Consider the following 57671-nt stretch of genomic DNA (forward strand, 5'->3'; position numbering starts at 1 on the left):
ATCGCTCCAGATCGATCCGCCAGGTCTCGTTCACCGCCATCGCAAAGGATCCGTCAGCCTACACTGACACATCCGAATCAATGACGATTCCTGTCGGTTCCTTCAACCTGCCAAAGTAGTGCTTAGTCGGGGCACCGCACCAAGCCCTCCCCCCTCCCCTCCGCCCCACTCGCCATGCTAGCCCGGCCATGATGGACCCCCGCAAGCACGCCTTTCCGCCCGTCGTCGATCCGCGTGTCCGCCTGCTGGTGCTGGGCAGCCTGCCGGGTGAGCGCTCGCTCGCGGAAGGGCGCTATTATGCCCATCCCCAGAACCAGTTCTGGCAATTGATGTCCGCAGCCATCGGACGCGACCTGACCGCGCTCGACTACCAGGCTCGCCTCGATGCCCTGCTGAACGCCCATGTCGGCCTGTGGGATGTCGTCGCCAGCGCGCAGCGCAAGGGAAGCACCGATGCCGCGATCCGCGAGCCGGAGGTTCGCGACATCGCCGCGCTCGCCGCGTCGCTGCCGGACCTTCGCGCGATCGCGTTCAACGGCGGGACCGCATGGCGCCACGGCACCGCCCAATTAAGGCAAAAATGTGATTCGATTGCCCTAATTGCACTGCCCTCAAGCAGTCCGCTCCACACGGTCGGCTTGGCCGCCAAGCTTCCCGAATGGCAACGCCTTTCAGACTATCTCATTTAAATTAGAAGATAATATTCATCGTATCGGCGTCATTCAAATCCGCTTGCCTCACTGGCCACAATCATGCCACATTTAAGGCAAGATCAAGGCAGGGAGGTATGCGATGCGGTTCAGCTATCTGGTAACCACGGCGATCGGCGCGGCACTGCTTTCGGGATGCGGCAGCAACGGCGGGCCGGGTGGCGCCCCCTATCAGGCCGATTATCAGGGCGGCGCCAGCCCCGAGATCGTCGACGTCTCCACCCTGCCACCCGAGATGCGCGAGCGGTACAAGGCGAACGACATCTCGCCGGTGCACAGCACCGCGACGGCACCGGTCTCGACCTTCGCGGTCGATGTCGACACGGCCGCCTATTCCAACGTCCGCCGCTTCCTCACCAGCGGCCAGCCGGTGCCGAAGGACGCGGTCCGCACCGAGGAACTGGTCAATTATTTCCACTACGACTACCCCCTGCCCGCCGACCGCGGCGAACCGTTCAGCGTGACGACCGATGTCGCGCGCACGCCGTGGAACCCGGATACGCGGCTGCTGCGCATCGGCCTGCGCGGATACGACCTGAGCTATCGTCAGCGGCCGCCCGCCAATCTGGTGTTCCTGGTCGATGTCTCGGGATCGATGGGGGATCCCGACAAGCTACCGCTGGTCAAGCAGTCGCTGACGATGCTGGCCGACAATTTGCGCCCGCAGGATTGCGTGTCGATCGTCGTCTATGCCGGTGCCGCCGGGCTGGTCCTCGACGCCAGCAGCGATCCAGACGAAATCCGCGATGCGCTCGACCGGCTGAGCGCCGGCGGATCGACCGCCGGCGGCGAAGGGATAGAACTCGCCTACCGGACGGCGCGCGCCAACATGCGGCGCGACGGCATCAACCGCGTGATCCTGGCGACCGACGGCGATTTCAACGTCGGGATGACCGACCAGTCGCAGCTCGAACAGCTGATCGAGCGCAACCGCGACGATGGCATCACCCTCACCACGCTCGGCTTTGGCCAGGGCAATCTGAACGACGCGATGATGGAGGGCATCGCCGACAAGGGGAACGGCAACTACGCCTATATCGACAGCACGATGGAAGCGCGAAAGGTGCTCGACGAGGAACTCAGCTCGACCCTGTTCACCATTGCCAAGGACGTGAAGGTCCAGGTCGAGTTCAACCCCGCCGAGATCGGCGAATATCGCCTGATCGGCTACGAGAATCGCGCACTTCGCGAGCAGGATTTTGCCAACGATAACGTCGATGCCGGCGATATCGGCGCGGGTCACCAAGTCACCGCGATCTACGAGGTGGTGCCTCGCGGCAGCAAGGGCTGGACGGGCGAGCGCCGTTATGCCGCCAACCGCTCGGCCAACCCGTCGCCCGCCACCGCTGCGGGCTGGACCGGCGGCGAACGGGGCGAGTTCGCCTTCGTGAAGCTGCGTTACAAGCTCCCCGAGGGCAGCAGTTCGCGCCTGATCCAGCGCCCCGTCGCGGCATCGCTCCTGACCCAGGCATCGGCACCGCAGGGCGACATGGCCTTCGCCGCGTCGGTCGCCGGCTTCGCCCAGTTGCTGCGCGGCGATCCGCTGCTCGGGCGCTGGAGCTGGCAGGATGCCCGCGCGCTCGCCGGCAACCAGAGCGGCATGTGGCGCCGCGAATATCTCGGGCTGATCGATCGTGCCGAGGCCGCTTCCCCGCGCAGCGATAGGGCGCTGCGGGGCGCGGAGTGAGCCTGCCCGATCTCGCCCGATCGCCGGCAGCGCTCCGGACGCTGCCGGCCCGTCGCGGCCCGGCTCTCCGCCGGGTCGGGCCGCGACGCCCCCTCCCGCGATTGGCGCGGTGGCGATGTTCCACTATTGTTCCGCCGCAGATGCCCCAGCCGAGTCGCCTAGACCCCATCCCCTCGCCCGAGGCCGTGCTGGCCTTTCCGCCGCGGCCGCTGCGCTGGCTGTTCCTCGACCTGAATTCCTATTTCGCCAGCGTCGAGCAGCAATTGAACCCGGCCTGGCGCGGGCGTCCGCTGATCGTCGCGCCGGTCGACAGCGATACGACCGTCGCCATCGCCGCCTCGGTCGAGGCGAAACGCTATGGCATCACCACGCTGACCCCGGTGTGGGAAGCGAAGCGCAAGTGCCGCGACCTCGTGATCGCGCCGGCACAGCACCGGAAATATGTCGAGTTTCACCACCGCATCGTCGAAGAGATCTGGAAGCATGTGCCCGTCACGATGGTCTGCTCGATCGACGAGGTCGCCTGCCGGCTGCTCGACAACGAGAATTCGCCCGAGGATGCGCTGGCGCTCGCGCGTCGGATCAAGGCGGCGATCCGCACCAATGTCGGCGAATGCCTGACCTCGTCGGTCGGCATCGCGCCGAACCGACTGCTCGCGAAACTGGCCAGCGACATGCAGAAGCCCGACGGGCTGGTGATGCTCCAGGGGCATGAACTGCCCGACCGGCTGTACGACCTGAAGCTGCGCGACATCGCCGGCATCGGCGCCCGGATGGAGCGGCGGCTGGCGCAGGACGGCATTCTCGACATCCGCCAATATTGCGAGCGACGCCCCCGCGACGCAGGCGCCGCCTGGGGCAGCCTGAACGGCGACCGGTTGTGGTTCCTGCTCCACGGCGTCGACCTGCCCGACAAGCCGACGCAGAGCCGCACGATCGGCCACAGCCACGTCCTGTCGCCCTCGAAGCGCGGGATGGAGCCGACCCGGCTGACCGCGCGCCGGCTGACGCTGAAGGCGGCCAGCCGGCTGCGTCGCAAGGGCTATCGCACGCGCCTGCTCGTGCTCCACGGCAAGTTCGAAGACGACAAGTCCAACTGGCGCGCCTCGATCAAATTGCCGCGCACCCAGGACAGTTTCGTGATTCTTCACGCACTTGATCACCTGTTCCCGCGGCTCGCGGATGCGGGAAAAAAGCGCCCTGGCGGCTTCCGCCTTCGGATGATCGGCGTCACCCTGTGCGAGATCGAAGCGGCTGACGGAGACCAGCAATCGCTGTTCGCTGCGCTTGCTCCAGATGACCCGCTGGCCCGCGAAACGCGCACGCTTGCGCTGAGCCGTGCCATGGATCGGATCAATGAAAGGTTCGGACGCACGGCAGTCTCAGTCGGACCGTTAAACGGGGGTCGACTCGGCGCGGTGGGAAGCAAGATCGCCTTTGGGCGGATTCCCGAGATCGAGGAATTTCACGAGTAAACGTAATTTCATTGCGTCGCACAAATTTTGTGTGACTTTATATCACGAAAGCCTTGACGGGCTGGAAACCATCGGCAAACAGAGCATCCGCTATGAAAACCCTCCCCATCCTCGCAACAGCCTTGGTCGCAATCCTTTCGCTGTCCGCCTGCAAGCCCGAACCCGAAGTCATCGGCGGCCGCCCGGCCGACCCCAATGCCGAGAAGGTGAAGAACGCACCGAAGAAAGAACTGCCGCCGGCGATCGCAGCCAGCGTCAGCTTCCGCTGCCAGCCGGGCAACACGCTTGCCTTCGTCGACTTCATGAAAGGCGACACGATGGCCGTCCTGAAGACCGAAAAGGGCGCGATGGGCGGCACCACGCTGCGCGCGCCGGAAGCCGGCCAGCCCTTCGTGGCCGAGGGTGGCTACAAGATCACTGGCGATGCCAAGGCTGCAACGATCGAAGCGCCGGGCGTCGGTACCAAGACCTGCAAGGCCTGAAGCCCTTCGGTCTTCGCAACGTAACATTCTCTCGCAAGAAAAGGGCCGGCGGGCTTTCCGCCGGCCCTTTTTCATGCCCTGTTGCGAACGGGCAAATTTGCGGAGAGCGTGCGGGTGGCGACGGTTGCGGTCTACAGCCTGAAGGGCGGCGTCGGAAAGACGACGCTGGCGGTCAATCTTGCCTGGTGCTCCGCCGCCCAATCGTCCCGGCGCACCCTGTTATGGGATCTCGATCCCCAGGCCGCCTCGACCTTCCTGCTTGGCCAGGGCGCGGCGGCGCGCGACCGCGCCCAGGCGGTCTTTACCAAGGATGTCGAGGCGTCCCGGCTGATCCGGCAAAGCGGGATCGATCGACTCGACCTGCTCGGCGCGGATTCGTCGCTGCGCGAACTCGATCTGGTCTTCCACCAGCTCGACAAGAAGAAGCGGCTGGCGAAATTGCTCGACCAGCTGGGGAGCGCCTATGACCGCGTTCTTCTCGATTGCCCGCCCGGACTGACCGACACCAGCGAGCAGGTGATGCGCGCCGCCGACCTGATCGTGGTGCCTGTCGTCCCCTCCCCGCTGTCGATGCGCGCCTTCGACGAGGTCGCGGCCCACCTCGTGGCGAAGGGCAACAAGGTGCCGTTGATGCCGGTCCATTCGATGGTCGACGGCCGTCGGCGGCTCCATGCCGAGGCAATCCGGGCGCATCCCGACTGGCCGGTCATTCCGATGGCCAGCATCGTCGAGGCGATGGCGACCCACCGCGCGCCGCTGGGCGACTATGCGCCGCGGGCTCCCGCCGCCCAGGCCTTTGCGGCCCTCTGGCAAGCGATCGAGCGGCGTCTTACAAGGAAGCGGTGAGCCACCGCCAGAACACGCCCCAGGTCCTAGATCCCGATCTCATCCTGCGCGCCTATGCCATGGGCGTCTTCCCCATGGCAGACGATCGCGACGCGGCCAGCGTCTACTGGGTCGAACCCAAGCTGCGCGGCATCCTTCCGCTCGACGGCTTCCACCTGTCGAAATCGCTGCGCAAGACCCTCCTGTCGGACCGGTTCCGGGTCACCTCGGATACCTGCTTCGAAGCGATCATCCGGCTGTGCGCCGAAAGCGCCGACGACCGCCCCGATACCTGGATCAGCGGGCCGATCGAGACGGTGTTCATCGAGCTGCATCGCCGCGGCTTCGCCCATTCGATCGAGGTCTGGGAAGCGGATCGGCTGGTCGGCGGGCTTTACGGCCTCGCGCTCGGCCGCGCCTTTTTCGGAGAGTCGATGGTCAGCCGCGCACGCGACGCGTCGAAGGTCGCGCTGGCCTGGCTGGTCGCGCGGCTGCGCGTCGGCGGCTTCACGCTGCTCGACTGCCAGTTCATCACCGATCATCTCGCATCGCTGGGCGCGGTCGAGATTCCGCGCGACGATTATGTCGGGTTGCTGGGCGCCGCGCTTGGCGAGGCTGCGGGCGTCGCCGCGGGAGCGGGCTCGGCCGAAGGCGATTTCTCCGCGCTCGACGCCTTCTTCGCGCTCGAAGATCCCTTGGCGCCTTCCCCGGCGGAGACGGTGTTCGGGCCCGAATCGCGGAAGGTCATCGTGCAGCTCTTGGCCCAGACGTCGTAGATCGGGTGCTGCACGACGTTGAGCGCCGGCCTGGCGGCATAGAGCCAGCCGGAGAAGACGCGGCGCCAGGTGCGATCCGGCTGCTGGACGTCGAGCTGGACGAACGCGCCCTGATCCTGGAAATTCTCCCAGGGGGCGGTCTTCTCGCAGGCGCGCAGGCGGACGATGGTATCGCCGACGCGCACTGCCTGGCCCGGCTTCAGCTTCAGCTCGCGCTCCTGGCCGTTGCGCTTGTTCAGCAGGCCGATCGTCGCGATCCGGTCCTTCATCGGCGTCGCCGCGGCCGCCTCGGTGCCGTCGGGCGCCACCTCCGTCACGTCGGCCGATGGCGCGACGTTGGTCATGTCACCGCCGTCAGTCGTGACGATATCGTCGATGCTCTGGTTGTTGCCGACGCTTGCGGCGTCGTCCCCGCCACAGGCGCCCAGACCGAGCAGCAGCGCCGCCGCGGTCGCCGTGCGGAGGCGCGAGATCATGCGCCGGGGGTCCAGGCCTCATAGTCGCCGGTCGCGGCGACGCGGCGGCCCCCCTCCTCGAGCGCGCCCTTGGGACGCCATGCCTCGATCGTGCCGGTGCGGTTGGGCTCGGGCGGCTTTTCCCACACGCGCGGCGCGGGAAGCGACTGGTCGGGCGCCCCGTCGATCTGGTGGTGCAGCCAGCTGAACCATTCGGGCGGGACCCGGCTGGCGTCGTTTAGGCCGGAATAGATGACCCAGCGGCGCGGATTGCCGGCGGTATCGCTTCCGCCCTGCCAATAGACATTGCCCTGCGCGTCCTCGCCGACGCGGGTCTTGCCGCGCAGACCCATCCAGGTGCCGAAGGTGGCGCCTTCCCACCAGGTGAAAATATTCTTGAGGATACCCATGCGGCTGCCCTTAGCGCGACGCCCCGTGCCGAGGCAATTCGATTCCTGCCGCTTGGCGGATCACTTCGTCCTGCCGCGCTTGCGGCCGGGCCAGTCGACCCGGTCGCCCTCGGCGATACCGAGTTCCGCGGCCCGTCCGCCGTTCAGCTCGAGCACCGCGGAAACCGCTTCGCCCGACACGATCCGGGTATCGTCCAGCGGCTTCGCATTCGCCGCGATTCGGGCGATCACGCCGTCGGGGCGGATGAACAGGATGTCGAGCGGGGTGGGCGTATTGTGCATCCAGAAGCCGGCTTCGCGCGGCGGACTTCCGTCGCCCGGATAGGGTGCGAACAACATGCCGCCGTCGCGGGGCAGGTCGGTGCGGTACATCAGCCCGCGCGACTGGGCCTCGGGGGTCCTGGCATGCTCGACCTGGAACCGGTGGGGGGTGCCGGATGCCGTGGTCACGACGACCTCGATCGTCGCGGTGGCCGGCCGAGCGGCCTGGGCATCGGCGGGAGTCAGGGCCGACGCCGTCGGCCCGAACAGGATCGTGGCGGCGATCGCCGCTCTCAACGCATACTCGAACACCATGGCAGTTCAGCCTGTCCTTTCGACAGCAACCGCCAGCGGCCCCTTTTCTCCGTCGACGATCCGCGCACTCAGCGGCTGGCCGGGCTCGATCTCGTCGATCTCGGCACGCCGCAGCGTCTCCATATGCACGAAGATATCGCTGCTGTCGCCATCGCGCACCAGGAAACCATAGCCCTTGATGCGGTTGAACCACTTGACCGTCACCGGTTCCCAGTCGCCCGCGGAGTCGATCAGCTTCAACCGATCCGCCCGGTCGGGCGCTCTCGGGCGAACCAGTTCGACGGCACCGCTCATGTCGATCGAGCTGATCGCCGTCGCCTGGAAGCCACGGTGACGCTTCACCGCGAAGCATTCGACGCGAGCCCCCTCGGGAAGGCTGCGCCGGCCATGATCCTGCAGGACGCTGAAATGCACCAGGATATCGCCGATCTCGGGTTGGTCCGCGACCACGAAGCCGAAGCCCCTGGTCACGTCGAACCATTTGACGACGCCCGAACAGGGCAGCCCCTCCGGACTGCCGCCGACGTCCATCCTATCGGTCACGTGCAACTCGTCCGCCACCGGCCCGGGCTGCATAAACTGCGGGTTCGCACGCATGTCATTCTTCCCCCAGTCGATGACATTATCATCTTTTTCTGCGCTGGAAACTGCTTTGTATCAGGCGGTTTCCGCCGGTTCGACAGTTTGATTGCGAAGCGTTCAGGCCAGCCCCGCCGCCGTGATCGCCCCATCGGGGTCGTCGGACGGTTCGATCCGCACGATTCGCCGTGCCAGATCGGGAGCATGACCTGCCCGGACGAGCGCCGCCACCTGTTTCTGGCGCAGCGCCGGATCCGCCACCGCCCGCGCCCAGGGACCGATCCGCTTGCGCCGGGCGAAGGCGAGCGCGCTGGTCGTCGCCTCCTCCTCCAGCATCGACGAGACTGCGCTCCGGTCCTGCTCATCGATCCCGTCGAAGCGCAACGCCTGCTCGATCCGTCGCGCCCCCAGCCCGCGCCGGCCCATCGACCCCGCACGCATTTCGGCAAAGGCGCGGTCGTCGACATAGCGAAGCTCGGCCATCCACTCGGCCAGTGCGACCGGGTCCGCGGCGGTTTCGCCCTCCCAGCCGCGCTCGCGGATTTTCCTGCGCAAATAGGTCGCGAGGCGACCGCGGGTCGTCGCATATCGCTCGACATAGCGAAGCGCCAATCGTTCCAGATCGGCTTGATTCAAGGGGGATAGGGTGCGGCGCTGCTGGGTCATGCGCCATGATTGTGCCACAGTGGCAACCGATTTTGAACGACAGTGCGCAGCAGAACCGATCGTAGATTTTCTGCGTGTGGGGGCACTGGGTTGGCTGCCACACAGGGGTAAAGAGACAGGAATGGTTTTGGACGTTACGGGATCGCCCGAAAACAATTCGGCCTCGCCGGCAACGCTGGCTCCGACGCCGACCGACGATATGCTGGTGCGGCGCTATGCCGACTTCGCCACCCTCGGCGAGGCGCTGGACTATGCCGCGCAGGGCGTTCGCGGGCTGAATTTTCACGATGCGCGCGGCAATCTTGCCCGCCCCTATCCCTTTTCCGAACTGCGCGCCGATGCGCTGGAGCAGGCCTATCGCCTGATCGCGGCCGGCGTGCAGCCCGAGGATCGCATCGCCCTGATCGCCGAGACGGGTGCCGAGTTCGCCTCGCTGTTCTTCGGCGTGATCTATGCCGGCGCCTGGCCGGTGCCGCTGCCCCTGCCGACCTCGTTCGGCGGCGCCCAGTCCTATATCGACCAGCTCACCGTCCAGCTGACCAGCTGCGATCCCACGATTCTGATCTATCCGCCCGAGATCGGCGCGATGTGCGCCGAGGCGGCGCGCGCCCGCGGGGTCGAGGGGATCGACTGGAGCGAGTTCGAGCAGCGCCCTGCGGCCGAGACATTGCTGCCCGTCGCGAAGACCGACGACATTGCCTATCTGCAATATTCCAGCGGATCGACCCGCTTCCCGCACGGCGTCGCGATCACGCACCATGCCCTGCTCAATAACCTCGCCGCGCACAGCCATGGCATGCATGTCGGCGACGGCGATCGCTGCGTCTCGTGGCTGCCCTGGTATCACGACATGGGCCTGGTCGGCTGCCTGTTGTCGGTCGTCGCCAACCAGGTCTCGACCGACTATCTCAAGACCGAGGATTTCGCGCGCCGTCCCCTCGCCTGGCTCGATCTCATCAGCCGTAACAAGGGCACGACGCTCAGCTATTCGCCGACCTTCGGCTATGACATCTGCTCGCGCCGCATGTCGTCGCAGACCAAGGCGTCGGACCGGTTCGACCTGTCGCGCTGGCGGGTGGCCGGCAACGGCGCGGACATGATCCGTCCCGATGTGATGCAGAAATTCGTCGATGCCTTCGCCGATGCCGGGTTCAAGGCGTCCGCCTTCCTGCCCAGCTACGGCCTGGCCGAGGCGACGCTGGCGGTATCGATCATGCCCCCGGGCGAGGGCATTCGCGTCGAGCTGGTCGAGGAGACCCAGTTGTCGGGCGGCGATGTGGCGCGTGCCGACCGGCCGCAGCGCTTTCGCGCCATCGTCAATTGCGGCAAGCCCGCGCGTGACATGGAGATCCAGATCCGCGAGGAAGACGGCACGCCGCTTCCCGAAAAGGCGATCGGCAAGGTCTGGTGCCGCGGTCCGTCGGTGATGGTCGGCTATTTCCGCGATCCCGAATCGACCGCCGCCTGCCTGGTCGACGGCTGGCTCGACACCGGCGACATGGGCTATATCAGCGAAGGCTATATCTACATCGTCGGCCGCGCCAAGGACATGATCATCGTCAACGGCAAGAACCACTGGCCGCAGGACATCGAATGGGCGGTCGAGCAGCTGCCCGGCTTCAAGCAGGGCGACATCGCCGCCTTCGCGATCACCACCCCCGGCGGCGAGGAGACGCCCGCGGTGCTGGTCCAGTGCCGCACCTCGGACGAGTTCGAGCGCGTCCGCCTGCGCGACGAGATCCGCGAGCGCGTCCGCTCGGTGACCGGCATGAACTGCGTCGTCGAGCTGGTCCCGCCGCGCACCCTGCCGCGCACCAGTTCGGGCAAGCTCAGCCGCGCCAAGGCACGCAACCTGTATCTGAACGGCGAGATCAAGCCCTACGCGCTCGCCGCCTGACCCGGCTTGCCGGCACAGCATCGAAGGCGCTCCGGTCCCGCGACCGGGGCGCCTTTTCTTTGCGGATCGCGCTCGAACGCGCCGAAATTACTTGCAGATGCAAGCAACCTTCAACGTCTCGCTAACCGCTTGGCGCTAGCGTCGCCCGGTGACCGATCAGCCGACATCCCGCTTCGCGATGCCGCGCATCGACGCGCGTGCGCTTCTTGGACTGCATGACCCGGCGGACGCAACCGACTGGGGCCCGATCCGCGCGGCGCAGATGAATGCCGGCAGCCAGCTGGCGCTGTTCATGCTCGCGGCGAACCTCGTCGGCGCGGCGCTGGTCGCGATGATCCTGTCGCCGATCGTCCCGGTCTGGGCACTCGCCGCCTGGGGGGCGCTGGCCGCCGCGATCGCGTGCGGCGTCGCCTTTCGCCGCCTGGCCGGACGCGTGCGCCATGCGGTCACCGCCTCGCTGGGAGACGTGCGCGACACCGCGCTCGACGGAATCGCCCTCGGCGCGGTCTGGTCGATTCCGCCCCTCGCCTTCGGCCATCTCGCCGCGGTCGAGACCGCGCTGTCGCTGTGGATCATCCTCTCGCTGCTGATGACCGCAGGCGCGGTCGCGATGGCGGCCTTGCCGCTGGCGACGATCGCCTTCGTCACGGTCCTTGGCCTGTCGATGACGGCGATGCTGTTGCTCGTCGCCGCCCCCGGGCTTGCCGCGGCGACGCTGGTCTTCACCGCCTTGCTGGCGATGACGACGATCTGGCGCGGCAAGTCGCTGGTCGTCATCCGCGCGCACGAGATCGCGCTGGCCGAACGCGACGAGACGGTCAGCCTGTTGCTGCGTGAATCGCAGGACACCAGCGCCGACTGGCTGTGGGAGATCGATGCGCAGCGCCGCGTCAGCCGCGCCAATCCGGGATTCACCCTCTCGATCGGCGCCGATCCGGCGACGATCAACGGCACGCCCTTTCTCCAGCTGGTCGCCGGCCCGAGCTGGGACAGCGGCGAGTTCGGACCCGGCCTGCGCGAACTCGCCGCGAGGCTGAAGGCGCGCGAGCCGTTCCGCGACCTGCTGCTGTCCGTCCAGGTCGGCAGCGACCAGCGCTGGTGGCAGATGTCGGCCGCCCCGCGGTTCGACGAGCGCGGCAGCTTCATCGGCTTTCGCGGTGTCGGCTCGGACGTGACCGAGGCGCAGCATTCAGCGGCGCGAATCAACCGCATGGCGCGCTATGACACGCTGACCGGCCTGCCCAACCGGCTTCTGATCCACGAGACGCTCGCCCTGGCGATGGCGGACGCGGAGAAATGGGGGTCGCGCTGCGCCTTCATGATGATCGACCTCGACCGGTTCAAGGCGGTCAACGACACGCTGGGCCACCCGATCGGGGACCGGCTGCTCGGTCGGGTCGCCGACCGTCTTCGCCAGCTGATGAGCGAGAACGAGATGATCGGCCGCCTGGGCGGCGACGAGTTCGCGGTCGTCATTCACGACGCCGCCGACAGCGCCGCGACCGAAAGGCTGGCTCGCACCATCATCGACACGCTGTCGCGCCCCTATGAGGTCGACCAGCATACCCTGTACATCGGCGCCTCGATCGGCCTGGCCCGCGGTCCACGCGACGGACGCACGGCGGAGACGCTGATCCGCTCCGCCGACCTGGCGCTCTACCGGTCGAAGGATGCCGGCGGCGGCGTGTTCCATGCCTATGAACCCCAGCTCCACCTTGCCGCAGAAGAGCGCCGGGTGCTCGAGATCGCGCTACGCAATGCGGTCGGCAATGACGAGATGCACCTCCAGTATCAGCCGGTGGTCGACGCGGACTCGGGCAAGCTCACCGGCTTCGAGGCGCTGCTGCGCTGGACGCATCCCGAGCTGGGGCCGGTATCGCCGGCCAAGTTCGTGCCCCTTGCCGAGGATGCGCGCCTGATCGGGCCGATCGGCGAATGGGTCCTGCGCGCCGCGATCGCCGAGGCCGCGCGGTGGGAGACGCCGGTACGCGTCGCCGTGAATGTCAGCCCCGAGCAGCTGCACAATCCCAACTTCGTCAGTGTCGTTGCCCAGGCGCTGAACCAGTCGGGACTCCCCCCCGAACGGCTGGAACTGGAGGTGACCGAGGGCGTGTTCATGCGACAGGGCACCGTCGCGGTACAGGTGCTCGAAAAGATCCTCGACCTCGGCATCCGCCTCAGCCTCGACGATTTCGGTACCGGCTATTCGTCACTGGGCTATCTCAGTCGCACGCGCTTCTCGTCGATCAAGGTCGACCGCAGCTTCGTCCAGGCCGCGTCGCGCGGCGCAAAGGAAGCGATCGCCATCATCCGCGCCGTGGTTGCGCTGGCCGACAGCCTGGGCATGGCCACGACCGCGGAAGGCGTCGAGACCGAAGAGGAGCATCTGATGGTCCGCCGCCTCGGCTGCACCAAGGTCCAGGGCTATTATTTCGGCCGACCCCTGCCCGCGCACGAGGCCCATGCGCTAACCGTGCCGAAGACCAGCGCCGCGGCGGCGGCCTGACGATCCGGCGTCAGGCGAAGACCATGTCCGCGGGCCGGCCGATCACATAGGCGCTGGCCGGTGCCTGAAACGGAAAACCGGTCGTCGCCATCCGTTCCAGCAGCCGCCGCGTGTTGCGATAGCTGGCAAGGCTGGTCGCCAGGCACGCGTCGTCGTTCATCCACGCCTGAGAGATGATCACGCCGCTCCCCTTGCGGATCAGCTTGCCCTCGGCAACCATCACCCCCACGCGCCGACGAACGGTCGTGTCGGGCAGGCCCATCACCCGGGCCAGAACGCTGATTCGCATCGCGTCGAGCAATTCGTCCGGCACCGGCTCGCGCTGATCGCGATATTTGAGCGCCAGCGCCCGGTCGCGGGCCATGCGCGCAAGATTGCCGGACAGGATCGTCGAGAACAGCGCGAGCTCGACGATATCCTCATGCGTTCCGCGATTGGTGTCCACCGCCGCCAGCATCATGTCGACAGCCACCTGGACCCCGGAGCGCAGGTCGTAGGACGTTCCCGGCCTTGGCCTTGGCAATGGCAGGTCGAGCGTCGCCATATCGGCGATCAACCGCACGAACCGGTCATGGGTCTCGATCATCAGCGAGGCGAAGGCGGGCAGCCTGAGACCGTCGGGCGTGGCGGCGACACCGCCCTCCAGCCTCAGGCACAGGCCCAGTTCGACCAGTGCATTCACATGCCGGCGAACCGTCTCATAGGGTTGCGACATGGACGAGGCGAGCGAGTAGACGGAGATGGCCCGGCCGATATTGGCGCCGCTGTCCCCGCCGAGATCGGGCATGGTCTGTCGGACGATCAGCGTGAAGATCGCGAACCGTTCAAGACCGCCGTCCAGTGCGCGAACGCCGGAGGCGACGATCGCGGTCTGCATCTCCGCCAGCAGGCGGGTCACGATCCGGATTGGGGGGAACTCCTCGGCATTCGCCGGAACGAATCGGGGCAACGAGCTCATCGACTTGCTTCCTGCCCATTTTGGGGACAATCGGGAATCCGGAATTTCCCCCAGCAATGTTCCGTAACAGGTCAGCCAGAGAGGGTGCACAAACCGGGTCGGGATGTCGCAACATCCTCTTGCCCCGGCCCCACGGTACGGCTAAAGCCGCGTTCCGCACAGGGGTGTAGCTCAGTTGGTTAGAGCGTCGGTCTCCAAAACCGAAGGCCCTCGGTTCGAGTCCGAGCTCCCCTGCCATTCCGCACTTTCGCTGACGCCCCCGTTCGGGGCTTGCTGCCGCGCCCTTCCCTGGAAGAATTTCCACAGGAGGCGGCGCTCAGGTCGATCCGCGCTCGATCAGTTCATGCATCAGATAGGCGGTAACCGGCTTGCGCTCCGTGCGGTCGGGATTGGCCATCCGTTCGATCAGCTTCCCCACGGCATGGGCGGTGATTTCCGCGATCGGCTGCCGGACGGACGTCAGCGTCGGCCAGATCTTGACGCATAACGGGCTGTCGTCGAACCCGGCGACCGCGATCTGGTCGGGAATGGAAATGCCGCGCCGGTGCGCAACCGAGATGACGGCGGCCGCCATGTCGTCGTTGCTGGCGAAAATCGCGGAGGGACGTTCGGCGAGGGACAGCAGCTTTTCCGCGGCGACCAGCCCGGACTCGTAGGTCAGCGATCCCGCTTCGATCAGGTGCTCGTCGATCTCGATGCCGTTGTCGGTCAGTCCCGCGCGATAGCCGGCGAGCCGGGTACGGCTGACGATATGCGTCGGCGGCGCGGTGATGAAGCCGATCCGCCGATGCCCGCGCCGCGCGAGGAAGTCGGTCATCTCGCGCGCCGCGGCGAAGTCGTCGATCCGAACCGAATCGGTATGTTCGAGCGCACTGCCCGGAGAGAGCCCGATCATTGGGAGATGCGCGAGATCGGGCATCGCGACCCCGTCGAGCCGTTCGCACAAGGGCGCCGTCAACAACAGTCCGTTCGCCCCGCTGCGCGCCAGTTCGCGAACCGCGTCGACGGGCTCCTCCGCACCCTCATGATCGAACCCGCGGATCAGCAGTTGCGCGCCGAGCCGAGTCGTCGCGTCGAGCGCCCCGACCAGCACCGCGCTAAGATAGGGGCTTTGCGAGTTGGGATAGATCAGCCCGATCCGGTGTGCCGACGCACTGGCGAGCGCGCGTGCGGCGGGGTTCGGGCGATAGTTCAGCGCCTCTATCGCCTGCAACACGGCCTCGCGCGTGCTTTCCCGCACATGCCGCCCGTTGACGACGTTCGAAACGCTCATGGTGGACACGCCCGCATGGCGCGCCACCATGGCGATCGTGACCGCGTTGCTCGATTGTCGCGGCGCCCGCGTCATGATGATCTATCCCGCCCCGATCCGCATCATTGTCCGCGCGGTGCCGTTGCCTCGAGTGCAAGCAGTTCCGTCGACTGACGATCATCGCGAACGCTTACTTTCGCGTCAAACACCATTGTCGGCCAGCGTTCGGCCGATGTCGGTTCCCAGCGCGGAATCCCCTTGTGGTTGGGATTTCCGGTGCGGGCGAACGCAATCCAGGCATCGGTCATGCGATGCGCCAGCGTGATCGCCTCGGCACCGCCGGCCGCGGAGGCGTTGGTGCGCTCGGCATTGTTGAACACGAAGGGAAGCTCCGCACAATGATAGGCCCGCGGGCGTCCATCGAGCGCGGGCGTGTACCAGGCGAATTCGTAGCGGTAGGTCGGCGCGGCACCGGCCGCCTGGGCGTTGCGCTGATGAACCTGGCGGGCAGTCGATCCGCCCGCGAAGGTCCACGACGCCGCGAGGGCATAGATGTCGATCGGCTTCGCATTCGGACGCCGGGCACGGAACACCTGAAGCAGCCGCGCGCCATGGCCCGGAAACTCCTTTTCGAGTTGGGCGCGAAGCTGGTCCTCGGTCATGTTCTCGTTATTGGGGTCCCATAGCGCGACGGTGCGCTCGGTCGCGTTGGCACCGATGATCATCGGGATATCGCGCGAGAGGCCGGGTGCCCCGGTATCGCGAACGATGAACTGCCCGTCCGCGACCGGCCCCATTCCGAACGGCTGTCCCGCGGCGCGCATCTTCTCGCCCGCGCGTCCCATCGCCTCGACCAGATCGACCGCGCGAACCTTCGCCAGCGCCTCTCGCGAGAATTTCCCGATCGACAGCTCGGCCAGCACCGCGTCGGCCGACCGCTGCGACGCCTCGGGCGTGGACCAGCGACCGAAGCCGCCGCCGCTCTGCACGATCGCCCTGCGGAACAGGCCGCGCGCCGCCGGGGACGACATCAGCGCCGTCACCTTGCTCCCGCCGCCCGACTGGCCGAAGATGGTCACGTTGCCAGGGTCGCCGCCGAAGCCGGCAATATTGTCGCGCACCCATTCGAGCGCCTTGACGATGTCGAGCATCCCCGCATTGCCCGACAGGGCATAGGCGTCGCCGCCGACATGGGCGAGGTTGAGGAACCCGAAAGCGTTGAGGCGGTGATTGACCGAGACGACGACGACGTCGCCGCGCTCGGCCAGGTTCGCGCCGTCATAGGCGGGAAGTTCCTGCGCCGATCCGCCGGAGAAGCCGCCGCCATGCATCCACACCATCACCGGACGCTTGCCATTGTCCTTGATGGCCGGGGTCCAGACGTTGAGGCACAGGCAATCCTCCCCGGTCAGGCCATTGTCCCACTGCAGCAGGAAGTTGAATTCCGGCATCTTCCACTGGCGGTTCTCGCCTTGCGGGCAGGTGGGACCGTAAGCGATCGCGCCGAACGGCGCGGTCCACGGCTTGGGGTCGGCGGGCGGCAAGAACCGCGCCGCCCCGCCCGTGTCGCCTGCATAGGGAATCCCCTTGAAGCTGTGGATCCGGCCGAGGCGATAGCCCCGGACCGGCCCCCAGCGGGTGGGCACCACATCCTGCGCCGGGGTTCGAACCCCGGCGCGGACGGCGCTGTTGGCCTGCTGTACCGATTCCCCCCGGGCGATTCCGGGGGCAACCGTCGCCAGGCCGCCAAGGCCGCCCAGCGCGAGCATGTTGCGGCGATCGACGCCGAATTCCCTGTCAGTCATCTGGATCTCTCCCCGAACGATCAGAAGTTGAAGCGCACGCCTGCGGTGAAGCGACGCCCCAGGATGTCGTAGGTCCCGCTCTCCGTCGGGATCAGCACGCCGGGGATGAAGGAGATCGCGACGATCGGCGCACGATTGTCGAGCAGGTTGTTCACCGTGAAGAACGGCGTCATCCGGCGGCTGCCGACGGTGATGTCGTAATCGATGGTGAAGTCGAGATAGGTCTCGGCCGCGACGGTATTCTCGACATAGACCTGGTTCGTGTTCTTGGCCGTGTCGCGCTGTGCCGCACCGATGATGCGCGCCTGGAGGAACAGGCCCAGACCGCCATCGTCATAGCTGGCGGTGATCGTGTGCCGCCACTTGGAACGACCCACCGTGCCGGCGAGATCGAACGTGGCCGAACCGGCACCGGCATTGGTTTCGTAGCGCGGCGTGTAGTTCGAGATGCCACGCAGCGAGAGCGTGCCGGTCAGACCGTTGGACAGCTTCGACAGCGGCAGGCGATAGCTGATGTCGATATCGACGCCCTCGGTCTCGAGATACGCGATGTTGATCGGATACTGGCGCACCTCGGTCGGGAAATTGGCCGGCGAGGTATCGGTGATCGGACCCGGTCGGACGATCAGCGCGCACAGCGGATCGGTACCGCCACTGGCGCGGCACTGGTCGCGGATGACGTTCGGCCCGATCGTGCCGATCGCGTCCTCGATCTTGAGCCGGTAATAGTCGACCGATGCGCTGAACCCCGGCAGGAAGCGCGGAGTCAGCACCGCGCCGAATGCGAGCGTGCGTCCCTGTTCCGGCTTCAGGTCGGGATTGCCGCCGCTGACGAACAGCGTGGCGAGATTCTGGTTGGTGAACCCCTGGTCGTCATAGAAGGACGGGTTGATCTGGGTTCCGGCGAACAGATCGTACAGGGTCGGCTCGCGAATGTCCTTCGAATAGGTCGCGCGAAAGCGGACGCCGTCGATCGGCTCCCAGATCCCGCCGATCTTCCAGGTCTCGATCCCGCCGCTGGTCGAATAGTCGGTGTAGCGCAGCGCGCCGTTCAGCTCGAAATAGTTGAACAGCGGGACGTCGCGCAGCAGCGGCAGCACGAACTCGCCATAGACTTCCTTCGTCTCCGTCGATCCCTTCGCGGTGCCGACATTGGTGAAGTTGAAGCGTGCCGGCGGGGTCGGCAGCGCGGCGGTCAGGCCGGGCACGCCGCGGATGCCCGTATAGGTGGCAGGGGTGCGCGGATCGGAACCGCCGGTATAGTCGACCCGGATCGAAGGATCGGAGTTGCTGGTCTCGAGCAGGCTCTGCCGGCGATAGGTCACGCCGACGTTGAACCCGACCGGGCCGGCGCCCGTCGAGAAGGGCGAGCCGCTGAAGTTCGCACCGAACTCGTCGAGCTTGTTGGTGACCTCGAACTCCGTATATCCGGCGATGAAGTCGACCGCGGCGGCCGACGGCGTGCCGTTGCCGAACAGGTTCACCGGGACGCAACCCGGCACCAGCGACGGATTGGTGATCGTGACGCGGCAGACGATGTTGCCGTTCGCGGTTCCGGTGCGGAACAGCCCCTCGTCGACCGCATCGACCGCAGCGAACAGGTTGCGGTTCTCGTTCTGCACCTGGCGGGTGTTCAGTCGTGAATCGCCATGGGTGTAATAGGCATCCCAGCGGCCATTCTCGAGGAAGCTCACCTTGCCCTCGAACCCGGCGGTCGTCGTCCAGGACCGGGTATCGGTCTCGGTGCGATTGACGGGGAAGTCCTTGAGCTGGCGCGACAAGGTGAAGCTCGCCGCGTTCGTGTCGGTCAGCACTTGGCGGATGGCGGTCGGGATATAGGGATTCTCGCGGAAGATCGTGAAGCCCTGCGCACCGGTCCGGCTGTCGAAATTCGTGTCGTACTGGTTGTACGCCTTCGAATAGGACCCCTGGACGAAGGCGGTGACGGTATCGCTCAGGTCGTAGCGGACATGGGTGAATGCCTGGTCGGTCCGCAGCTTGGCGGCGAGTACGGTTTCGGGAATGCCGACCGCGCCTTCACCCCCGATGCGGACATTGGCCTGCTGCGTCGGCGCCCCGATCACCAGGGCGCGGGTCGTCTGGCTGTCGAGGAACTGGAGATTCAGCAACCGGGCCTGCGCCGCCGCATTCGAAGCGCCGGTGATGAGGCCGCCAGGGGTGTAGCCGATGTTGCGGGTGTTGGTCACGGTGCGGAAGGGATCGGCCGATGTGCCGCGCCCGGCGAGGAAGTAGAGCGGCTCGTAGAGATAGGGCCGGTCCGCCTTGCTGCCGACACCGTCGCTGTCGAAGTGATCATAGCTCGCGACGATGTGGCCGCGCCCGCCCGCGAACGACGTGCCGCCCGCCAGCGAACCGCGCCAGTTGAAGCCGTCGCCAAGCTCGGTGACGCCACTCTGGAGCGAGCCGCGCACGCCCTGGAACTTGGTGTCGAGGATGAAGTTGACCACGCCGCTGACCGCGTCCGCGCCATAGACGGCGGAGGCGCCGGCGGTGACCACGTCGACGCGCTGGACCAGGCCCTGCGGAATCGTGTTGGTGTCGACGATACCCTCGAACGAGGTCGGCGGCACGCGACGGCCGTTGAGCAGCACCAGCATGCGCTGCGAGCCGACATTGCGCAGGTTGAGATAGTTGCCCGCGCGCGGCTGATTGGCGTTGCTGAGCACGTTGTTGCCCGAGCCGCCGGTAGTCGAGCGCGACCCCTGGAACTGCGGCAACTGGTTGAGCGCGTCGGGAATGTTGGTCGGCGCAGCCTTTTGCAGGTCCTCGACGGCGACCATCGTCACCGGCGTCTGCTCCTGCGCACCGCTGCGCGCGATGCGCGACCCGGTAACGACGATTTCCTCCGCCGGCGCGCCGGCGTCATCGACGGACGTCGACTGGTCGGTACTGGTGGCCACGTCTTCGGCCGGAACGGCATCCTGGGCATAGGCGATGCCAGGCAGGGCAAACAGGCTGACGCCCACCAGCAGTGCGATCGATTTATGCGACATATTCAACTCCCCGGTTTTTTGGTTTCTGGTTATTGACGTTTCAGTGGATCGCCTCCGGCCCCGTTCGAACGGGGGACCCGGCGGTCGAATTCGATGTGGTGGAAACCGCGCAGATCGGCGGCCCCGTCGTTATGGGCCTCCCGAAGGCCTGCCGCGATCGGCGGGCAGTCGAATGGTCGCGGTATGAAGAATGTCTCGCGACGATCGCCCGACCATGATCCTGTACGTGCCGGCCTCGCGCATCCATGCATGGCGGCGCTCGTCCCAATGGTGAAACGCATCTCGCGGCAGGTCGATCGTGACGGTCCGGCGTTCGCCGGGCATGAGGGTGACCTTCTGGAAACCCTTGAGCTGGCGCGGTGCGGCGCCGGTCCTGGCGGGCAGCCCGACATAGGCCTGGATCACCTCGGACCCGGTTCGCCCCCCGACGTTGTGGACGGTCACGTCCAGCGCGACGCGTCCGTCGGGCTGCTGGCGCACCGCGCCGACCATGGTGTCGAACCGGGTGTAGGAAAGCCCGTGACCGAAGGGGAACAAGGGGGTCTGACCGTGCGCGTCCCAATAGCGATAGCCGACGAGATGCCCTTCGGCGAACACCACATCGTCCAGAGCGCCGCTGCGCGAAAGCCGGCCGGGATATTCCGCGGGCCGCCGTGCCGGCCCCTGGCTCTCGTCCAGCGGGAAGGTCACCGGAAGCCGCCCGCCAGGCTCGGCATCGCCGAACAGCAGCGCGGCCGCAGCCGGGCCGAACGCATCGCCGGGTAGCCACATCTCCAGCACCGCCCTGACCTTGGGCAACCACGGCATCGTCACAGGGCCGCCGGTCTGGAGCACGACGACGGTATTCGGATTGGCGGCCGCAACCGCCTGGATGAGTGCGTCCTGATCACTGGGCAAGGCGAGCGACTGCCGGTCCATGCCCTCGCCCACGCGGTGCCCGACGAACACGATCGCGACGTCCGACGCGCGCGCAGCCGCGACCGCATCGTCGATCAGCCGGTTGGGTCCTGCCCATCCCAGCCGAAGCGCCGGCCCCAGGGTGGTGCCGTAATCATCGACCGCTGCCTGGCGGAAGGTGACGCGCGGGGTCCATTCGACCCGGATCGCCACCGGCCGCCCGGCGCGCATCGGTACGTTGGCATAGATCGTGTCGCCGAAATCGGTGTTGTCGAACCTGCCGGCCAGCGTGCCGTCGACGAACAGCCGCGCGGTTCCCGACCCGGCCAGCGTGAAGTGCTGGATGCCGTCCTCGGTCGGCGTGAAGCTGCCGCGCCAGCGCACCGACCAGGCGCGGTTCGCCGGAAACGCCGCATCGGTCGGGATCGTGAGATTGTCGACCGCGGCTTCCTGGCGGGACAGGAACGGCTTGCCGGCGAAGTCCAGATCGGCGTTGGCGAAATATTCGGCGGTGAAGCCGGCGGCATCGCCCGCGCCGCGCACCATGCCGGTCGGCACCAGCGGCAACCGGTCCAGACCGAGCGTTCCCGGTGCATGAAGGACGGAGGCCGTGCCCGCGCGCTGCCGGATCGCCGGCAGCACCGGCGCGAGGTGCATCGGTGCGACATGAGCGGATCCCATCTCGGCGACCACGGCGCCCGGACCTGCCTGATGGCCGATGACCGCGATCGTCTTCGCAGTGGCGGCGAGCGGCAGAATCCCGCCCTCGTTCTTGAGCAGCACCGCCCCGCGCGCGACGATCTCGGCGGCGACACGCCGGCGTTCGGGCGTACTGACATCCGCGGCGACGCGGGTTGCGGGATGGTCGAACGCGCCGATCCTGAACTGCGGCACCAGCCGGCGTCGGATCAGGTCATCGACCCGCGCGGTGGATATCTCGCCCTTCGCGACGGCGACGCGAAGGTCCTCGCCGTTGAAGCTGTTGTCGGTGACCGTGGCCAGCGAGCCGCCCGGTCCCGCCTGCTGTTGCGCCTGGCCGACCATATAGCCGCCATCGAGCCCGGCGGCGACGGCGGCGACGATCGATCGCTGCGCATCGGGGAAATCGGGCACCACCTGGCCGTCGAATCCCCATTCCTGCTTCAGGATGCCCAGGAGTTGCGGGTGTTCGCAGGCATAAACGCCGTTGATCCGCGGAAACGAGCACATCACCTGGCCGACCCCGCCCTCGCGAATCGCCGCCTCGAAACCGGGCAGGTAGATTTCACGGATCGCGCGTTCGGACACGACGGCGTTGACTGCCGGCCTGGTGCGCAGCGGATGATCGCCGGCGCGACCCTGTTCCTGCGTATAGACCGCGTAGTGCTTCACCATCGACAGGACGTGCCGGCCCTGGATCGCCCGCACCTGCGGCGCCGCGATCGCGCCCGTCAGGAAGGGATCCTCTCCGAAGCTTTCCGACACGCGGCCGAAATTCCAGCTGCGCGCGATGTCCAGTGCGGGCCCACCCATCCGGTTGAAGCCGAAGTCCACGAACTCCTGCGCCAGCGTGTCGCCATAGAGCGTCGCAGTCGCGCGATCGAAGCTGGCCGCCACGGTCAGCGGCGTAGGAAACGAGGTCACGCCGACGCCGCCGTTGCGAATGCCGGCAGGTCCGTCGCCACCCCGCAACGCCGGCAGGCCGAGCGCGGTGAGCCAGTCGGTTCCGCGGCCTGCGCCGGCGGTCAGCACCGCAAGCTTGGCCTCGACGGTATCGAAGGTTCGCAGGACGAATTCGGCGCGACATTCGGCCGAATGGGCGGGGTTCAGCCATGGTCGCGTCTCGCCGGGCGCGGCGTTGCAGGCGACAAGGTCGCCAGTCGACTGCTGAGCCGATGCCGGGGCGGCGAACGGCAGCATTGCGCAAGCGCCAAGCAGCTGCCAGCGACGGCCGATACCCTTCATTCCTCTCCCCGTCCGACCCCTTGCGGGCTTATCCATCTCCCTCTTCCGGGGAGTCGCGGGGGCTGAATTACCCCCTTACTTTTAGCGCTAATAGCTGGTAGCACGGGTTGTGGCAATATGAAGTTTCGAGGGCGATAACGCCCCTGACCGCAGCGGGAGGATTGCAATGAAACCATGGGCGATTTGGGGTTCGGCGGTGGCGTTGACGCTTGCCGCTCCGGCACTGGCACAGGTGGTGGACACCGATTCCGGCTCCGTCCGCGGTTCGACCGTGCGCGGCGTCGCCTCGTGGAAAGGCATCCCTTTTGCAGCGCCGCCCGTCGGCGATCTCCGATGGCGCGCACCGCAACCGGTGAAGCCGTGGCGCGGCGTCCGTCCCGCGACGGCGTTCAGCAACGACTGCATGCAAATCCCGTTCGCAGGGGACGCAGCGCCGCTCGGCACTCCGCCGGCCGAGGACTGTCTGTACGTCAATGTGTGGCGTCCCGCGACCGCGCGCGCCGGCGCGAAGCTGCCGGTGATGGTGTGGATCTATGGCGGCGGGCTGGTCAATGGCGGCGCCTCGCCGGCGGTCTATGACGGGTCCGAGATCGCGCGTCAGGGCGTGATCCTGGTCAGCTTCAACTACCGGCTGGGCCGCTTCGGCTTCTTCGCACACCCCGCGCTGAGTGAAGCCAATGAAGATAACGGCCTGCTCGGCAATTACGGCTATCTCGACCAGATCGCCGCGCTGCGCTGGGTCCAGCGCAATGTCGCCGCCTTTGGCGGGGATCCCAACAACGTGACCGTGTTCGGCGAATCCGCGGGCGGCGGGTCGGTGAACATGCTGATGACCACGCCAATGGCGCGCGGGTTGTTCCAGAAGGCGATCGTCATGTCCGGCGGCGGACGCTCGCGCCCGATGAAGCCGATCCGGGCAGAGGCTAGCGCCGGCGAAAGCGCCGAGCGCGATGGACTTGGCTTCGCGCGCTGGGCCGGCGTGCCCGGCACGGGCAGCGGAACGCTCGCCGAACTGCGGGCGCTGCCGGCGGAGAAAGTGGTGGCCGGGATCGGGATCGGCCAGAAGCCGGTTGCGCCCGCATCGGGCCCGATGCTCGACGGCATGCTGCTGATCGCGCCGCCCGAACAGGTCTATCGCGCGGGAAATGCCGCCGCGGTGCCGTTCATCGCCGGCGCCAACTCCGCCGATATCGGCTTCGGCCCGGCGGACGAGCCCGATGTCTTCGCACGGTTCGGCGCGGATGCGGCAAGGGCGCGGGTGGCCTATCGACCGCTGGCGGGCGATCCCGCCGCGCAGCGCCGGGCGATTTTCGCCGATGCCGGCATGGTCGAACCGGCGCGGTTCATGGTTCAGCAGATGACCAGGGCAGGACAGCCCGCCTGGAATTACCGTGCCGGCTATGTCCCCGAGGTGATGCGCGCCGAGTGGAAGGACGGCCTGCCCCATGCCACGGAGATCCCGTTCTTCTTTCGGACGATCGAGGCACGCTATCCCGGCAAGACGACGCCGGCCGATCACCGGGCGGCAAGGGCGATGAGTGCCTATTTCGTCAATTTCGCCCGGACCGGGACGCCCAATGGCGTCGGATTGCCCGACTGGCCGGTCTATCGGGACGATGTGCGGCCGATGATGGATTTCACCGCGAACGGTCCGACGCCCGGTGCGGATCCGTGGCGCGAGCGTCTCGACCTTGCCGAGCGGGTGGCCGAATCTGCGCGAGACAAGTCGCGGAAGTGACCCCTGCCGCTCCAGTCCCGGATTGCGCCGACGACCCGCTCTGGCCCGCCCCGCGCCGGGCCTGGTATGTCGCGATCGTCCTGATGCTCGCCAATACCTGTGCCTTTGTCGACCGACAGGCACTGGCGCTGGTGGTGCAGCCGATCCAGAACGATCTCGGCGCGTCGGATACGCAGATGGGCCTGCTCTACGGGCTGGGCTTCACCTTGCTGTATCTGGGGCTTGGCATCCCGCTCGCGCGGGTTGCGGACCGTTCGAGCCGGACCTGGATCGTCACCGGGGCGATCCTGTGGTGGAGCGCAGCCACCGCCGCCTGCGGCTTTGCACGGTCGTTCACGGCACTGTTTGCCGCACGTCTGGCAGTCGGCGCCGGCGAGGCGGGGCTCAGTCCCGCCGCCTATTCGCTGCTCTCCGATTATTTTCCGCGGCACCGGCTGGCCGCGGCGATGGGCGTGTACCAGATGGGCATCTATGTCGGCGGCGGGCTCGCGCTGGTGATCGGCGGCGCCCTGTCGACCGTCGTGCCGCCCGATGCGACCTTCCAGCTGCCGCTGGCCGGCGCGATGCGGGGCTGGCAGCTGCTGTTCGTCCTGCTCGGCATTCCGGGCCTGTTCCTGGCCGCGCTGATGCTGAGCGTTCGCGAGCCGCATCGCCGCGGACCGGCGGTCGCGGTGCCGCTGGTCACGCTGCGGGCGGTGCTGGCGCATATCGGGTCGCGGCCCCGCGCCTATTTCGGCATCGGCTTCGGCTTCGCGCTGATGGTATTCGTCGGCAACGCGACCGGCGCCTGGATCCCGACCCTGCTCTCCCGCGAATATGGCTGGTCCACCAGCGAGATCGGCGTGCGGTACGGCCTCGTCGTGTTTGGCTGCGGTACGGTCGGCGCCTTGTCCGGCGGGTTCGCATCGACCTTCTTCGAAAGGCGCAGCGGGCATCACGGCAGCATCCTGACCGCGCTGATCGGCTTCTCGGCGATGGTGCCGCTGTCGGTCGCCTTCCCGCTGGTCGGCGAGGCCGGCGTCGCGCTGGCGCTGATCGGGGTCATGAATTTCTTCGCGGGGTTCAGCTTCGGCGGCGGCCATGCGACGCTGCAGCACCTGACCCCGAACCGGATGCGGGCGCGCACCTCCGCGCTCTACCTGCTTCTCATCAACATCTTCGGCGGCATCTTCGGCCCCACCACGGTGGCCCTGATGACCGACTATTGGTTTGCCGACCCGGACCGGCTTCCCGAGGCGATCGCGCTCATCTGCTCGATCGCCTCGCCGCTGGCCCTCCTGTTTCTCGTCATCGGCATGAGCGGGCTGCGCGACGCAGCCCCGACCTTGCGCTCACGCCCATTCTTCCAGGACAAGTGATATGAACCGACCGCTCTGCTTTCTCGCCCTGGCGGCGCTCGCCCTCGGCCCATGCGCCGCCGCCCGGCCCTCGACCGCCGACGAGACACCGCCGCCGCGCGACCTCAACCGCAACGGGATCATCGATCCCTATGAGGATCCGCGCCAGCCGACCGATGCGCGCGTCGCCGACCTGCTCGGCCGGATGACGCTGGCGGAAAAGGTCGGCACGATGATGCACGGCACGCTCCCCGCAAAAGGGTCGGCCACCGGCACTTCGAACGAAGGCTATGACCTCGCCCAGGTCACCCAGTTGATCCGCGAGCGGGGGATTTCCAGCTTCATCACCCGGCTCGTGCTGCCGCCGGAGAAGCTTGCCGAGGCCAATAATGCGGTCCAGCGCATCGCTGCGGAAAGCAGGCTCGGCATCCCCGTCACCATCAGCACCGACCCTCGCAACCATTTCCAGGCCGTGCTGGGCGCGAGCACGGTCGGCGCCGGCTTCTCGCTATGGCCGGAGACGCTGGGGCTGGCCGCGATCGGCGACCTGGACGTGGTCCGCAACTTCGGCCGGATCGCCGCGAGCGAATATCGCGCGGTCGGTATCCACATGGCCTTGTCGCCCCAGGCGGATCTGGCGACCGAACCGCGCTGGCCGCGGGTGACCGCGACCTTCGGCTCGGATTCCGCTGCGGTATCGCGGCTCGCGGCCGCCTATGTCGAGGGATTCCAGGGTGCCCCCGATCATCTGACGCGTCAGGGGGTCGCGACGGTGGTCAAGCACTGGGTGGGCTATGGCGCCGCGCCCAAGGGGTTCGACGGCCACAATGCCTATGGCAAGACGCTGCAGCTCGCCAACCGAACCTTTGCCGACCATGTCGCCGCCTTTGACGGGGTGATCGCGGCGGGAACCGCGGGCATCATGCCGACCTATGGCATCATCGAAGGGGTCACGCTGAACGGGAAGCCGCTCGAGCCGGTCGGCGCGGGGTTCAGCCGCCAGATCCTCGACGGGCTCCTGCGTCATGACAAGGGATATCGCGGGCTGATCGTGTCCGACTGGGCGATCACCAACGATTGCCCCGCCGCATGTTCGGCACCTACCGCCGCGGCACCGCAGACCGCCGCCGCGATAGGCATGCCCTGGGGCGTCGAGACGCTGTCCCAGCAGGCGCGGTTCGCCAAGGGCGTCAATGCCGGGATCGACCAGTTCGGCGGCGTGAACGATCCCGGCGCGCTGTTGCGTGCGGTCGAGGCGGGCGAGGTCAGCGTCGAGCGGATCGACGAATCGGTTCGCCGGATCCTGAGCGTGAAGTTCGAACAGGGCCTGTTCGACGCGCCCTATGTCGATCCCGCCGCAGCCGCACGGACGGTCGGCAATGCGCAGTCGCAGGCGGCGGCGGATGCCGCGCAGCGCCGCGCCCAGGTATTGCTCCAGAATCGCGGTGCGCTGCTGCCGCTCGCCGCGGAGAAGCGGCGCGTCTGGCTGAACGGGGTCGATGACTCGGCGGCGCGCGCCGCCGGATTCGAGCCGGTCGCTGAACTGGCACAGGCCGATCTCGCGATCATCCGCACGCCGACCCCGTCCGAAAAGCTCCACCCCCATCATTTCTTCGGAAACCGGCAGAACGAGGGACGGCTGGATTTCCGCGCCGGCAATCCGGCATATGACGCAGTGCTGGCCGCGGCCGCAAAGCGTGTCCCGACCATCCTGGTGGTCGACATGGATCGCCCCGCGATCCTGACCAACCTGCTGAAACCTGCCACCAGCATCATCGCCGTGTTCGGCGCATCGGATACGGCAGTGCTCGACGTCGTCACCGGCCGGGCCAAGCCCGAGGGTCGCCTGCCCTTTGCCCTGCCCCGCTCGATGCGTGCCGCCGAGAAGCAGGACCCGGCCGTCGCGGACGACGGCGACACGCTGTGCCCGCGCGGTGCGGGCATGCGCTTTGGCCAGGCCGCGCAGGCCTGCGGCCGCTGAGGCGCGAGGTTCCGGACACGCCCGGACCAACTGGTCTGGAAGATCGTCGGCCATCCGGGTGTCGCTCCCGGATGGCCGATGCATCATCTACGCAAGCTCGGAAGGATGAACGATTGGGAAAGGCTGTACGCGCCGCGCGGCGTTGATAAGACGCGATCGACGCGGACGCGGTCGAGCCCCTACCCCTGCGCAGGCTCCAGCACGATATGGCCGACCGCAGTGTTACTGGCGGGGACGTGATAGTGGCGGTGCAACTGACGGGTCGCCTTGCCCATCGCGCCGCGCATGATCAGCCACATGACCATCTCGATCCCTTCTGATCCGGTCTCGCGCAGATATTCGAGGTGCGGGATGTGACGCAACTCGTCGCTGTCGCCGACCAGGCGATCGAGGAAGCGATTGTCCCAGTCGCGGTTGATCAATCCGGCACGGGTGCCCTGGAGCTGGTGGCTGAGCCCGCCGGTTCCCCAGACCTGGACGTTGAGGTCTTCCGGGAAGCTCGCGACGGCGCGCGCGATCGCTTCGCCCAGCGCCCAGCAGCGATTGCCCGAGGGCGGCGGGTAGGTGACGACGTTGACCGCCAGCGGGATCACCTTGCACGGCCATTCGGGCACCTGTCCGAACACGACCGACAGCGGGACCGTCAGGCCGTGATCGACATCCATCTCGTTGATGATGGTCATGTCGAATTCGTCGAGGATCAGGCTCTGCGCGATGTGCCAGGCCAGGTCCGGATGGCCTTCGACGACCGGCACCGGACGCGGGCCCCAGCCCTCGTCGGCTGGCTTGAAGCGTTCGCCGCACCCGATCGCGAAGGTCGGGATGATCCGCATGTCGAACGCCGAGGCGTGATCGTTGAACACGAGGATCACGACATCCGGCCTGGCCGTCTCGCGCTCCCAGGCGCGGGTCCATTCATATCCGGCGAGAACCGGCTGCCAATAGGGATCGTCGGTCTTGCCATTGTCGATTGCGGCGCCGATCGCGGGGACGTGGCTGGTGCCGACGCCGGCGGTGATGCGTGCCATCTCAGTGCGCTCCCGAGGCGATCGGGCTGTTGGCGATCTCGCCTGCAGCCTCGGCCACAGCGGCGAGCGCGGCCTGTTCGCGTTTCGACTTAAGCCCCTCGGGCGATCGCCCGCCGGCGACCATCATCGCCTGATAGTCCTCCAGCGTCATGCCCGACATAGTCGAGACGCCCTGGACGAAGCTCTGTCCATCGGAGGCGATGACCTTGGCGAGGAAATAGATGTTGCCGCCCAGTTCGAGCAACCGGGCGTAGTCGCGGGCCAGCAGCGCCTCGCGCTGGCCGTCGCTCAGCTTCCAGTCCTGCAGATAGCCGGCCTCGTCGGCGCGCCAGCGATCACGGTTCGCGGCATGCATCAGGCTCATGCAGCACTGGTTGAGATGATAGCCCTGGCGCGCACGGCGGGCGGTGAAGACGTGCGTGCCCGGGATATCCTCGAGCTCTTCGAGATAGGCGGCGATGTCCATCAGCCCTGCCCTCCCGGCTCGCAGCCATGCTTCTTCTGGAAGTCGCGCACCCATTCGGCGGTCGCGCGCAGCCCGCCAAAGGGATAGAAATGCAGCAGCACGTCGCCGTGGCGCGCCGGATCGAAGCGCTCGGCCAGTTCCTCGACCAGCCGGTCCGGCCCTGCGGTCGACAATAGCCGGGTCATCGACAGGCCATATTTCGACATGACCGACGCCGAAGCGGCGACGCCGCAGCGGGCGGCGAAGCTGAGCAGCCGCTTGACGCTCGCCGGTCCGGGAATGCCCAGGCGGATCGTCGCGTCGATGCCGGCATTGCGGACCTGTTCGACCCAGTCGAGCATCGGGCCGGCGTTGAACCCGAATTGCGTGACGATCGCGAAGTCGTGGCCACCCTGGAGCAGGGAATCGCGCTTGTCGCGGGTCGCCTGCCAGATCTTGTCGTTGCCGATATCGGCATGCCCTTCCGGATAGCCGGAGATGCCGACGCGCCGGATGCCATGTTCGGCGAGCATGCCCGACCGGATCAGCGACAGCGCATCGGGATAGGGACCCATCGGCGTCGAGGGATCACCCGCGACGACGAAGGCGTGGTCGTTGCCGACCTCGCGCTGCAGCGCCGCGAGGAAATCGCGCAGTTCGGCCTCCGAATGAAGCCGCCGCGCGGAGATGTGCGGGATCGGCACGAATCCCAGGTCCTTCACCGCGCGTGCGGTGGCGACCCGCGCCTCGAACGTCTCGCCGGGCAGGAAGGTGACCGGCACCTTCGTCCCCGGCGGGATGACGGCAGCCGCCTCCGCAATACGTTCGGCATCCTTGGCCGTGATCTCGATCGACCAGCGGTCGATCAATGCGCAGGTCTTGCTCATCCCGTGTACCGGTGCTTCGATCACGATCACGGCCCTTTCAGATGCTGTGCGTCAGGGCTCAGGCGGGCTGCTTCGTGCGCCAGCTCTCGGCATAGGCGTCGCGCGCCACTTCCGAATAGGGAACCGGGCTGACGACCGCCTTGATCTCGGTCTGGACGTGACGCTCGACCGTCGGCTTGCGCGTGCCGCCATCGGGCTCGCCCCACAACAGGGTCACCTCGGTGCCAGGCTCGGCGAACTTCTCGTCCACCATCGCCAGGGTCAGCATGCGCCCCTCGTTCCAGCTATAGCCGACCCAGGTCGACAGGCCGATCGTCTGACCGTCGACCAGGACGCAGTCATAGGGATGCATCGAATAGACCGCGGAGGGGAATTCGAAATGCTTGGCGCGGTCGCCCTTGCTGAACATCGAGCTCATCACCCGCAGCACGTCTTCGTTGTCGAGCGCCAGCGTCACCTTGCGGCGGTGCGGACCCTCGGCCATCTTCTCGAGCGCTTCGCGACCGATGAAGTCGTGGTCGAACTTGACGAACGGGCCATAGCCCAGGTCCCAGGGCGTCAGGTAATAATCCTCGACGCTGGCGCCGACGAAGCTGCCACCGATCGATGCCTTGGCTTCATAGGAGGTGTCGGGCAGCCATTCGCGATACGCCTTCAGGCTCTCGCCGGTGTAGATCGCCGGCAGCGGCGACGGAATCCAGCCCGACTCCAGCGTGTTCGACGAATAGGTGCGACCGCCGACCAGCTTCATGTCGAAGTCCTTGCCGGCCTCGACCAGCGCGCTGTGCACCGCCCGATAATCCTCCCACGGGCCGAACAGTTCGTAGCCCGGCTGGCCGGCCATGCCGTGACGCAGTGCGCGGACATCCTTGCCGGCGATCTTGAGCGTGGTCATGTTGAAGAACTTGAGCTGCGGCACTTCGCCGCCGACTGCCTTCTCCATGACCTTGAAGGCGTTGGGCCCCTGAACCTGGAAGCGGTACGACTTGCGGACGCCGTCGCTGCGCATCGCGGTGCGTTCGTCGCGCTCGACCGTGACGTCCCACTTGCCGGTCGCCGCGTGATATTCGATCCACTCGATGCACGGCGCGCGGCCGACTAGGTTGAACGAATTCTCGGCAAGGTAGAACAGGATACCGTCGCCGATGACATAGCCTTCGGGGGTGACCGGCACCCACTGCTTGGCCTTGTCGACGGTGAAGCCCTTGAAGCTGTTCACGCCCAGATAGTTGAGCAGTGCGAAAGCGTCCGGTCCCTCGATCGCGAGATCGACCATGTGATAGGACTGGTTGAACAGGACGGCGCTGTGCTGCCAGGCCCATTGTTCTTCGCGCCAGTTGGAATATTCGGCCGGGACGCCCGGATAGGCATTCGGGCCGGTCTGCTGGTTGCGCAGCAGATCGACGATGTCGCCTGCCTGGCCGAGAACCTGTTCAAGAGAGCTCATGGTCATCCTTTCGCTTGATTATGTCTATTGTCCGAGCCAGCGGCGCAGCGCGGCGGTAACTGCCTCCGGCGCTTCCACCGGTGCCATGTGGCCGCTGTTCTCGAAGATCGTGAGATCGCTTCCGCGGATCGCCGCGGCGATGTCCCGGTGCTGCTCGACCGGGCTCCATTGATCCTGCCGTCCTACCCCGATCAGCGTCGGTACGGCGATGTTCGGCAGCACGTCGCGCGGATCGGCGCGAGTCAGAAGCGCGTCGATCTGCGCCTCGAACATCGCCAGTCCGCCGCGACGGCACATCGCGCGCAGCGGCTCGACGATGTCGGCGGCCTCGCGGTGCGCGGGCATCAGCATCGGCGGCAGCCACGCATCGATCAGCGCCTCGACGCCCTGAATCCGGCCAAGGTCGCGCTGGGCATGACGCTTGTCCGCCTCCCCGGGCCTCACCGGATGGATGCCGGTATCGAGCAATGCGAGCCGCTCGACCCGCTCCGGCACCTGCCGCATGATTTCCAGCGCCACGCGTGCGCCCATCGAGTGCCCGGCCAGCGCGAAGCGCGGCGGCGCGATCGCCAGCGTGCGGGCCGCCATTTCGGTCAGGGTGCGGGCGTCGCCATAGTCGGCGACGATGGGTGACAAATGGGCCAGCGAGTCGAGTTGCGGCGCCCAGATGGCGCGGTCGCACCACAATCCCGGCAACAGCAGCATGGTCGAGGTTTCGTTCGCACTCATGAAAACTTCATATAGACGAAACGCGGACGCTCCGCTAGACGAAATGTCCGACGATAAGCGAATGGAAGAATGCCGATCATGGGGAGCAGCGAAGCCGAAGCGCGCATCGACCTCCCCGACGTGCGACCGTCGATCCTGATCGACGGCACCGCGCTGGCCGCCGGCCTCGTCACCCGGATCGCTGCTGACGTCGCAACGATGGTTCGCACGACGGGGGTCACGCCGGGCCTTGCCGTCGTCCTGGTCGGGCGCGATCCGGCAAGCGACATCTATGTCAGGCGCAAGATCGCACAGACCGGGAAAGCCGGCATGCGATCGTTCGAGCATCGGCTGTCGGAGGAAACCAGCGAGGCGGAGTTGCTGGCGCTGATCGGGCAGCTGAACGCCGATGATGCGGTTCACGGCATCCTGGTCCAGCTTCCCCTGCCCGCGCAGATCGACGCGGGCGCGGTACTGGACGCGATCGCACCGGCCAAGGATGTCGACGGCTTTCACCCGGTCAATGTCGGACGGCTGTCGACCGGCACAGGCGGGCTGGTACCGTGCACGCCGCTGGGCTGCATGATGCTGCTCGACACCGTGATCGAGGAGTATCGCGGCCTGAAAGCGGTCGTCATCGGCAAGTCGAACATCGTCGGCAAGCCGGTCGCGCTGCTGCTGCTCGAGCGCGAATGCACCGTCACCGTGACGCACATCGCCACCCGCAACCTGCCGGACATCGTGCGGGGTGCCGATATCGTCGTCGCGGCGGCGGGCAGCCCGGCTCTGGTCCGCGGCGACTGGATCAAGCCCGGTGCGGTCGTGATCGATGTCGGCATCAACCGCGTTCCCCGTGAGGATGGCGGCACCCGCATCGTCGGCGATGTCGTGACCGCCGAACTGGGCCATGCGCGCGCCGTCACCCCGGTGCCCGGCGGCGTCGGGCCGATGACGATCGCATGCCTGCTCGCGAATACCTTGCAGGCGGCGGGTGATCTGGTGTCTGGCTCGCGACCATCACATCGCCGGCAAGCCGGCTGACGGGAGCCCCGGATCGATGGACGCGCGCCAGACCCTGTTGAAATCCCCGCTGCATTGGCGCCAGATCGCAACGATCGCGCTGTGCATCTTCCTCAACGCGCTCGACGGCTTCGACGTGCTGTCGATCAGTTTCGCGGCCCCCGGCATCGCGGGCGAATGGGGCGTCGACCGCGCGGCGCTGGGCATCGTGCTGTCGATGGAGCTGATCGGCATGGCGCTGGGCGCGGTCCTGATCGGACAGGTCGCCGACCGGATCGGCCGTCGCCCCGTCCTTCTGGGATGCCTTGCCGCGATGGCTGCCGGCATGGCGCTGGCAGGCCGGGCGCACTCGATCGAGGCGCTCTCCTTCTGGCGGCTGCTTACCGGCATCGGGATCGGCGGCATGCTCGCCACGATCAGCGCGACGGTCGCGGAGGCGTCGAACGCGCGCCGCCGCAACCTGGCGGTCGCGCTGATGTCGTGCGGCTATCCGATCGGCGCGGTGATCGGCGGGTCGATTGCAGCCGGCTTGCTGGTGACGCACGACTGGCGCGCGGTGTTCGAGTTCGGTGCGCTGGCGACCGCGGCCTGCCTTCCGATCGCGTGGTGGCTGATACCGGAGTCGATCGAGTTCCTGCTGTCGCGCGGGCGTCCTGCGGATCTGGCGCGGGCCGACCGGATCATGGCGCAGCTCGGCCATTCGAGTTACGATCGCGCGGCACCCTCTGCCCCCGCATCGCGCGCGCCGCGCGGCGCCGTGTGGCGCGGTGCGCTGGCGCGGACGACGATCATCCTGACGCTCGCCTATTTCGCGCACATCATGACCTTCTACTTCCTGGTGAAGTGGATCCCCAAGGTCGTGGTCGACATGGGCTTCCCCGCATCGTCGGCGGGCGGCGTGCTGGTCTGGACCAATGTCGGCGGCGCGGCTGGCGCGTTGCTGTTCAGCGCGCTGGTGACGGCATTCGACGTCCGTCGGCTGACGATCGCGTTCCTGATCCTGTCGGGCGGCGCGGTCATGCTGTTCGGCCAGAGCCCGGGCGACCTCACCCATCTGTCGCTCTATGCGGCGATCGCCGGCTTCTGCACAAACGCCGTCATCATCGGCATCTATGCGCTGACCGCCGCCAGCTTCCCGGCCGAGCAGCGCGCCAGCGGGGTCGGCGCGGTCATCGGCATAGGCCGGGGCGGCGCGGCGCTGGGGCCGATCGTCGCGGGGTTCCTGTTCGCCGGCGGCTGGAGCCTGCCGGTCGTCGCCCTCGCCATGGGGCTCGGTTCACTGGTCGGCGCCGCGGCGCTGGTCACGCTTTCGCATCGCGCCACCCCATGACGGCGCCATCCACCTCACTCGCTCAAGGGGCCCTCATGTCGTCCGAGAACATCATTACCCTGTCCAGCAAGGATCGTCCCGGAATCGTCGCTGCCATCACGACCGCGCTGGCGGACAGCGGCGCGAACATCCGCGAGGCACAGCAATATAACGACGTGCCGACCGACCGCTTCTTCATGCGGGTCGTGTTCGACATCGAGGACGGCGCGGTCGCCGGGCTGCGCGAACGGCTGGCCGGGCCGGTCGAGAGCTTCGAGCTGGACCTCACGCTGCGGCCGCGCGACCAGCGCAAGCGCGTCCTGATCCTGGTGTCGAAATTCGATCACTGCCTGGGCGACCTGCTGTACCGCAACCGTCTGGGCGAACTGCCGATGGACATCGTCGGGATCATCGGCAACCACCCGCGCGAGGCGCTGACGATCTCGCTGATCGGCGACGTGCCGTTCCACCACCTGCCGGTGACCCAGGAAACCAGGTCGCAGCAGGAAGCGCAGATCAAGCGGCTGGTGGACGAAACGGGTGCCGACCTGGTGGTGCTGGCCCGCTATATGCAGATCCTGTCCGACGACCTGGCGCAGTTCCTGGCGGGGCGGTGCATCAACATCCACCACAGCTTCCTGCCGGGCTTCAAGGGGGCCAAGCCCTATCATCAGGCGCATGACCGCGGGGTCAAGCTGATCGGTGCAACGGCGCACTTCGTGACTGCCGACCTCGACGAAGGTCCGATCATCGAACAGGATGTCGAGCATATCGGCCATACCGACACGCCCGACGATCTGGTCCGCAAGGGCCGCGACATCGAACGGCGCGTCCTTGCCAGCGCGGTGCGGCTCTATGTCGAGGATCGGATTTTGCTGAACGGCAGCAAAACGGTCGTCTTCAAGCACTGATCCGTGACCGACAGGTTCATCAGCATCGGCGTCCGCGACGCCGAGGTGACTGCCGATATCGGCATGCTCGCCCACGAGATCGGCCGGCCGCAACTGCTCAGGATCAGCGGGACGCTGCGGATCCGGATGCCGGAAGCGGACCGGATCGATTCGACCTTCGACTATAAGCGGATGGTCGACGCGGCGAAGGCGCTCGGCACCCATCGCATCGCGCTGATCGAGACCTTCGGTCGCCTGCTTGCCGAGGCGTGTCTCGAGGATCCGAAGATCGAGGCGGTCGAGATCCTGATCGAGAAACCGAATGCGCTGCCCAGCGGGACGGCCTTCGCGCGGGTCGCGCTGGACCGCACCGGCGCGAATGCCGACGCCTTATCGGCCGGCGGGCTCGCCTGACCGGGTCATGGCCATCAACTGCTGACGAAGCCAGGACAGCCCACGGTCGTCGGCGCGGGCGCTGTGAAACTGCATCATCTCGCGCATGACCGGCAGCGGGAATGGCGCTTCCTGGATCGTGAGCGACAATTGCTCGGCAAATTCACGCGCCAGGCGCTCGTGCATCAGTGCGAGGCGCGTGGTGCCGGGCAGCATCCAGGGAACCTGGGTGAACGACGCGCAGATCACCTCGATCCGGCGCTGCTCGCCACTGCCGCGCAGGAAATTGTCGATGAAGGTGCCATCGCGCGAGACGCTCACGACGACGTGACCGCTGGCATAGAAGCTCTCGGCATCCAGCGGCCGCTGCAACGCGGGATTGCTCGCGCACCCGACGACCACATGCTTCTCCTCGAACACCAGTTCGCGCGGATGAACCGGGCTGAGGAACTGTTCCGGTGAGATGATGATGTCGATCTCGCCATCATCGAGCTGTTCGAGAATGTCCGACCGCGGCAAGGTGATCTCGATCTGGATTCCCGGTGCCTCGCGCTGGAGCGACCGCAGCGCGGGACCGATCAGTACCGTCGTGATATAGTCCGAGGCGACGATGCGGAACCGGCGGCGTGATTGCGCCGGATCGAACCGCATGCCGCTGGCCAGGATGCCGCGCAGGTTCAGCACCGCCGCGGCGACATGCGGCGCGAGCGACAACGCACCAGGCGTCGGCACCATCCGTTTCCCGTGCTGGACCAGGATATCGTCGGCGAACGCCTCGCGCAGCCGCTTGAGCGCCGCGCTCATCGCCGACTGGGTGAGGTTGAGCCGCTCCGCCGCGCGGGTGACCCCGCGCTCCTCCATCAGGACATCGAACGCGATCAACAGGTTCAGGTCAAACTGATCGAGACGCATCCATCATTTCCATTTGTGATTTAGCATCAAAACAAATCGTTATGATAATTCGTTCGACCTTGCCACTCCTCATTGCAAGGCGTGCAAAGAAACGCATCCACGGGAGGATAGCATGAAAAGACTGTTGTTGGCGGGGACCGCCGCAATCCTGGCATTGAGCGCGCAGACCGCAGTTGCGCAGGACATGCCGACCGATCCGCAGGACAGCACCCAGGCGAGCGAGGATGCCGGCGACGAAGGCCTTTTCGACATCGTCGTGACTGCCCAGCACCGATCGGAATCGCTGCAGCGCGCAGCAGTGGCTGTTTCCGCGGTCACGGGCGACGACCTGGCTCAGTCCGGCATCACCGAGACCGTCAATCTGGGCAAGCTGGTCCCCTCGCTCGTCGTGCAGCCCACCGGCGGCACCACGAGCTTCTTCCTGCGCGGGGTCGGCACCAATTCGCAGAATTCCTTCTCGGAAAATGCGGTCGCCTATAACTTCAACGGCGTCTATGTCGGCCGCCCGACCGCGCCGGCGGGTGCCTTCTACGACCTGGAGCGGGTCGAGGTGGTCAAGGGACCGCAGGGCACGCTGTACGGCCGCAACGCGACGGGCGGCGCGATCAACGTCCTGCCGAAACGCCCCGAACTCGGCCGGTTCTCGGGCGAGGGGCTGCTCGAATATGGCAATTACGACAGCAAGAAGGGCTTTCTGGCCCTCAACGTGCCGATCGGCGACATCATGGCGCTGCGGGTCGCGGGACAGATCGTCGATCGCGACGGCTATATTTCCGACGGCTATGACGACGACAAGGGCGAGGCCGTCCGCGCCTCGCTGCTGATCCAGCCGTCCGAACTCTGGTCGATGACGCTCGTCGCCGACTATTACAACCAGCATGGCAAGGGTGCGGGCGCCGTCCTGCTGCCCAATGCCGCGTTCGCCGTGCCCCCGCTCGAAGATCGCGTCAGCATTTCCGATCCGCGCGCGCAGGCCGCGATCCGGGGCTATGCCGCGACGCTGTTCGCACCGCCCTTCTGCGGCGGCCAGGGCGGGTTCGTGACCAGCGGTTGCGTCTCGCTGGCCGGAACCGACGGATTTCTCGACAACAAGTTCTACGGCGTCAGCGCGACGGTCGTCGGCGACCTCGGCTTCGGCACGCTCACGGTCATCCCGGCATGGCGTCGCTCGGACGTGAAGTTCCGCACCTACCTGCCCGGCTTCGCCGGTGACTTTGTCGACCTGGCCGAACAGACCTCGGTCGAGGTTCGGCTGGCATCGAAAGAGAGCCAGAGGCTGCGCTACGTCGTCGGCGCCTTCTATTATGGCGAGAACCAGGCCACCGAGAATTTCTTCCGCCAAGGCAATATCTCGACGACCCGGTTCACCCCGCGCCTGAACACCGAAAGCATCGCGGCGTTCGGTCAGCTGACGTTCGACCTGAGCGACGCCTTCCGCCTCGTTGCCGGTGGCCGCTACACGCGCGAGGACAAGAAGCAGCTCACCTCGACGGCTTCCGGCGGCCTGCCCGGTCCGATCGAGCCGCCGCTCAGCGCGCCGTTCACCGGGAGCCTGAGCTTTGAGAAATTCACCTGGAAGGCAGGCATCGAGCTCGATGCCGGCCCCGCCTCGCTGATCTATGCAAATGTCGCCACCGGCTTCAAATCGGGCGGATTCTTCGTCGCCCAGCCGCCCAACAACACGTTCGAGCCTGAATCGCTGACCGCCTATACGGTCGGGTCGAAGAACCGCTTCCTCGACAACAAGCTTCAGGTGAATATCGAGGCGTTCTACTGGGACTATCGCGACCAGCAGATCACCTATGTCGGCGGCGTGCCCACCGGCAACGGGTTGTTCGGCCAGGGATCGATCACGGTCAACGCGGGCAAGTCGCGCATCTATGGCGCCGAATTCGAGGCCCGGTTCGCACCTACGCGCAACGACCTGTTCAACCTGAACGTCCAGTTCCTCGACGGCAAATATGGCAGCCTGACAACCGCCAACTTCTCGCCGACGGGCGCACCGGTAACGACGGGCTGCGTCACGACGGGCAGCCGCCTGGCCAATCCCGGCGTCAACGGCGCTCGATTCTACGACATCGATTGCTCGGGCAAGCCGACCGTGAACTCGCCGCGCTGGGCCCTGAACCTCGGCTATGAGCGCACCTTCGAACTGACGGGGGACCTGTCGCTGATCGCGGGCGCGCGCGGCAATATCGAGAGCAGCCGCTATCTCGACGCCAATTATCGCGAGGACCAGAAGCAGGACGGGTTCGCGGTTGCCGACGCATTCCTGACGCTGGAAAGCCAGGGCGGGTGGAGCCTGACCGGCTTCATCAACAACATCACCGACGAGGAAATCCTGGCACGCGCGGGGACCCGTCCGATCCTCGATTTCCCGGTCGGCACGCTGCGGCCGCCGCGCACCTATGGCGCCCGCCTGGGCTTCAAGTTCTGATGCGAGCCCGTCTCCTCTCGCTGGTGTCGATCGCGATGGTCTGCGCCTTGCCAGCCGCCGCGCAGCAGGCACCGGCGGGAGGCGACGCATTCATTACCCTGGGCACGATGGGCGGCCCGGTCCCCAGCCCGGATCGATCGCAGCCCGCAAATGCGCTGGTCCATCAGGGGCACGTCTATCTGGTCGATGCCGGCGACGGCGCGGTCCAGCAGCTTGCCAAGGCCGGCATTCAGCTGCCGCGGGTCAGGGCGGTATTTCTCAGCCACCTGCATGCCGATCACACCGGCGGGCTTTCTGCGGTGCTGGCGCTGCGCAACCAGATCAACCTCACCGATCGGCTGACGATCTATGGCCCTCCCGGCACGAGGGAACTCGTCGCCGGAATGGTGGCATCGATGCAACCCGCCGCTCGGGTCGGATATGGCATAACCGGCCAGCCCTGGGCGCCGCCGGCCGATGGCATCACCGTCATCGAAATGTCGGATGGCGAACGGTTTCAGCTGGACGGCATGACCGTCACCACTGCCCAGAACACCCATTACGACTTCGCTGCCGGCAGCGTCGAGGATCGCAACTACAAGTCGCTGTCGTTGCGCTTCGACCTGCCGGGTCGATCGATCGTCTATACCGGCGACACCGGCCCGAGCGCCGCGGTCGAACGGCTGGCAAAGGGCGCCGACCTGCTGGTCAGCGAGATGATCGATCTCGCCGGGACCATGGCCACCGTCACCCGCACGTCTCCCGATATGCCGCCAGCGGCGCGGCAGCAGCTCGAACGGCATCTGTCGACGCATCACCTGACCCCCGACGCGGTCGGGCGGCTGGCCGCCATGGCGGGAGCCAAGGCTGTCGTCATCACTCACTTTGCCGCCGGCACTCCCGATCCTGCGCGCATCCGCGCCGACGTCGCAACAATCCGCGCCCGCTTCGGCGGGCCGATCACGCTCGCCAACGACCTCGACCGCTTCTGAAAGTAATCTCATGCAATCCGGTAACATTCTCATCATCGGCGGCGGCATCGGCGGCCTGACCTCGGCCATCGCATTGCGCGCCCGCGGCTTTGGCGTGACGGTGATCGAACGCGATCCCGAATGGTCGGTCTATGGCGTCGGCATCATCCAGCAGTCGAACGTGATCCGGGCCATGTCGCAGCTCGGCCTGATCGACGAATATGTCTCCGCCGGGGTCGGGTTCGACGCGGTCGAGATCTATGCGCCGAACGGGATGCGAGTTGCACGCGTGCCCTCCCCCAGGCTGGTCGACGGCTACCCGGCCAGCATGGGCATCGGCCGCCGGGCATTGCACAAGATGCTGGGCGATCGCACGATCGCGAGCGGCGCGCAGGTCCTGCTGGGCGTGACCGCCACCGATCTCGAGGACGATGGTGCAGGGGTCGATGTCCGCCTCTCCAACGGCTCGGTCGAACGGTTCGACCTGGTGATCGGCGCCGACGGGGTCTATTCGCAGACGCGGGACAAGATCTTTCCCGATGCGCCCCGCCCCGAATTCACCGGTCAGTCGGTGTGGCGCTACAATCTGCCGCGTCCGGCCGATCTCGACGCGCTTCACGCCTATAACGGTCCGACCGGCGTCGGACTGGTACCGATATCGAACGAGCTGATGTACATCTTCGTCACCACGCCGGAGCCCGACAATCCGCGCTATCCGCGCGAGGGACTGGCGGCGGTGATGCGGTCGAAGATGGCAGGCTGCGCGCCGTTCATCCGCGAATTGTCCGAACAGGTCACCGACGACGAGGGCGTGGTCTATCGTCCCCTCGAGGCGCTGATGATCGACGGACCATGGCACAAGGGCCGGATCGCACTGCTCGGCGACGCGGTTCATGCGACGACGCCGCATCTCGGCCAGGGTGCCGGCATGGCGATCGAGGACAGCCTCGTGCTGGCCGAGGAGCTTGCCCGCCATGACGATATCGATACCGCGCTGACCGCCTATCACGACCGCCGCGTCGATCGCTGCGCCTATATCGTCCGGTCGAGCATCGGCATCTGCATGGGCCAGATCGGTAAGGGACCGCCGGTCGATAACGCCAAGGCGACGCACGAGATGTTCGAGATGGTCGCAAAGCCGATCTGACCCGAAGGAACAGCGACATGAACAGGCAGGCGAGCACCCGACACGGCGTGATCCTGATGCTGACCGCGGTGATGCCGACCATGGCGATCATCGCCCTGGTGCCGGTGCTGCCCTTGTTGCTGCGCGAATTCGCGGCAGTGCCTGGATCGGCGGTGCTGGTGCCGATCGCGCTGACCGTACCGGCACTGTGCGTCGCGCTGTTCTCCCCGCTCGCCGGCTGGCTGTCCGACCGGGTCGGGCGCAAGCGACTGCTGATCGGCGCGCTGCTGGGCTATGCGCTGTTCGGCCTGCTGCCGCTGGTCCTCGACAGCCTGCATGCGATCCTGGCGGCGCGTGTCGCCCTGGGCATGACCGAGGCGATCATCATGACCGTCGCCACCGCGCTGGTCGGCGATTATTTCGAGGGTGAGCGTCGCGAGCGCTGGGTCTCGATCCAGATCGCCACCGCAAGCCTCAGCGCGATCGCGCTGATCGCGGCCGGTGGCGCGCTGGGCGAGGCGCTGGGATCTCGCGGGCCGTTCTGGCTATACCTGCTGGCGTTGCCGGTCGCCGTCGCCGGTACCCTTATCCTCTTCGAGCCAAATCGCTCGCACATCGGCCAGGCAGCCGCCTCCGTACCGGGCGCCGCCCCGGCACGCGGGATTGCCGGCCTGGTCGCGATCACCTTCGGTATCGGCCTGTTGTTCTACACGATCATCGTCCAGCTCGGCCCCGTGATCGAGGCGACCGGGGTCAGCTCCCCGGCCCGGATCGGCCTGGCGGGCGCCGCGGCCAATCTCGGCGTGATGCTGGGGTCGCTGCTGTTCGCGAGGCTCAAGGCGGCGCGTGGCGAGCGATTGCTGTCGCTCGGCCTGCCACTGGTGGCGCTCGGCTATGTCGGTGTCGCGCTGTCGACCGACTTCTACCTCACCGCAGCGTCCGCGGTGGTGATCTCGATCGGCAACGGCCTGATGTTGCCGACGATGCTCGCCTGGGTGCTGCGCCGCCTGCCACCCGAGACCCGCGGCCGGGGCACAGGCATATGGACCGGCGCCTTCTTCCTCGCCCAGTTCGTCGCCCCGATCCTGGCCACGGCGCTGTCCGGGCTGGTTGGCGGGCTTTCGACCACCTTCCTGTTGTTCGCCGCTGCGGCGGCCCTTTCGGCGGGCGTCGCGCTGATGCGCGCGTCCGGCAATCGCATCCAAGGAGCATAAGATGACGACACCCGTTCGCCGCGTCGTGACCGGCCATGATTCCTCGGGCCAGGCAATCATCCAGGAAGACGGTCCGGCTCCCCGCGTCCAGCAGATTGGCGGACCGGCGGGCCCGATGTTCCACGAGATCTGGAACACCCGGGCGACGCCCGCACCGATCGACGCGGCCTCCGGCGAACCTGCCGAGGACGGCATCAAGCTGGCCCCGCCCAAGGGCGGCACCCGCATCCGCGTGCTCGACATCCCGCCCGAAGGCGAGACGATCCGCACCATGTCGCCCGAGGAGGCACGCGCCCATTTCGCCGAGGTCGGCGCGGGCGACGCCTCCGCGCACGACGGAGAGGGCAGCCGCCACGCGCTGATGCATCGCACCGAGACGATCGACTATGGCATCGTGCTGGAAGGCGAGCTGGTGCTGATCCTGGACGAAGGAGAAACCACCGTTGGCGCCGGGGACATCGTTATCCAGCGCGGCACCAATCACGGCTGGTCCAACCGTTCCGACCGCAACTGCCGGATCGCGTTCATCCTGATCGATGGCGCGTTCGATTCCGACCTGAAGCGCTGATGCGGCTGGCCGTCACCGGCGCGGCGGGATTCGTCGGCCGGGCGGTCGTCCGGCATCTGGCGGAAACCCGGCCGGACGTCGAGCTGGTGCTGGCCGACCGCGCATTCGATGCGCCGCAAGCGTTCGAGACGGTCACCGGCGACCTGACCGATCCCGCCATGACCCAGGCCGTTTGCCGCCAGGACATCGATGGCGTGCTTCACCTTGCGGCATTGCCGGGCGGTGCGGCCGAGCGCGATCCCGGCGCATCGCGCTTGGCGAACCTGGAGGTGCCGCTGGCGCTGATCGAGGCCATGCAGGGCCGCAGGCTCGTGATCGCCGGATCGATCGCGGTATTCGGTGCCGCGCTGCCGGCGCATGTCGACGATGCGACACCCCCGGCACCGGACAGCGTCTATGGCACGCACAAGCGCATGGTCGAGCTTGCCTTCGCCGATGCCGTCCGGCGCAACGTGCTGGGCGGCATGGTGCTGCGCCTGCCCGGGATCGTCGCCAGGCCGGCGGCGGCGGGCGGGTTCGGATCGGCGTTTCTCAGCGACGTCTTCCATGCGGCCAGGTCAGGGTCTGCATGCACCCTGCCCGTCGCCCCCGACGCCACCAGCTGGCTGATGTCGGTTCGCACCTGTGCGGCCAATCTGGCCGCCGCTGTCCTGGGCGACGCGAGCCAGCGAGATGCATTGACTCTGCCTGCGCTCCGCGTCCGCATCGGTGACCTGGTGGCGGAGCTGGCGTCCCACGGCGACATCCGCGCGATCGGCCATGTCGAGGAGCCGGCGATCCGGCGCAGCTTCGGCAGCTATCCGTCGCTTGCCACGCCCCGCGCCGATGCGCTGGGCATGCGGCACGACGGCACGCTCCACGCGCTTGTGGAAACCACGCTTGCCGACATCTGACCCTCTGCGAGCCTTCCGGCTGGACGGAAGGACGGCACTCGTCACCGGCCCGACCCGCGGCATCGGCCTGGCGATCGCGCGTCTGTTCGCGAACGCCGGCGCCCGCCTGGTGCTCGCCGATGTGGATCGGCCCGCGTGCGACGCGCTTGCGGAAACGCTGGACGGCATCTCCCTTCCCACCGACGTCGGCGATGCCCGCGCGCTGGATCGGCTTGCCGAGCAGGCAGAAGCGTTGAGCGGCGGCATCGACGTGCTGGTCTGCAACGCCGGAGTCGCCGGGCCCGCCTCGCCGATGCACGCGATCGACGAGGCCGATCGCGACCGGCTCTATGCGGTAAACCTGATGCATCCGATCCGCCTGACGGGCCTGATCGCGCCGCACATGGCCGCGCGAGGACGTGGCAGCATCGTCCTGCTGTCGAGCATCGCCGGACTGCGCGGTACCTCCCACCTCGGACATTACGGGGTCACCAAGGCCGCACTGGCGCAACTCGCGCGCAATCTGGCGGTCGAGTGGGGCCCGTCGGGCGTTCGCGCCAACGCGATCGCCCCCGGCCTGATCCGGACGGAATGGGCCGACGCGATCCTGTCCAGCCCCGAACGCGCCGATCGCCGGCTCGGGCTGACGCCGCTGCGCCGGGCGGGGTCGCCGGAAGAGGTGGCGTCGACCGCCCTGTACCTTGCCAGCGATGCCGGCGGGTTTACCACGGGCCAGACCATCGTGGTCGATGGCGGCACCGTGATTTCGGATGGCAGCTAGCCCGCAACCACCTGCTGGTCGATCACACCGAAGGGCGAGGCACCCTCGCCCGCGCGCATCGTCACGCGACTGCCGAACGACAGGAATTCGGTCTTCGGTCCGCCACCCGCGATCATCTCGATGGCGCGGCGTTCGGAGATGCAGGTCGATCCGACCGTCTCGTGCTCGGGATTGGAGACCGTACCCGATCCGATGATCGTACCCGCCGGCAGCGAGCGCGAGCGCGCGGCATGCGCGATCAGTTCGTGGAAGCCGAACGCCATCGCGACGCCATTGGGGTTGCCGAACCACCGGCCATCGACCTCGACCGTCAGCGGCAGGCAGACCCGGCCGTCACGCCACGCGTCGCCCAGTTCGTCGGGTGTCACCGCAAAGGGCGCGACGCTGCACGCAGGCTTGGCCTGGACCCAGCCGAATCCGGTCTTCATCTCGACCGGGGCGATCGCGCGAAGCGACCAGTCGTTGATGAGCAGCACCAGCCGAACATGCGCCAATGCATCCCGTGCCGCGCATCCCATCGGCACGTCGCCGGTCACGATGCCGAACTCGCCCTCGAAATCGATGCCGTCGGCCTCGCTGGGCATCGGCACGTCATCGGTGGGCGCGATGAACTGGTGGCTCATGCCCTGGTACATCAGCGGCAGATCGGTCTCGATCGGCGCATGGTTGAACGCGCGCTGCATCAGCGCGCCGTGATTGGGAAAGGCCGATCCGTCGAGCCATTGCCAGGCGCGCGGCAGCGGCGCCGCGAAGTCCGCAGGCGAGGCCACCCTGCCCGCCTCTGCGGCTGCCGCTGCAGCGTGCAACGCATCCTGTGCGGCATCCCAGTCGTCGAGCGCCGCCTGCAGCGTCGAATAGCCGGGAACCGTCGCGACGCGGGCTCCATCGAGGCTGACGGCCACCAGCGTGCCGTCACGGCCGCCGTCCTTCACTGTTGCAAGACGCATCGATCGATCCTCGATAAACGGGAAACAGCGGATCCGGCGGTCACATCGTGCACCGGATCCGCGGGTATCGGTTATGCCAGACGGCCGCCCAGCGTATCGGCGAACCAGTCGGCGATATAGTCGCGGCCGAAGCTCATATTGTCGGCGCCGACATGCTCCACGCCGCCTTCGCGCTCGGTGAACAGCTTGAGCTCGCGGCGCGGCGAGTTGACCAGCTGATCATAGCAGTCCTGCGCATAGTCGACGCTGATCTGCCGATCCTTCGCGCCATGCGTGACCAGGAAGGGCACCTTAACCCCGTCCATATGGCCATTGAGGTTCATGTCCTGCGCGCGGGCGAGGAAATCGTCCATGTCCCTTGCGCCGAACGCCCACATGACATGCGCCCAATAATGCGGCACCGGATTCTCGCCCTCGCGCTTCAGCCGCTTCTGCTGCACCTCGGCCCAATTGTGGTTCGCCCCCCAGCATGCGCCGGACGCGAAGCGGGGTTCATAGGCGACCGCGCGCGGGGCGAAATGACCGCCGAGCGAAATACCGGTCATGCCGATCCGCGCGGGATCGACGTCGCCCTGCGTCTCGAGCCAGTCGATCGCCTTGCTCGCCCAGGTCTCGCTATGCGGATCGACCGGCAGGTCCTGCAGCCGCAGTGCCTCGCCGCTGCCCGGCTGATCGACGCTGAGCGTCGAGATGCCGCGTCGCGCCAGCGCCTCTGGCAGCCGCGACCAGTAGAGCAGTTCCTTGCAGCTATCGAGACCGTTGCAATAAACGACGACCGGATGAGGGCCCGGCCCTGGCGCGCGGGTGTACAGCGCGGGCATCGTCCCGGTCTCGAGCGGAATCTCGACGCGCTCGCGGTTGATCGAGCCGAGCGTCGTCGAACGATCGAAGGTGGTGCGCGCCTTGGCATAGGTTTCGTGCCGGCCGGGATGGCCATGGCCCTGCATCCGCTCGGCGACGAACAGGTACAGCGAGGCCCGTTCCAGCTTGTCGGAGGCGGAGAAGCCGCGCCCTGCGGCCGCATCCTCGTCCGCCAGGCCGATCAGGCGATCGGCCATCTCGACCCATTTGGCCATGAACTGGGGCGTACCGGCATCCGCGCCCGAAGCCGCCGCGTCGCGGATCGGCTGGCACATATCGACGATCTCGCCGATGCGTCCCCCGCTCTCCAGCGCGATCGCGACCGACAGGTTCCAGATATAGTTCGGGAAATATTCGAACAATGCCATGGTCTTATGCCTCTACCGGCTGGAACAGGCCCTTGTCGGCCTCGGGATGCGGCATCGTCTGGGGTCCGCCGACGCCGACGCCCCACTGATCCATGATCTGCGGTCCGGGGACATGCACCTTGTCGACATGATTTTCGAAATCCACCTCTTCCAGACCCGAGGTATATTCGACGGCGAAGCCGTTGGGCGTCGTGAAGTAGCTGAACGTGTTGTCGCCCGCGGTGTGGCGGCCCGGACCCCACAGGATGTCGGTGCCCTTCTTCCGCAACCGGCTGATGCCGCGCATCATGTCGTCGACCGTCAGCACGTCGTATGCGACATGGTTCAGGCACGCCGGTCCCGGCAGCAATGCCAGCCGGTGGTGCGCGCTGTTGCAGCGCAGGAAGCACATGAAGTCGCCGAGCCAGTCGCTGACCCGCAGTCCGAGCACGTCGACGAAGAAGGTCACCATCGCCTTGTGATCGGGCGAGTGAAGGACGATGTGGCTGATCTTCTGCGGGATGCCGTCCCAGCGGACCATCTCGCGAGCTGTGCCGCGCGCGACGTCGCTCGAAATCTCGAACGGCAGGCCGTCGGGTGAGAAGAAGCGGAAGCCATAGCCGCCGCCCGGCGTGGTCAGGTCGCGTGGCGGGAAGATGATGGTGCAGCCTGCGCCGATCACCTTGTCGTGAAGCGCGTCGACGTCGCCGCGGCTGTCGGTCGCGAGTGCGATGACGTCGACCCGCTTCTCATCGGCCTTGCGCAGGCGGACGACGTGATGCTCGCCATCACCCTCGGTGGCGAAATAGGACATGCCGTCCTGCTCGGCGACCTCCTTCAATCCCCAGACATCGCGATAAAAGCCATGTTCTGCTTCAAAGTCGGTGACGGCGTAGCCGACATAGCGGATTTCGGTGACGCGGCTCATGACGATCCTGCTCCAGATGGTGCCCGACCGCTGCCGGGCGTTGCGTAGCTCCATCTATCCCTGTCACGCACGATTGAAAAAATGATTGTTCGAATTTATTTCGATCCATCTGATGAATGGAAGCGGGCAATGCGTTTCAAGGGACTGGACCTGAACCTGCTGGTCGCGTTCGACGCGCTCATGGCGGACCGGAGCGTGTCGCGCGCCGCGGAACGGGTGAATCTCAGCCAGCCGGCGATGAGCAACGCGCTGTCCCGGCTGCGAAGCTATTTCAGCGATGACCTGCTGATCGCGCACAACAAGCGGATGTACGCCACCCCCTTTGCCGAAACGCTGCTGCCGCAGGTGAGGTCGGCGCTGGCGATGATGGAAGGCGTGGTTGCGACGTCCCGCCATTTCGAACCCGCGACGTCGGTCCGCACCTTTCGCGTGATGACCTCGGACTATATCGCCACGGCGGTATTGTTTCCGATCATCACCCGCCTCGCCGCCGTCGCGCCGGGCGTGCGGATCGAGTTGCTCCTGCCCAGCCAGCGTCGCATCGAAATGCTGGAAAGCGGGGACATCGACCTGCTCATCACGCTTCAGCCCTATGTCACGCCCAGCCTGCCGTCCGACTTTCTGCTGGAGGACAAATACTGGCTGGTCGGGCGTGCCGGGCATCCCGCGCTGGGCGAGTCCGTGACGCTGGAGGCGATGCTGGCCTATGGCCATGTGCTCGTCGCGATCGGTGAGGAACGGCTGCCCAGCTTCGGCGACGCCCATCTGGACCGGATCGGGATCCAGCGCCGCGTGGCCATGACGGCACCCAATTTCGCAATGCTGCCATGGCTTCTGCAGGAATCGGACTGGCTCACCTTGATGCAGGGAAGGCTTGCCCAGTTGATGGCGCGAAACTTCCAGATCGCGCTGGCACCGCCGCCCGTCGCCATCCCCCCGCTGGTGGAGATGGCGCAATATCATGTCACCCGCGCAAACGATCCGGGCCTGCGCTGGCTGATCGACACGATCAGGAGCCAGGCCGACGAAGTCGCCTGAGCGCTAGCCATCCACAACTTCGCGGTTATGATATTTGCACATGCATGAAAAACTGCCATCTGCCCCCGACAGAAACCGGAGGCCAAGATGACGATCGACGTGACGCATGTAGGAAGTCTTCCCCGGGGCGACGAACTCACCCCCCTTCTGCTCGCGCGCGACAAGGGCGACCCCTATGACGCGGACCGCTTCGATACGCTGGTCCAGGCAGCGGTGGACGATGCGGTGGCGCGCCAGGTGGACAGCGGCGTCAGCATCGTCAGCGACGGCGAACTCGGCAAGGTGGGCTATTCGACCTACATGATCGAGCGACTGGAAGGCTTTGGCGGGCATGTCGATCGCAAGCCCGCTGCGGACCTTGCGGCGCATCCCGATCTTGCGCGCAAATTGTCCGCGATCATGGGCAGCCAGGAATTCACCCGCGCCTCGTGCATCGGCCCGGTCCGGCTGCGCACGCTGGCACCGCTGCACGACGACATCCGCCGCTTCCGCCATGCGATGAGCCATGCGGGTGCGGCGCGAGGCTTCATGAACGCCGCCAGCCCCGGGCTGATCACCGCGTTCCAGGTGAATCGCCACTATCCTACGCACGAGGCCTATCTCGCCGACATCGTCGATGCGATGCGCGAGGAATATGAGGCGATCATCGCCGCGGGCTTCGACCTGCAGCTCGACTGCCCCGATCTCGCAATGTCGCGACACACCGGCTATCAGGATCAGAGCGACGAGACGTTCCTGCGCACCGCAGCCGCCAATGTCGACGCCCTGAACGCGGCGACCGCCAACATCCCAGCCGACCGGATGCGGATGCATGTCTGCTGGGGCAATTACGAAGGCCCGCACGACTGCGACATCGCACTGGAAAAGGTGATCGACATCATCATCGCCGCGCGCCCGTCGACGATCCTGTTCGAAGCGGCCAATCCCCGCCACGAGCATGAATGGACGGTGTGGCGCGATGGCGGGCTGCCCGACGACAAGATCCTGGCGCCCGGTCTTATCGACACCTGTTCCAACTATGTCGAGCATCCCGAACTGATCGCCCAGCGGATCGAGCGCTTTGCAGGTGTCGTCGGCAAGGATCGCGTGATCGCCAGCACCGATTGCGGCTTCGGGACCTTCGCCGGTTACGGCAAGATCGACCCGGCGGTGACGTGGAAGAAGCTGCGGGCGCTGCGCGAAGGCGCCGACATCGCCGAGGCCCGCCTGTGAGCGTCGAGGCCGCCGGGTCCGATCGGCGCGCCGTCGAACAGGACTGCGCCAGGCTGATCGCGCGCTATGCCAATCTGAACGACGCAGGCGATTGGGACGCCGTGGGGTCGCTCTACGCCCCGGAGGGGCGGATGTGCCGCCCGACGGCGCCCGACCTGTGGATCGAGGGCCGCGAGGCGATCCTGGACGCGTTCCGATCGCGCCCGCACCGCGTGACGCGCCATGTCTGCTCGAACATCGTCATCGACGTGCTCGACCCCGACCATGCTGTGGGAGAGTCGGCGATGCTGCTGTTCACCGGGGACGGTCCGCCCAAGGTCGGGTCCTTTCACGACCGCTTCGTCCGGATCGGCGGAGACTGGCGGTTCGCAGAGCGTCGCGGCACGCTGACCTTCTGAACCGCTGGCGAGCCCCGTCGATCCCGAGCCGGCCAACGGTCAGCTCACTCGACCTCATTGAGTTCGCCGCCGGATCATGCCCGGCGGCGAACATCGATCTCAACGCGGCACGATCCCCATCGTGACCTTCAGCATCACCGGGCGATCGGTGAAGTTGAAGCCATAGTCGATCTGGTCGCCGTTCCAGCGCCGCGTCGTCACCCATTTGCCATCGACGAAGCTGCCCTCCTCCGTCCGGATCATCTGTGCCAGCTCGCCCGGCACCGGCTTGGCGAGGCCAAGGCGGACGCGGACATGGGTGCCGGTGACCAGGAAGGTGTCGGGCCCGATCTGCGCCACTACCATGCCGCCGGTGTCCTTGTCGGCCTCGGGATGCTTGTCGATCTTGAACCAGTTCCATTCGGGCTCGCCCATCTGCCACAGGCCATAGTGCGCGCTGATCTTCCAGCGGCCCATCACCGTCGACTGGTCGGCCTCCGGAAAGCCCTTGGCGGTTCCCCAGACCGGGTTCTCGAACGCGATTCGCGCCCAGTCGGACGCCATCGGTTTCAGCAGGCGATAGGGTGCGGCGAACGCTTCGAGCGTGCCGTCGTCGAAGGTCTTGGCGCCGAGCGGATAGTTGAAGAAGCCCGTCGCATCCATGCCGAACGGCGCAAAGCCGATCCCGCCATGGCCCAAGGTCGGCCAGAAGAAGCGGGCATATTCGCTGGCATTGCCAATCTCGGGCACCATCAGCGCATTGTCGGCACGCGCATATTTGTCGAGGAACGAGGCGACCGCGGGGGCATCGCGGGTGTAGATGTCGGGCGCCAGCAGATCGATGTGCGGCGCCGCCACTTTCCATACCGGAATGGCGTTCCAGTTGGGCCCGCCCGACGGACCGACATCGCCATTCTCGTCGGTGAAGGCATTGCCGAGCGCGGCATTGACGTACATCGGCAGCGGCTTGGCCGCCTTCCCCGCCGCCGCGATCTCGTCGATATAGCGGGCGAGATGCCAGGTGTGGAAGAACTGCTCGGCCCTCTTTCCGAACACCTCGGTCCAGCTGCCCGACTTCACCTTCATCGCGCGGACCAGCTCGGACGGAACGGGTCCCTTGAACAGCCGATCCGCTTCAGGCGCGTGATCGCGCTTGAGCGTGTAGCTGCCCGCCTCATTCTCCGGCTGGACCATGATGACAATATTGTCGCGGTCCACCCTGGCCAGATGGGTCATCAGCGCGACGAAGGCGCGCTTGTCCGCCTCCAGCGTATTGCGGCTGTGGGGACTCATCGAATGATGCGCCGTGCCGTCCGCATTCCTCATTCTCGGAAAGCGCTTCGTGTCGCGCTTGACCCATTCGGGAACGTAGGTGTTGCCGGTGTTCTTCCAGGTCGCGAACCACAGCAGGACCAGCCGGACCTTCTGCTCGCGTGCCTGAGCGATCAGCGTGTCGAGGAACGAGAAGTCGAACTTCCCCTCTTCCGGCTCGACCTGTTCCCACGAGATCGGCATCTCCAGCGTGTTGGCGTGCATCGCCGAAATCACCGGCCAGACCTTGGGCAGCTCGGAGGGATAGTTGCTCGAATTGTTCGCTTGGGCACCCAGCATCAGGAACGGGGCGCCGTCGACGATCAGTGCGTGTCTTCCGTTTTTCTCGGCGAGATGCGGAATCTCCTGCGCCACTGCCGAACCAGCCGCGGCTGAGGACAGGGCCAGGCCGGCAGCGATCGCCGCCAGGCGGAGCCACGCTTTGCCGTTGCGAGCCCCGATCGGCCGATCATGGATCCTGTTCATCATCTCTCCCCATTTTATCTTCTGTCCGATCGGATGGTCGTTCCGACGCCGGCGAAGATAGCGCTACCATGACCTGATGGCGCTTCCCGGACCCGCAAGCAAGATTGATCTTACAAATAACTCGGGCGGGAGCACGCCGTCATCTCGCCCGAAGCATTTCACATCGGTTGATTAGTTCAACTATCCATATTATTCAACGATTTCGAGTATCTGCAGCATATCAAAGGAGAAACCCCAGATTAGTTTTGAAGCATTACAGTTATTGACAATAGCCGTCGTCCATCTAGACTCCGGCATATGTTGAGCGGGGGCGCAGAGATCGCCGCACGACAGGGGAGGTATCGATGAACGGGCTTCGATCGACGACACGCGCCGCTTTCATGTACGGCGCAGCTGCTGCAGCATTTGCAACGACCGCAATGGCCTTTCCGGCGCTGGCGCAGGACAGTCCGGCACAGGACATATCCGCCGAGGTGACCGAGGCGGATCCGACCGAGATCATCGTGACCGCCCGCCGCCGCGAGGAAAGCCTGCAGGACACGCCGGTCGCGATCTCCGCATTCAGTTCCGAAATGCTCGAGCAGCGCCAGATTCTCCAGACGCAGGATCTCGAGCGGATCACGCCCAGCCTGCAGTTCAAGCCCGCCGGCCAATTGTCGGGCAACAGCGCATCGTCGGTGGTCTTCATCCGCGGCGTCGGCCAGGTCGATCCGACCGCGGCTGTCGATCCCGGCGTCGGCATCTATCTGGACGAAGTCTATCTCGGCCGCGCCGTCGGCGGCGCGATCGATTTCGGCGACATCGCCGGGGTCGAGGTGCTGCGCGGGCCGCAGGGCACGCTGTTCGGCCGCAACACGATCGGCGGCGCGATCCTGGTGCGCACCCGCCAGCCCGAACTCGGGAAGTTCGGCGCGCGCGGCCGGGTCCGCGTCGGCAACGACAATCTGGTAGAGGGCTTCGCCGCGCTCAACATCCCGATCGGCGACACGCTGGCCGCCCGCGTCTCGGGGGGCTTTCGCAAGCGCGACGGCTATGTCATCCGCGCGGTCGACGGTCTCGATCTCGGCAACGAGAATGGCTATTCGTTCAACGGTGCCCTGAAATGGGAGCCGTCGAGCGATTTCGACCTGTTCCTGCGCGCCGATTATTCGAAGCGCGACGAACATGGCGCGCCCTTCGTCTTCGCCGGGATCAACGAACAGGCGCCGGTCGCCGCGATCGTCAGCGTCGCTGCGGGCTGCCCCGGCGCTACCATCCCGTTCGCGCCGATCGCACCCGGCAATCCGCGTTTCGGCGCGCCGAACGTGCCGCTGATCAACGACAGCCGCTGCGCCAACGACTTCCAGGCGCGCGGCGATTTCGTCAACGGCGGCACCGCGCCGGTGATGAGCATGTCCGAAGTGTGGGGCGTGGCAGGCACCGCCAATATCCGGCTGACCGACCAGGCGCTGGTCAAGCTGATCTCCGCCTATCGCGAGACCGAATCGCGCGGCATCCGCGACGCCGACAATACCCCGTTCACGATGATCACGACCGATGTCGGGTCGAAGTCGCAGCAGTTCAGCCAGGAAATCCAGCTGCAGCTCGATTTCGGCAAGGTCAGCGGCATCCTGGGCGGCTATTATTTCAACGAGACCACCGACGAGCGCGCGACGGTCTATCTCGCCTTCCCGCCCTCGCCGCCCGTGATCTCGTCGATCCTCGCCGGCGGGCCGACCAGCCGCGACCTTCAGGTCTCGCGGTTGAAGACCGACTCGCTCGCCGTGTTCGGCGAGGTGACCTGGGCACCGGTCGACGGGCTCGAGCTGAGCGGCGGACTGCGCTACACCTCGGATCGCAAATTCTATCAGGGGACGGTGTTCAACCTGTTCCCGTCCACCCTGCCCGATCCCAACCCGCTGCCGACGCTGGCAACGACCCAGGGCGGGCCGCTGTTCATCTTCAACCGGCCGTTCCAGCAGAGCTTCTCGGCGCTGACGGGTTCGGCGAGCGTGCAGTATCGCTGGACGCCGGCGATCAGCACCTATGCCTCCTATGCGAAGAGCTTCAAATCGGGCGGGTTCAATACGCGCTACAATGCCGCGACGGCGGACAATCTGCCCGTCCCCTTCGGCGAAGAGAGCGTCACCAGCTACGAGGTCGGCGTGAAGACGAATATCGGGCGGCTGCGCCTGAACCTGGCGGCGTTCGAGGCGCAATATAGCGACATCCAGCTGATCTTCCGCCAGGGCGTGGTGCCGCTTCTGTTCAACGCTGGCGAAGCGCGCATCCGCGGGCTGGAGGCCGAGGCGAGCTATCGCACCTCCTGGGGGCTGATGTTCGACGGCAGCGTCAGCGTGCTGGACGACAAGATCAAGAGCATCACCCCGATCCCCGGTGCCACTGCGACGGTGACGCCGAACGACGACCTGCCCTTCACCCCCGACCTGCAGGCCAATTTCGGCTTGTCCTATGCGATCGAACTGGGCGGCGGCACGACGCTGACGCCGCGGATCGACGGCAGCTACACGTCGAAGATCACCTTCATCACCGGCAGCATCCCGCTGATCGAGGAGGACGGCTATTTCACCGGCAACGCCTCGCTGTCGCTGAAGCTCGACAACGGCCTGGAACTGACCGCGGGCGTCAATAACGTGTTCGACGAGCGCTATCTGATCCAGGGTAACGCCTCGCTGGCCACCCTGGGCTATGCCGAGCGCATCTTCGCCCGCCCGCGCAACTGGTTCGTGCAGGTCTCGGGTTCGTTCTAAGGCCGGTAGTGCAACCTCGATCGAGACGGCTTGCGCCGCCTCGATCGAGGCGCCTTCGGGTGCGACCCCAGCCGGATGTCCGCCAGACCCGTGATCGGGATTCCCGCCTAGAGCGGCAACCCGACATAATTTTCGGCGATCACCGTCTGCATCGATTTCGAGCCGGCGACATAGTCCAACTCGGCCACCTGCATGCGGTGCTCGAACGCGCCGTCCTCCGGAAAGCTGTGCATCAGCTTGGTCAGGTACCAGCTGAACCGCTGGGCCTTCCAGATGCGTGCCAGCGCCCTTGCCTGATAGCCGTCGAGCGCGGAATCGTCGCCGTGCCGGAAATGGGCGATAAGAGCGTCCGACAGATAGGCGACGTCCGACGCGGCGAGGTTCAGGCCCTTGGCCCCGGTCGGTGGCACGATATGTGCCGAATCGCCGGCCAGGAACAGCCGGCCGTGACGCATCGTCTCGAACACATAGGATCGCAGCGGCGCGATCGACATCTCAAGCGCAGGGCCGCGCGTAACGCCGTGCTGGCTCAGCGGATCGAACCGCATTTCCAGTTCGTCCCACAGCCGATCCTCGGTCCAGTTCTCCACGCGGTCGGTGAGCGGGACCTGGATGTAATAGCGGCTGCGGGTCGAGGACCGCATCGATGCCAGTGCGAAGCCGCGCGCGCCATTGGCGTAGATCAGCTCGTCATGACAGGGCGGCACATCGGCCAGGATGCCGAGCCAGCCGAACGGATATTCCCGCTCATATTCGCGCACCGCCGATGCCGGGATCGCCTTGCGCGAAGGTCCGTGAAAGCCGTCGCAGCCGGCGATGAAGTCGGCCTGGATCCGCTGCGTCTCGCCATCCCTGACATAGGTCAGCGACGGCGTGTCGCTCTCCAGATCGTGGAGCGCGACGTCCTTCGCCTCGAAGATCACCGTCAGCCCGCGATCCGGCGCCGCATCCATCAGGTCGCGGGTCAGTTCGGTCTGGCCATAGACCATGACGTGCCTGCCGGTCAGCGCGGTGATGTCGATGCGGATCAGCCGATCGTCGGTGGCGAGATTGAAGCCCTCCTCGATCAGCCCCTCGGCATTCATCCGGGCGTCGATACCCAGCTTGCGCATCAGCTCGGTCGTGACCGTCTCAAGCACGCCCGCGCGAATGCGCCCCAGCACATAGTCGCGCGACTGGCGCTCGACGACCACGCAATCGACCCCGGCCTGGGTCAGGAGATGGCCGAGCAGCAGGCCCGAAGGACCTGCCCCGACGATCGCGACCCGGGTTTTCACCGGGCAGCCTCGAGCTGCTTTTCCAGTGAATCCAGCACGCGGTAGCACGGCAGGACCTGGGCGACGCTGGCGTTGGGCTCGCGCCCTTCGCGAATGGCGGCGACGAATTCGCGATCCTGCAGTTCGATGCCGTTCATCGACACCGCCACCTGAGAGACGTCGACCGGCTCTTCCTTGCCGGTGACGAGATCGTCATAGCGCGCCAGCCAGGTGCCGTTGTCGCAGATATAGCGGAAGAAGGTGCCCAGCGGCCCGTCATTGTTGAACGACAGGCTGAGCGTGCAGATCGCCCCGCTTTCCGCCTTCAGCTGGATCGACATGTCCATCGCGATCCCGAGTTCGGGATGGATCGGACCTTCCAGCGCGTTGGCGGCGACGATCGGGCCCGCCTGATAGGCGAACAGGTCGACCGTGTGCGCGGCGTGATGCCACAGGAGATGGTCGGTCCAGGACCGCGCCTCGCCCTTGGCATTCATGTTCTTGCGGCGGAAGAAATAGGTCTGGACGTCCATCTGCTGGATCGACAGGTCGCCTGCGGCGATCCGGTCGTGCAGGTACTGGTGCGACGGGTTGAAGCGACGGGTGTGGCCGACCATCGCGATCAGGCCGGTCTCCTGCTGCTTCTTCAGCACCGCCTCGCCGTCCGCCAGGCTGTCGCACAGCGGAATCTCGACCTGGACATGCTTGCCGGCGTCCATGCACTGGATCGCCTGGGCGGCGTGCATCTGGGTCGGGGTGCACAGGATCACCGCGTCGAGCCCGGGCTGTTCCAGCGCCTCGGCCAGTTCGGTGGTGGCGTGCGGGATGCCGTATTTGTCGGCGACCTGCTGCGTCGGCTCGAGCCGCCGGCCGACCACCGAGATCACTTCGACGCCGTCGATATTCTTCAGGCCGTCGAGATGCTTTTCACCGAAGGCGCCTGCCCCCGCGAGTGCGATTTTCATGGGTTTGCTCCAGTCTGTCGCCCGGCACCGCCGGGCGGAAGGTCATTCAGCGGCGAGGGCGGAAACGGTGCCGCTCCCCGTCATGTCGAGATCCTCCCCATTGTCGGGGCGCAGCACGAGATGGCCGATGGCGGTGTTGCTGCACGGCACGTGATAATGGCGGTGCAGCGCGCGCGTCCGCTTGCCCAGCGCGCCGCGCATGATCAGCCACATCACCATCTCGATCCCCTCCGACC

Annotated in this window: 48 protein-coding genes, 1 tRNA gene and 1 pseudogene (1 of these 50 running past the window's edge); 27 read left to right on the plus strand and 23 right to left on the minus strand. The window is 66.6% G+C overall.

Annotated features, from left to right (window positions below; translation table 11 throughout):
- Positions 1 to 191: 191 nt before the first annotated feature.
- The 6 genes from TPR58_RS09395 (at position 192) to aat (ending at position 5955) form a co-directional block, all read left to right on the plus strand.
- The gene (locus tag TPR58_RS09395) at positions 192 to 689 is read left to right on the plus strand and encodes a DNA-deoxyinosine glycosylase (RefSeq protein WP_346246681.1); all 498 of its coding nucleotides are present in this window, start codon (positions 192 to 194) and stop codon (positions 687 to 689) included.
- Positions 690 to 792: 103 nt separating this feature from the next.
- Complete coding sequence (locus TPR58_RS09400; protein WP_346246389.1) at positions 793 to 2397, plus strand: vWA domain-containing protein; 1605 nt, start codon at positions 793 to 795, stop codon at positions 2395 to 2397.
- A gap of 140 nt (positions 2398 to 2537) precedes the next feature.
- Positions 2538 to 3872, plus strand: a complete 1335-nt coding sequence (locus TPR58_RS09405; protein ID WP_346246390.1) for a Y-family DNA polymerase — start codon at positions 2538 to 2540, stop codon at positions 3870 to 3872.
- A 53-nt stretch (positions 3873 to 3925) separates the two neighbouring features.
- Entirely contained in the window at positions 3926 to 4354 is a 429-nt protein-coding gene (locus TPR58_RS09410) for a hypothetical protein (protein ID WP_346246391.1), read from the plus strand.
- Positions 4355 to 4468: 114 nt separating this feature from the next.
- The gene (locus tag TPR58_RS09415; RefSeq protein WP_346246392.1) at positions 4469 to 5200 is read left to right on the plus strand and encodes a ParA family protein; all 732 of its coding nucleotides are present in this window, start codon (positions 4469 to 4471) and stop codon (positions 5198 to 5200) included.
- The gene (gene aat / locus TPR58_RS09420) at positions 5197 to 5955 is read left to right on the plus strand and encodes a leucyl/phenylalanyl-tRNA--protein transferase (RefSeq protein ID WP_346246393.1); all 759 of its coding nucleotides are present in this window, start codon (positions 5197 to 5199) and stop codon (positions 5953 to 5955) included. Before TPR58_RS09415 ends, aat begins: the two co-directional genes overlap by 4 nt.
- Before the next feature lie 35 nt (positions 5956 to 5990).
- Here the strand turns inward: aat and TPR58_RS09425 are convergent.
- The 5 genes and pseudogenes from TPR58_RS09425 to TPR58_RS09445 form a co-directional block, all read right to left on the minus strand.
- Positions 5991 to 6431: pseudogene (locus tag TPR58_RS09425) on the minus strand (DUF2155 domain-containing protein); the annotation flags it as partial.
- Positions 6428 to 6820, minus strand: a complete 393-nt coding sequence (locus TPR58_RS09430) for an NADH:ubiquinone oxidoreductase subunit NDUFA12 (RefSeq protein ID WP_346246394.1) — start codon at positions 6818 to 6820, stop codon at positions 6428 to 6430. The pseudogene TPR58_RS09425 and the gene TPR58_RS09430, both read right to left, overlap by 4 nt.
- Before the next feature lie 60 nt (positions 6821 to 6880).
- A complete protein-coding gene (locus tag TPR58_RS09435) occupies positions 6881 to 7396 on the minus strand; it encodes a DUF192 domain-containing protein (protein WP_346246395.1) in 516 nt (171 codons plus the stop codon).
- Positions 7397 to 7402: 6 nt separating this feature from the next.
- A complete protein-coding gene (locus TPR58_RS09440; RefSeq protein ID WP_346246682.1) occupies positions 7403 to 7927 on the minus strand; it encodes a cold-shock protein in 525 nt (174 codons plus the stop codon).
- A gap of 168 nt (positions 7928 to 8095) precedes the next feature.
- On the minus strand, positions 8096 to 8587 hold the full coding sequence (locus TPR58_RS09445) for a regulatory protein RecX (protein ID WP_346246396.1): 492 nt from the start codon (positions 8585 to 8587) through the stop codon (positions 8096 to 8098).
- Positions 8588 to 8762: 175 nt separating this feature from the next.
- Here TPR58_RS09445 and TPR58_RS09450 point away from each other — a divergent pair, with 175 nt between their 5' ends.
- Together TPR58_RS09450 and TPR58_RS09455 are read left to right on the plus strand one after the other, a co-directional pair.
- Positions 8763 to 10538 (plus strand): fatty acyl-AMP ligase, encoded by a 1776-nt coding sequence (locus tag TPR58_RS09450; RefSeq protein WP_346246397.1) that lies wholly within the window; start codon positions 8763 to 8765, stop codon positions 10536 to 10538.
- Positions 10539 to 10716: 178 nt separating this feature from the next.
- The gene (locus TPR58_RS09455; protein ID WP_346246683.1) at positions 10717 to 13044 is read left to right on the plus strand and encodes a putative bifunctional diguanylate cyclase/phosphodiesterase; all 2328 of its coding nucleotides are present in this window, start codon (positions 10717 to 10719) and stop codon (positions 13042 to 13044) included.
- Between the two features lie 10 nt (positions 13045 to 13054).
- Here the strand turns inward: TPR58_RS09455 and TPR58_RS09460 are convergent, their stop codons facing one another.
- Positions 13055 to 14002: a hypothetical protein gene (locus TPR58_RS09460; protein ID WP_346246398.1), complete on the minus strand. Its 948-nt coding sequence runs from the start codon at positions 14000 to 14002 to the stop codon at positions 13055 to 13057.
- Positions 14003 to 14162: 160 nt separating this feature from the next.
- Here TPR58_RS09460 and TPR58_RS09465 point away from each other — a divergent pair.
- Positions 14163 to 14239, plus strand: a tRNA-Trp gene (locus TPR58_RS09465).
- 79 nt (positions 14240 to 14318) lie between these two features.
- On the opposite strand, the gene TPR58_RS09470 is transcribed toward TPR58_RS09465, so the two are convergent.
- The 4 genes from TPR58_RS09470 to TPR58_RS09485 form a co-directional block, all read right to left on the minus strand.
- Positions 14319 to 15350 carry a LacI family DNA-binding transcriptional regulator gene (locus TPR58_RS09470; protein WP_346246399.1) on the minus strand — a complete coding sequence of 344 codons (1032 nt, stop codon included), beginning with the start codon at positions 15348 to 15350 and terminating at the stop codon, positions 14319 to 14321.
- A 26-nt stretch (positions 15351 to 15376) separates the two neighbouring features.
- A complete protein-coding gene (locus TPR58_RS09475; RefSeq protein WP_346246400.1) occupies positions 15377 to 17059 on the minus strand; it encodes a carboxylesterase/lipase family protein in 1683 nt (560 codons plus the stop codon).
- 20 nt (positions 17060 to 17079) lie between these two features.
- A complete protein-coding gene (locus tag TPR58_RS09480) occupies positions 17080 to 20073 on the minus strand; it encodes a TonB-dependent receptor domain-containing protein (RefSeq protein ID WP_346246401.1) in 2994 nt (997 codons plus the stop codon).
- Positions 20074 to 20202: 129 nt separating this feature from the next.
- Positions 20203 to 22914 carry a glycoside hydrolase family 3 protein gene (locus tag TPR58_RS09485; RefSeq protein WP_346246402.1) on the minus strand — a complete coding sequence of 904 codons (2712 nt, stop codon included), beginning with the start codon at positions 22912 to 22914 and terminating at the stop codon, positions 20203 to 20205.
- 166 nt (positions 22915 to 23080) lie between these two features.
- Here TPR58_RS09485 and TPR58_RS09490 point away from each other — a divergent pair, with 166 nt between their 5' ends.
- Genes TPR58_RS09490 through TPR58_RS09500 form a run of 3 tightly spaced genes read left to right on the plus strand, consistent with a single transcriptional unit; the run spans position 23081 to position 27970 of the window.
- The gene (locus TPR58_RS09490) at positions 23081 to 24652 is read left to right on the plus strand and encodes a carboxylesterase/lipase family protein (RefSeq protein WP_346246403.1); all 1572 of its coding nucleotides are present in this window, start codon (positions 23081 to 23083) and stop codon (positions 24650 to 24652) included.
- Positions 24649 to 26010, plus strand: coding sequence for a spinster family MFS transporter (locus TPR58_RS09495; protein WP_346246404.1), 1362 nt, complete (start codon positions 24649 to 24651; stop codon positions 26008 to 26010). The genes TPR58_RS09490 and TPR58_RS09495 overlap by 4 nt, the downstream gene beginning before the upstream one ends.
- A gap of 1 nt (position 26011) precedes the next feature.
- Positions 26012 to 27970, plus strand: coding sequence for a glycoside hydrolase family 3 protein (locus TPR58_RS09500; protein ID WP_346246405.1), 1959 nt, complete (start codon positions 26012 to 26014; stop codon positions 27968 to 27970).
- Positions 27971 to 28149: 179 nt separating this feature from the next.
- Here TPR58_RS09500 and TPR58_RS09505 read toward each other — a convergent pair whose 3' ends face one another.
- Genes TPR58_RS09505 through TPR58_RS09525 form a run of 5 tightly spaced genes read right to left on the minus strand, consistent with a single transcriptional unit; the run spans position 28150 to position 32506 of the window.
- Positions 28150 to 28998, minus strand: a complete 849-nt coding sequence (locus TPR58_RS09505; protein WP_346246406.1) for a class III extradiol dioxygenase subunit beta — start codon at positions 28996 to 28998, stop codon at positions 28150 to 28152.
- A gap of 1 nt (position 28999) precedes the next feature.
- Positions 29000 to 29464: a protocatechuate 4,5-dioxygenase subunit alpha gene (gene ligA / locus TPR58_RS09510; RefSeq protein ID WP_346246407.1), complete on the minus strand. Its 465-nt coding sequence runs from the start codon at positions 29462 to 29464 to the stop codon at positions 29000 to 29002.
- Positions 29464 to 30354 (minus strand): methylenetetrahydrofolate reductase, encoded by an 891-nt coding sequence (locus TPR58_RS09515; protein WP_346246408.1) that lies wholly within the window; start codon positions 30352 to 30354, stop codon positions 29464 to 29466. The genes ligA and TPR58_RS09515 overlap by 1 nt, the downstream gene beginning before the upstream one ends.
- 34 nt (positions 30355 to 30388) lie before the next feature.
- The gene (gene desA, locus TPR58_RS09520) at positions 30389 to 31783 is read right to left on the minus strand and encodes a syringate O-demethylase (protein ID WP_346246409.1); all 1395 of its coding nucleotides are present in this window, start codon (positions 31781 to 31783) and stop codon (positions 30389 to 30391) included.
- Positions 31784 to 31801: 18 nt separating this feature from the next.
- Positions 31802 to 32506 (minus strand): alpha/beta fold hydrolase, encoded by a 705-nt coding sequence (locus TPR58_RS09525; protein ID WP_346246410.1) that lies wholly within the window; start codon positions 32504 to 32506, stop codon positions 31802 to 31804.
- Between the two features lie 78 nt (positions 32507 to 32584).
- Between TPR58_RS09525 and TPR58_RS09530 the strand changes: the two genes are divergently transcribed.
- Genes TPR58_RS09530 through TPR58_RS09545 form a run of 4 tightly spaced genes read left to right on the plus strand, consistent with a single transcriptional unit; the run spans position 32585 to position 36118 of the window.
- Positions 32585 to 33526, plus strand: coding sequence for a bifunctional 5,10-methylenetetrahydrofolate dehydrogenase/5,10-methenyltetrahydrofolate cyclohydrolase (locus TPR58_RS09530; RefSeq protein WP_346246411.1), 942 nt, complete (start codon positions 32585 to 32587; stop codon positions 33524 to 33526).
- A gap of 16 nt (positions 33527 to 33542) precedes the next feature.
- Positions 33543 to 34835, plus strand: coding sequence for an MFS transporter (locus tag TPR58_RS09535; protein ID WP_346246684.1), 1293 nt, complete (start codon positions 33543 to 33545; stop codon positions 34833 to 34835).
- Between the two features lie 35 nt (positions 34836 to 34870).
- The gene (purU, locus tag TPR58_RS09540) at positions 34871 to 35725 is read left to right on the plus strand and encodes a formyltetrahydrofolate deformylase (RefSeq protein ID WP_346246412.1); all 855 of its coding nucleotides are present in this window, start codon (positions 34871 to 34873) and stop codon (positions 35723 to 35725) included.
- A 3-nt stretch (positions 35726 to 35728) separates the two neighbouring features.
- Entirely contained in the window at positions 35729 to 36118 is a 390-nt protein-coding gene (locus TPR58_RS09545) for a dihydroneopterin aldolase (RefSeq protein WP_346246413.1), read from the plus strand.
- Here TPR58_RS09545 and TPR58_RS09550 read toward each other — a convergent pair.
- Complete coding sequence (locus TPR58_RS09550) at positions 36095 to 37009, minus strand: LysR family transcriptional regulator (protein ID WP_346246414.1); 915 nt, start codon at positions 37007 to 37009, stop codon at positions 36095 to 36097. The genes TPR58_RS09545 and TPR58_RS09550 overlap by 24 nt on opposite strands.
- 112 nt (positions 37010 to 37121) lie before the next feature.
- Between TPR58_RS09550 and TPR58_RS09555 the strand changes: the two genes are divergently transcribed.
- The 7 genes from TPR58_RS09555 to TPR58_RS09585 are packed head-to-tail and all read left to right on the plus strand — an operon-like array spanning position 37122 to position 44957.
- Positions 37122 to 39446, plus strand: a complete 2325-nt coding sequence (locus tag TPR58_RS09555; RefSeq protein ID WP_346246415.1) for a TonB-dependent receptor domain-containing protein — start codon at positions 37122 to 37124, stop codon at positions 39444 to 39446.
- Positions 39446 to 40417 carry an MBL fold metallo-hydrolase gene (locus TPR58_RS09560; protein ID WP_346246416.1) on the plus strand — a complete coding sequence of 324 codons (972 nt, stop codon included), beginning with the start codon at positions 39446 to 39448 and terminating at the stop codon, positions 40415 to 40417. Before TPR58_RS09555 ends, TPR58_RS09560 begins: the two co-directional genes overlap by 1 nt.
- Positions 40418 to 40427: 10 nt before the next feature.
- The gene (locus tag TPR58_RS09565) at positions 40428 to 41543 is read left to right on the plus strand and encodes an FAD-dependent oxidoreductase (protein ID WP_346246417.1); all 1116 of its coding nucleotides are present in this window, start codon (positions 40428 to 40430) and stop codon (positions 41541 to 41543) included.
- A 17-nt stretch (positions 41544 to 41560) separates the two neighbouring features.
- Entirely contained in the window at positions 41561 to 42736 is a 1176-nt protein-coding gene (locus TPR58_RS09570) for an MFS transporter (protein ID WP_346246418.1), read from the plus strand.
- Position 42737: 1 nt separating this feature from the next.
- Positions 42738 to 43304: a cupin domain-containing protein gene (locus TPR58_RS09575; RefSeq protein ID WP_346246419.1), complete on the plus strand. Its 567-nt coding sequence runs from the start codon at positions 42738 to 42740 to the stop codon at positions 43302 to 43304.
- On the plus strand, positions 43304 to 44197 hold the full coding sequence (locus TPR58_RS09580) for an NAD-dependent epimerase/dehydratase family protein (protein ID WP_346246420.1): 894 nt from the start codon (positions 43304 to 43306) through the stop codon (positions 44195 to 44197). The genes TPR58_RS09575 and TPR58_RS09580 overlap by 1 nt, the downstream gene beginning before the upstream one ends.
- The gene (locus TPR58_RS09585) at positions 44184 to 44957 is read left to right on the plus strand and encodes an SDR family NAD(P)-dependent oxidoreductase (protein ID WP_346246421.1); all 774 of its coding nucleotides are present in this window, start codon (positions 44184 to 44186) and stop codon (positions 44955 to 44957) included. Before TPR58_RS09580 ends, TPR58_RS09585 begins: the two co-directional genes overlap by 14 nt.
- Here TPR58_RS09585 and TPR58_RS09590 read toward each other — a convergent pair.
- From TPR58_RS09590 to TPR58_RS09600, 3 genes are all read right to left on the minus strand, one after another.
- A complete protein-coding gene (locus TPR58_RS09590) occupies positions 44954 to 45904 on the minus strand; it encodes a fumarylacetoacetate hydrolase family protein (RefSeq protein ID WP_346246422.1) in 951 nt (316 codons plus the stop codon). The genes TPR58_RS09585 and TPR58_RS09590 overlap by 4 nt on opposite strands.
- Positions 45905 to 45975: 71 nt before the next feature.
- A complete protein-coding gene (locus tag TPR58_RS09595; protein ID WP_346246423.1) occupies positions 45976 to 47133 on the minus strand; it encodes an alpha/beta hydrolase family protein in 1158 nt (385 codons plus the stop codon).
- A gap of 4 nt (positions 47134 to 47137) precedes the next feature.
- The gene (locus TPR58_RS09600; RefSeq protein ID WP_346246424.1) at positions 47138 to 48040 is read right to left on the minus strand and encodes a VOC family protein; all 903 of its coding nucleotides are present in this window, start codon (positions 48038 to 48040) and stop codon (positions 47138 to 47140) included.
- Between the two features lie 129 nt (positions 48041 to 48169).
- Between TPR58_RS09600 and TPR58_RS09605 the strand changes: the two genes are divergently transcribed.
- From TPR58_RS09605 to TPR58_RS09615, 3 genes are all read left to right on the plus strand, one after another.
- Positions 48170 to 49078 carry a LysR family transcriptional regulator gene (locus TPR58_RS09605; RefSeq protein WP_346246425.1) on the plus strand — a complete coding sequence of 303 codons (909 nt, stop codon included), beginning with the start codon at positions 48170 to 48172 and terminating at the stop codon, positions 49076 to 49078.
- A gap of 87 nt (positions 49079 to 49165) precedes the next feature.
- Entirely contained in the window at positions 49166 to 50290 is a 1125-nt protein-coding gene (locus TPR58_RS09610; RefSeq protein WP_346246426.1) for a cobalamin-independent methionine synthase II family protein, read from the plus strand.
- Complete coding sequence (locus tag TPR58_RS09615) at positions 50287 to 50688, plus strand: nuclear transport factor 2 family protein (protein WP_346246427.1); 402 nt, start codon at positions 50287 to 50289, stop codon at positions 50686 to 50688. The genes TPR58_RS09610 and TPR58_RS09615 overlap by 4 nt, the downstream gene beginning before the upstream one ends.
- A gap of 99 nt (positions 50689 to 50787) precedes the next feature.
- Here the strand turns inward: TPR58_RS09615 and TPR58_RS09620 are convergent, their stop codons facing one another.
- Entirely contained in the window at positions 50788 to 52464 is a 1677-nt protein-coding gene (locus TPR58_RS09620) for a DUF5597 domain-containing protein (RefSeq protein ID WP_346246428.1), read from the minus strand.
- A gap of 344 nt (positions 52465 to 52808) precedes the next feature.
- On the opposite strand from TPR58_RS09620, the gene TPR58_RS09625 reads away from it, so the two are divergent.
- Complete coding sequence (locus TPR58_RS09625) at positions 52809 to 55214, plus strand: TonB-dependent receptor (protein ID WP_346246429.1); 2406 nt, start codon at positions 52809 to 52811, stop codon at positions 55212 to 55214.
- A gap of 107 nt (positions 55215 to 55321) precedes the next feature.
- On the opposite strand, the gene pobA is transcribed toward TPR58_RS09625, so the two are convergent.
- The 3 genes in view from pobA to TPR58_RS09640 are tightly spaced (at most 42 nt apart) and all read right to left on the minus strand, a layout consistent with a single transcriptional unit that may run on beyond the window.
- Positions 55322 to 56491, minus strand: coding sequence for a 4-hydroxybenzoate 3-monooxygenase (gene pobA / locus TPR58_RS09630; RefSeq protein ID WP_346246430.1), 1170 nt, complete (start codon positions 56489 to 56491; stop codon positions 55322 to 55324).
- Positions 56488 to 57435: a Gfo/Idh/MocA family oxidoreductase gene (locus tag TPR58_RS09635; RefSeq protein ID WP_346246431.1), complete on the minus strand. Its 948-nt coding sequence runs from the start codon at positions 57433 to 57435 to the stop codon at positions 56488 to 56490. The genes pobA and TPR58_RS09635 overlap by 4 nt, the downstream gene beginning before the upstream one ends.
- 42 nt (positions 57436 to 57477) lie before the next feature.
- Positions 57478 to 57671: the 3' end of a class III extradiol dioxygenase subunit beta gene (locus tag TPR58_RS09640; protein WP_346246432.1), read on the minus strand. 703 nt of this gene lie beyond the right edge of the window; 194 of the gene's 897 nt are visible here — the last part of the coding sequence; its start codon lies off the right edge, out of view; the stop codon is at positions 57478 to 57480.

This window comes from Sphingomonas rustica, from assembly GCF_039652585.1.
GTDB lineage: Bacteria > Pseudomonadota > Alphaproteobacteria > Sphingomonadales > Sphingomonadaceae > Sphingomonas > Sphingomonas rustica.

What these genes read in the sequence shown, in the direction of transcription:
- desA (WP_346246409.1), bottom strand. Translation starts at nt 31,783, where the DNA reads ATGACCATGAGCTCTCTTGAACAGGTTCTCGGCCAGGCAGGCGACATC.
- TPR58_RS09565 (WP_346246417.1), top strand. Translation starts at nt 40,428, where the DNA reads ATGCAATCCGGTAACATTCTCATCATCGGCGGCGGCATCGGCGGCCTG.
- TPR58_RS09530 (WP_346246411.1), top strand. Translation starts at nt 32,585, where the DNA reads ATGGGGAGCAGCGAAGCCGAAGCGCGCATCGACCTCCCCGACGTGCGA.
- TPR58_RS09440 (WP_346246682.1), bottom strand. Translation starts at nt 7,927, where the DNA reads ATGGACGTCGGCGGCAGTCCGGAGGGGCTGCCCTGTTCGGGCGTCGTC.
- TPR58_RS09525 (WP_346246410.1), bottom strand. Translation starts at nt 32,506, where the DNA reads ATGAGTGCGAACGAAACCTCGACCATGCTGCTGTTGCCGGGATTGTGG.
- TPR58_RS09405 (WP_346246390.1), top strand. Translation starts at nt 2,538, where the DNA reads ATGCCCCAGCCGAGTCGCCTAGACCCCATCCCCTCGCCCGAGGCCGTG.
- TPR58_RS09535 (WP_346246684.1), top strand. Translation starts at nt 33,543, where the DNA reads ATGGACGCGCGCCAGACCCTGTTGAAATCCCCGCTGCATTGGCGCCAG.
- TPR58_RS09580 (WP_346246420.1), top strand. Translation starts at nt 43,304, where the DNA reads ATGCGGCTGGCCGTCACCGGCGCGGCGGGATTCGTCGGCCGGGCGGTC.
- TPR58_RS09635 (WP_346246431.1), bottom strand. Translation starts at nt 57,435, where the DNA reads ATGAAAATCGCACTCGCGGGGGCAGGCGCCTTCGGTGAAAAGCATCTC.
- TPR58_RS09555 (WP_346246415.1), top strand. Translation starts at nt 37,122, where the DNA reads ATGAAAAGACTGTTGTTGGCGGGGACCGCCGCAATCCTGGCATTGAGC.
- TPR58_RS09400 (WP_346246389.1), top strand. Translation starts at nt 793, where the DNA reads ATGCGGTTCAGCTATCTGGTAACCACGGCGATCGGCGCGGCACTGCTT.
- TPR58_RS09460 (WP_346246398.1), bottom strand. Translation starts at nt 14,002, where the DNA reads ATGAGCTCGTTGCCCCGATTCGTTCCGGCGAATGCCGAGGAGTTCCCC.
- TPR58_RS09600 (WP_346246424.1), bottom strand. Translation starts at nt 48,040, where the DNA reads ATGAGCCGCGTCACCGAAATCCGCTATGTCGGCTACGCCGTCACCGAC.
- TPR58_RS09430 (WP_346246394.1), bottom strand. Translation starts at nt 6,820, where the DNA reads ATGGGTATCCTCAAGAATATTTTCACCTGGTGGGAAGGCGCCACCTTC.
- TPR58_RS09625 (WP_346246429.1), top strand. Translation starts at nt 52,809, where the DNA reads ATGAACGGGCTTCGATCGACGACACGCGCCGCTTTCATGTACGGCGCA.
- TPR58_RS09450 (WP_346246397.1), top strand. Translation starts at nt 8,763, where the DNA reads ATGGTTTTGGACGTTACGGGATCGCCCGAAAACAATTCGGCCTCGCCG.
- TPR58_RS09490 (WP_346246403.1), top strand. Translation starts at nt 23,081, where the DNA reads ATGAAACCATGGGCGATTTGGGGTTCGGCGGTGGCGTTGACGCTTGCC.
- TPR58_RS09590 (WP_346246422.1), bottom strand. Translation starts at nt 45,904, where the DNA reads ATGCGTCTTGCAACAGTGAAGGACGGCGGCCGTGACGGCACGCTGGTG.
- TPR58_RS09435 (WP_346246395.1), bottom strand. Translation starts at nt 7,396, where the DNA reads ATGGTGTTCGAGTATGCGTTGAGAGCGGCGATCGCCGCCACGATCCTG.
- TPR58_RS09610 (WP_346246426.1), top strand. Translation starts at nt 49,166, where the DNA reads ATGACGATCGACGTGACGCATGTAGGAAGTCTTCCCCGGGGCGACGAA.
- TPR58_RS09595 (WP_346246423.1), bottom strand. Translation starts at nt 47,133, where the DNA reads ATGGCATTGTTCGAATATTTCCCGAACTATATCTGGAACCTGTCGGTC.
- TPR58_RS09485 (WP_346246402.1), bottom strand. Translation starts at nt 22,914, where the DNA reads ATGAAGGGTATCGGCCGTCGCTGGCAGCTGCTTGGCGCTTGCGCAATG.
- TPR58_RS09620 (WP_346246428.1), bottom strand. Translation starts at nt 52,464, where the DNA reads ATGAACAGGATCCATGATCGGCCGATCGGGGCTCGCAACGGCAAAGCG.
- TPR58_RS09455 (WP_346246683.1), top strand. Translation starts at nt 10,717, where the DNA reads ATGCCGCGCATCGACGCGCGTGCGCTTCTTGGACTGCATGACCCGGCG.
- TPR58_RS09605 (WP_346246425.1), top strand. Translation starts at nt 48,170, where the DNA reads ATGCGTTTCAAGGGACTGGACCTGAACCTGCTGGTCGCGTTCGACGCG.
- TPR58_RS09475 (WP_346246400.1), bottom strand. Translation starts at nt 17,059, where the DNA reads ATGACTGACAGGGAATTCGGCGTCGATCGCCGCAACATGCTCGCGCTG.
- TPR58_RS09500 (WP_346246405.1), top strand. Translation starts at nt 26,012, where the DNA reads ATGAACCGACCGCTCTGCTTTCTCGCCCTGGCGGCGCTCGCCCTCGGC.
- TPR58_RS09560 (WP_346246416.1), top strand. Translation starts at nt 39,446, where the DNA reads ATGCGAGCCCGTCTCCTCTCGCTGGTGTCGATCGCGATGGTCTGCGCC.
- TPR58_RS09550 (WP_346246414.1), bottom strand. Translation starts at nt 37,009, where the DNA reads ATGCGTCTCGATCAGTTTGACCTGAACCTGTTGATCGCGTTCGATGTC.
- TPR58_RS09505 (WP_346246406.1), bottom strand. Translation starts at nt 28,998, where the DNA reads ATGGCACGCATCACCGCCGGCGTCGGCACCAGCCACGTCCCCGCGATC.
- TPR58_RS09395 (WP_346246681.1), top strand. Translation starts at nt 192, where the DNA reads ATGGACCCCCGCAAGCACGCCTTTCCGCCCGTCGTCGATCCGCGTGTC.
- purU (WP_346246412.1), top strand. Translation starts at nt 34,871, where the DNA reads ATGTCGTCCGAGAACATCATTACCCTGTCCAGCAAGGATCGTCCCGGA.
- TPR58_RS09575 (WP_346246419.1), top strand. Translation starts at nt 42,738, where the DNA reads ATGACGACACCCGTTCGCCGCGTCGTGACCGGCCATGATTCCTCGGGC.
- ligA (WP_346246407.1), bottom strand. Translation starts at nt 29,464, where the DNA reads ATGGACATCGCCGCCTATCTCGAAGAGCTCGAGGATATCCCGGGCACG.
- TPR58_RS09570 (WP_346246418.1), top strand. Translation starts at nt 41,561, where the DNA reads ATGAACAGGCAGGCGAGCACCCGACACGGCGTGATCCTGATGCTGACC.
- TPR58_RS09470 (WP_346246399.1), bottom strand. Translation starts at nt 15,350, where the DNA reads ATGACGCGGGCGCCGCGACAATCGAGCAACGCGGTCACGATCGCCATG.
- TPR58_RS09480 (WP_346246401.1), bottom strand. Translation starts at nt 20,073, where the DNA reads ATGTCGCATAAATCGATCGCACTGCTGGTGGGCGTCAGCCTGTTTGCC.